This window comes from Burkholderia sp. AU33545 (assembly GCF_020419685.1).
GTDB lineage: Bacteria > Pseudomonadota > Gammaproteobacteria > Burkholderiales > Burkholderiaceae > Burkholderia > Burkholderia diffusa.
In genome coordinates this window covers 458,428-513,005 of the sequence record NZ_JAIZRQ010000002.1, presented here as the reverse complement: position 1 = coordinate 513,005, position 54,578 = coordinate 458,428, and the positions used below count along the sequence as shown (strand labels likewise).

Sequence of the window (54,578 nt, the reverse complement as noted above, 5' to 3'; positions counted from 1 at the left end):
CGTGAACCAGCCGAAGTCCGGGAACAGCCGGTTGCGGACGAACCAGACGTAGCCGACCAGGATGACCGTCACGCCGAGGGTCGGCAGCGCGGCCGACGGATCGCGGCCGAGATCGGCGATGGTCTTCGGCACTTGCAGCAGCGACAGAATGATGAACGCGTGATACGCGCCGACGCGATGGGTCGCGAAGCCCCAGATGAACAGCAGCGACAGCGGCACCGTCAACGCGAGGAACAGCACCGCGGCGCCCATGTTGAGTCCGTCCACCAGGATGAGATAGGCGAGTGCGACGCTGATCAACAACTGCGCGATGCCGAGCGCGATCAGGACCTGGGTATGCACCTTGTTTTTCCTGCACAGTTCGGGGTCGGGGCGCGACGCGATCAGGCGCGCGAGCACGCGATCCTTGAGGCCCTGTCCGGCCAGCTCGGCAAGCACGTCGGCTTTCCTCGCGCCCGCGGACAACAGCGCCGCGATTCTTGTTTTGGCTTCCTTCTTGTTCATGGCGATGCGAATTATTGTTCGATGGTGGTCAAATGGCCCGGCCACGCGAATATTGCATCTTGCGCGACGGTACGCAACGATTTTGCCGCGTGCGGACACATTCCTACAGTCGTCGATGGCGGGCGGCGATGGCCATCGATCGACGCACGGGCTAGCCATCGAGACAACCGGCTGACGTGATGCGTGCCGGCGGCTCGCGCCGCCGCGTCGCACCCACCAGCATCCCCGCGACGACGAGCGCGATGCCGAGCACGCGCGTGCCGCCCAGCGACTCGCCGAACAGCGCGACCGCGAACAGCACGGCCGAGACCGGCGCGACCGCCGTGAACAGCGCGGCTTCGGTGCCGCTCGTGCGAGCCGAACCCGCGTACCAGCACAGATAGCCGAGCACGGTCGGCACCAGCGCGTAGTACGCGATCGCCGACACCGCGCCGATGTTCCAGCCGGTCGCCAGCGCGTGCCATTCGAACGCGGCCGGCACCAGCGCGAGCACGAAGCCGAGGCCCGACATCGCCGTCGACAGCGCGAGCGGCGGCAACGGCGCTGACAGCCGCCGGTTGAGCAGGATGAACACGGCCTCGCAAGCGACGGCGGCCAGCACCAGCGCGTCGCCGGCGAGCGTCCGGAGCGACGGCATGGCCTGGCCGGGCGCGAACGTGACGAACAGCACGCCGGCGGTGGCCAGCGCGGCCGCGCCCCAGTCGCGCGGCGTCTGCCGCTCGCGCAGCACGACCGCCGCGATCAGCGTCGACATTGCCGGCAGTGTGCCGAGCATCACGCCTGCATCGATGGGCGACGACAACTTCGTGCCGATGATCAGCAGCACCGTATAGCCGACACCGCCCGCCGCAGCCTGCACGACCAGCAGCACGGCGTCGCGTGTGGAGACCCGCGGCCATCGCATTCGCTGCGCTCGCATCAGCGCGAACAGCAGCGGGGTTGCGATCAGGAAGCGCAGTGCGGTGGCCGCGAACGGCGGCAGGCCGCCGGCCGCGAGGCGGCTCGCGATGACGGTGCTGCCTACGCCTGCCATTGCGGCGGCGAGATAGAGATAGCCGATCAGTCGTGTCTTCATGTGCCGCATCGTCGCGTGCGGCGGCACGGGCGTCTTGAACGAAATTGCAGCGCGTCGGCGAGCGGGGCGGGTGAGCGGGACGGCGATGCGTCCGGTGTCTCCCGTTGACCGGCAGCGCCGCCATCCAACGTGCCGGACGGCGACGGTCGACATCGTCGCGCACCGGTGGCCGCGCAGCGACGGCGAGGCCTGTTCAGCCTGCCTGCGTGAATCGTCCCGGCGTGATCCCGAACTGGCGTGCGAACGCGCGCGTCAGATGGCTCTGGTCGGCAAAACCGGCTTCGGCCGCGGCATCCGCGATCGGCCGGCCGTTCGCGAGCAGTGCGCGCGCCAGCCGCGTGCGGGACTGCATCAGATACGCGTGCGGCGTGATGCCGAGTTCGCGCGCGAATCCGCGTAGCAGCTGGAAGCGGCTCACGCCGCTCAGGCCGGCGAGTTCCGCCAGCGAAACGGGTGCGGCGGGCGCCGCATCGAGCCGCTCGCGGGCGACCCGGATCGCCGGTGCGACGCCGACGGGTGGCAGCGCGCGATTCGAGTGCCGCGCAAGCAGCCCGGCGACCAGCATGACGAGCGCCTCGTCGCGGGCGAGCGGCAGCGTGTCGTTTCCTGCGACGATCCGTGCATGCAACCGTCCGAACGCGGCCGCGAGCCGCGTGTCACGCACGGCGGGATGTGCGAGCTCGACGCCCCCGAGGCCTTCTTCCGCCGCGATGCCCGCGACCAGGGCGGGCGCGAGGTACAGCATCCGCCAACGCCGGCCCGTGCCCGTTTCGATCGGCATGCCGTCGTGCATCTCGCCCGGATTGACCATGATGGCGTCGCCGGTCAGCGCGTCGACCTGCCCGCGGCCGCTCCAGGACCGGTGCGCGCCGCTGACGATCACGCCGACCCCGAAGTCGTCGTGCGCGTGCCGCGGAAACGTGCGGTCGGACTCGAGGCTGATCGCCTCGATGCCTTCATCGGTGCGTCGGTAATGGGTGACACGGTGCATGGGCGCTCCTCGCGCCGGCAGCGGCGCGGATCACGTGCACTTTAGCGCGTTCCGGCGCCGCGCGCCCTTCATCCTTTTGGCCGATACCGCGCGGCGTGCGCAGACCGCACCATGGGCACATAAGCAGCGTACACGGCCCGCCGGGCCTGAAGCTGCGCGGGAGGCGGCAGGTGGAACGACAGGACACGGTATTCATTCAGGTGGGCGCGCTCGCGGACGGCTTCGCGCCGGACGCGAACATCCTCGCGCCCGTGGACGAGCTCGCCGGGCGGTCGCTGGCACTCGACGACGCATCGGGCGCATGGCGCGTCTATACGTTCGAAGCGGGCGCGCTGCAATGGCGCGACGCGGCAACCGACACGGGCGGCCGGGCGCCTTGCCGTGTCACGCGGCTGCGCGACGACCTGTACTTCGTCGACTACATCGACCCGGCAGCACGCGCGACGTCGGTCAGTCTCGTGATCGACGTCGGCGACGGCGTGTGGACGTCGGTGATCGGCACGCTGCCGACCGAAGCCGAAACGCATGTCGACGCGTTCACGCGCGTCGCGCGCGGGCTGCCGCTGACGGGCGTCGATGCGACGTTCCGGCACGGCACGCTCGGCGGCCATGCACAGCCGTGCCCGCTGCACGGGCCCACGCGCGAACTGATCGGCAAGCGGACGATGTATCGCTACAGCCCGACCGAATGCTACGAGCACATCTACCTGAACGAGAACTTCTACGCATGGCAGTGTCTGCAGGGCGTCGAAGGCGGGCTGGCCGACGTGGACCGCTGCCATTACTTCAGGCTCGCCGAGCAGCTGTATCTGTTCGTATGGCGCGAGAAGGTGGTGCCGACGCTCGGCGTCGTGCTGATCGACCTCGCACAACGCAAGACGGACGGCAAGATCTTTGGATACCAGGGCGGCGATTTCGGCATGCTGTCGAACTTCCCGATCGGCGCGCATGCGCAGGTGCTGAACGAAACCGTGCATCCGCTCTCCGACGAGGCGCAGCGATGAACGCCGTGCCGGGCAGCGGCCGCCTGCGTGCGGATTTCAGTGGCCGCGTCGTGCTCGTCACGGGCGCGGCGCAGGGGATCGGCGCGGCAATCGCGCGCCGTTTCGCGCAATCCGATGCATTCGTCGCGCTGGCCGATCTCAACGGCGATGCCGCAGCCGTGCAGGCGGACGCGCTTGCCAGCGCGGGCGGCGCTGCGCGTGCGTATCGCGTCGACGCCGCGAGCCGAGACGAACTCGTCGCGCTCGTCGCGGCGGTCGAGCGCGACGGTGGCCGGCTCGACGTCGTCGTTCATAACGCCGCGTACTTCCCGCTCACTCCGTTCGAGCAGATCGATGCGTCGCTGCTCGAGCGCACGCTGTCGGTCAACCTGTCGGCGCTGTTCTGGCTCGCACAGGCCGCGCTGCCGGCATTCGAGCGTGCGGGGGCGGGGCGGCTGCTCGTCACGTCGTCGGTGACCGGGCCGCGCGTCGTCTATCCGGGGCTCGCGCACTACGCGGCGTCGAAGGCAGGCGTAAACGGCTTCATTCGCGCTGCGGCGCTTGAACTCGCGCGCCGCAACGTGACGGTCAACGGCGTCGAGCCGGGGATGATCCGCACGCCGGCGGCCGGCAATCTCGGCGATGCGTCGGTCGCCGCGCAGATCGCGCGCGACATTCCGCTTGCGCGAATGGGCGAGCCGGAGGACATCGCGAACGCGATGCTGTTTCTCGCGTCGGCCGATGCGGGGTACATCACCGGGCAGACGATCGTCGTCGACGGCGGCGCGACGTTGCCGGAGAGCGGAGCCGTGCTGGGTGACGGGTAAGGGCCGCGCGCGCGATCGTGCGACGAGGGCCGTCGAATGGGCCGGCAGGGGCGCAGTCGGTGCGACCCGCGCACCGTCGCGCCGGTCGCGCCCGTCGCTACTAAAGCCAGCCGTTATGAATGAACTCGACGATCGAGTACCGGCGAGGTTCGAGTTCATGCTGCCGGACGGCCTCGACGATCCGCGACACGCCATCCGCGTAAGGCGACGCGCCGTACACGCGGGATTCGAATTGCAGGCTGCATGCGCCGTCCTCGATGCGGATCCGGTGGAACGCATGGCGGCCGAGCTGATCGTCGGGAATCTGCAAGGCGTCGCGCTGCTCGGCGGGGTCCCGCACGGAGTGGATGTCCTGCGCCGGAACGCCGAGCGACTGAGCGACGCCGACTGCGGTGCCGGGCACCGACGTCTTGCTGGCCTGGTGCGACTCCGTCACGCTGATGTGGCAGTCGCGAAAGAGATGGCCGCTGGTTTCCAGCATGCTCATGAACTTGAGCATCAGGATGTTCGTATTCGGACAAAGCACGACGGGGAAGTCGTGCGATGCGGTTTCGAGGTCGGAGCCGGTGGACAGCTCGACGAGCGGCGACCCCGTGGCGCGGCAGAATTCGATCGCGGCAGGCAGCTCGCGGCCGGATCCGGCGTGAACGACGATCGAACGGACGTTGCCACGGGCGGGGTCCGACCAGGCCATCACGCGACAGGTTGCCGGGGCGAGCCGGTGCGAGCCGAGCAGTTCGGCTGCCAGCTTGCCGGTGCCAACGACGAGTACTTGCATGGGATAGACGGGTTGAGGTTCGGGGTTCGATACGGAAACGGCGCGGGCCGTTCGACGACCCGGCGCGATCACGGTGCACCGCGCGGCGCGCCGTGATCGCGCATTATGCCCGGCGGCCTGCCGCTGTGTGTGGTGCGCATCTGCACGGCCGCGGCGTATCAACAGATCGACCTCGTCGATGATGACGCATCCGTCGCAGCACACACGGAAGCGTGAACGGCGCTACGCTGTCGACACACCGGCCGGGCATGCCCCTGTCGCGGCCGGCATCGCACCGAACCGCGTATCATCCAACCCCCTTCGACCCTGGAGAGCACATCGATGGAACACGACCTGAAAGGCAAGGCAGTCGCGATCACCGGCGGATTCGGCCACCTCGGCGTCGCAACAGCCGCCTGGCTCGGCCAGCGCGGCGCTCGCGTCGCGCTGATCGGCCGTGGCAGCGCGCCGGACGCGCAGGCGTTGCCCGGCGTGCCGGCCGATGCGCTGCGCCTCGGCGGCATCGATCTCGTCGATCCGCAGGCAGCTGCACGCGCGCTTGACACCGTGAATCGCGAATTCGGCCGGGTGGACGCGCTGCTGAACATTGCAGGCGCGTTCGTGTGGCAGACGATCGCCGATGGCGACGCAGCCACGTGGGACCGCATGTACGAACTGAACGTGAAGACGGCGCTGAATGCGTCGAAGGCCGCGCTGCCGTACCTGGTGGCGAGCCCGGCGGGCCGCATCGTCAACATCGGCGCGGGTGCGGCGTTCAAGGCAGGCGCGGGAATGGGCGCGTATGCGGCCGCGAAGGCGGGCGTCGCGCGACTCACCGAGGCGCTGGCGGCGGAACTGCTCGATCGCGGCGTGACCGTGAATGCGCTGTTGCCCAGCATCATCGACACGCCGCCGAACCGTGCGGACATGCCCGATGCGGATTTCACGCGCTGGGTCCGGCCCGAGCAGATCGCCGCGACGATCGGGTTCCTGCTGTCGACTGACGCGCAGGCGATCACCGGCGCATCGATTCCCGTGAGTGGTCGCGTGGCGTAGCGGCTGACGGGCGATCGCACTCGAGTACGACGTCAGGGCATGCGAAATCGCGCACGCGGAATGTGCGCGATCGCCGCGATGTCGATCAGCAGGTTGCACGGCTGCATACGGCCGGCGGCCTGCATGCCGCGGTCCATCACCGTATACTGGGCGTTCGACATCATGTGACTGAAGCCGTGACCAAGCCTGCCTCCGCGGATACGCTCGCCGACGATCCGCGTCCGACCCCGCCCGAACAACCCGAACTGGAAGACTGCTGCAACAGCGGCTGCTCGCCGTGCGTTTTCGACCTGTACGACGAAGCGCTGGCGCGCTATCGCGTCGAGCTGGCCGAATGGGAAGCGCGGCACGCGCAACTCAAGCATCACAAACGAGCTTGATACCCGCAAGCGGTCGCGCATGCCCCGATTCGCCGCGGGCGATGTGTGGTCCGACCCGTGTCGTCACGCGCCGGCGCGCATGCGTCGATGCATCGGTCCCAGCGCGGCAGACAACGCGACGCACACGAGCAACACGACCGTCAGCGCCCACATCGCCGTCCTGAACCCCTGCACGTAGTCGAGCGCACCCGGCTGCGCGCCGAGCCGCGCGAAGAACAGCCCGCCAAGTGTCGCCGCCCCGACGGCCGCGCCGATCTGCAGCATCGTGCTGACCATGCCCGATGCGACCCCGGCGCGCGCCGCGTCGACTTCCGCGAGCACGATCCGCACGACCGACGGCAGCACGAGGCCTTGCCCGATGCCGATCGCCGCGATGCCCGCGTAAAAGCCCGGGCCGGGCGCGTGTTCGCCGGCCAGTGCGGCGGCGGTCGCGACGCCGGCCGCGAGCATCGCGAAGCCGAGCATGAGCACGCGATGGCCGCCGAACCGGTCGACGAGGCGCGGCATCAACAGCGGGCTCGCGAGGAAGCCGATGCCGAGCGGCAGGATCGCCAGCCCCGACGCGAGCGGCGACCAGTCCAGGCAGCCCTGCAGATAGATCCCGTAGCTCAGGAAGAACGCGCTCAGCATGTAGAACAGGAACGCGAGCATGAGCCCGAGCACGACGACCGGATTGCGCAGCAGGCGCACGTCGAGCAGCGGATCGCGGCCGCCCGCGATCCGGCGCGCTTCGACCGCCAGCAGCGCGCCGAGCATCGGCAGCGCCCCGGCGATGCACGCGACCATCCACAGCGGCCAGCCCGCCTCGCGTCCGTGCGTGAGCGGGTAGACGAGCATCAGCAGGAACAGCGACAGCAGCACCGTGCCGGGCACGTCGATACGCTGGCCGCGTGGCGGCCGGCTTTCCGGGATGAAGCGCCAGCTGCCAAGTAGCGCGAAGACGCCGATCGGCACGTTGACGAGGAAGATCGCGCGCCAGCCGAGCCCGAACGGATGGAGGCTGATCAATGCGCCGCCGCCCAGTTGGCCGATCACGGCCGCGAGACCGAACACGAAACCGTAGAAACCCATCACGCGCACCTGCTCCTGCGGGCTGAACACGCCGCGGATCGTCGCGAGCACTTGCGGCGCGAGGACCGCGGCGAACAGGCCCTGGAGCACGCGGCCGCCGACCAGCACCGCGCCGCTGCCGGCGAGCCCGCACAGCGTCGATGCGACGACGAAGCCGGCCATCCCGATCATGAACATCCGCTTGCGGCCGTACAGGTCGCCCAGACGCCCGCCGGTGATCTGCACGACCGCGTTCGCGCATGCGTAGGCCGACACGACGAGCTGCAGCTCGGACGGTCGTGCGCCGATGCCGTCGCGGATGGCCGGCAGCGCGAGATTCACGATGAAGTAGTCGAGCGGCGGCAGAATGGCGCCGACCAGCAGGACCACGAGCGCCCAGCCGTGATGGCTGCGCGGCGGTGCCGCGGCGGCCGTGCCGGCCGGCGCGCAAGGGGCGAGGGTGTTGTCGGTCATGAACGGAAGTCCGGAAGAATGAGGGCTGCAACGCATGTCGAAGCCCGTTGAACCGGGCGCGTGCGAGCCGTTGAACCCATATTCTGCGGATTGCCGATGAATCGGAAAAGCGGGAATTGGTGGTAGCATCCATCGGGTTATTCGATGGATGGAGAGGGCGATGCGCGGTTTCGACCTGGATCAGTTGCGCACTTTTGCGGCGGTGGCGGATGCGGGCAGCCTTACGGCGGCCGCGCCGGTGCTGCATCTGTCACAGTCGACGGTGAGCGAGCAGGTGCGCAAGCTCGAATCGCGCGCCGGCGTGCCGCTGTTCGTGCGCAGCAAGCGCGGCGTGGAGCCGACACCGGCCGGCGCACGTTTGCTGCAGCATGCGCGCCGCATCGTCGCGCTGAACGAGGCCGCGTTCGACGAAGTGCGCGGCCAGGCGATCAAGGGCGAGTTGCGCGTCGCGATCACCGATTACTACCGGACGCACGAAGTCGCGGGCCTGCTCGCGCGGTTGCGGGAGTGCTACCCGCAACTGAGCCTGCACGTGAGCGCGATGAAGAGCGCGGAGATCGAAGCCGCGCATGCGCGCGGACAGATCGATCTCGGCGTCGTGATGAACCTGTCGAGCGGCCCGTTCCGGCCCGCGTCGGCCGATACGCGCTGGGTGCTACGGCGCGAGCCGCTGTCGTGGGTTGCATCGCCCGCGCTCGCCGAGCAGTTGCCCGAGCCGTTACCGCTCGTGTTGCTGCCGGACGACTGCATGATGCATCAGATCGCCGTGCGCTCGCTCGACGAGCAGCACGCGCCGTATGTGCTCGTGCACAGCGCGTCGGGCGTCGCGGGGCTGCAGTCGATGCTGGCGGCGGGGCTCGGCGTCGGCTGCCTGTGCGCATCGGCGATCGGCGAGGGTCTCGTGCGGCTCGGCGCGAAATACCGGCTGCCGGCGCTGCCCGACGCCGTGTTCTCGTTGACGCCGCCGATGCCGGGCGAACGCGAGACGGTCACGCAGGCACGCGAGGTGCTGTCGCGGCAGTTGCTGATGTGACGCAGGCATGCGCGTCGGCGCAGACGCACGTATTCGACGGGGGCGGCACCAATGAAAATATCGAGAGATTTCGGGATCGTCGTTCGACGCGCGGCGCTGGTCGAGAAAGCGGTCGACCTGTCCGCGGTCATGCGCGAATTCAATTTCGCCGAGTATTTCGACGAGTCGGACCGGCTGGTGTCGCTCGGCCCGTTCTTCGGCGGCGACGCGGCCGATGCGTGCATGAGGTCGCTCGAGCGGCTCGGGCTGGTCTACTTCGACGATTTCTTCATCGTCGAGGAAACGTACCCCGGTTGGTGCGAGGTGGAAGCTTTCTGAACGTTGCGTAGCAGGGAGCGATACGCATGAACGACGAACTGAAAAGCGAAATGGCGGCGCGGCTGCAGCACGCGCTGGAGCGGGTGGTCGACGAGCGCTCGCTGATCCATTTCCTGCGCGTGCTCGGCCATGACTGGCACAAGGAGCGCCAGCTCGACGCAGACGTGTCGCCGTCGCCATTCGGGGCCGCCGCGCTCGGCTGGGAAAACCGCTCGATCGGCGAGTACCTGGAGGCGATGGTCGACTGGGCCGAGGCGTCCGAGGATGGGCCGCGCTGCTACGACCTGCCCGACAATCCGTGGCGGCGCATGGCCGACATCCTGTTCGCCGGCAAGATCCACGAATAGCGCATCGCGGCGACTGGCGGGCGCAGCGGGCTGGAGCGGCCTAGTCGGCCGTCCCTTCGGCATACGTGCGCAGCCCGGTAGCCAGTGCATCGAACACGGCCCGGCAACGCGGGCTCGCCCGCAGATCCTCGTGCATGACCACCCACGTTTCCAGTTTCATCGCGGGCCCGTCCGGCAGCACGCGCACGAGCCGCGCATCGCGCTGCGCGAGCCGGTTCTGGCAGAAGCCGATCCCGTAGCCGGCGCGAATCATCGCGAGCTGCGCGAGATTGCTGTCGGTGCGCAGCGCGAACGCATCGCGCTTCCACAGCGGCATCCCGCGTCCTGCCGAGCGGATGAATGGCGTCACCGTATCGAAGCCGATCAGCGCGTGATGCGCGAGTTCGTCCGTCGACGACGGCGTCCCGTTGCGCGCCAGGTAGTCGTCGCGGGCATACAGCGCGACGTCGATCTCGCCAATGCGCCGTGCGACGAGCGCGTCCTGCGCGGGCGGCGCCATCCGCACCGCGATGTCGGCCTCGCGGTTCAGTACGTCCTGGATGCGGTCGGTCGGCACCAGTTCGATGACGAGCCCCGGATGATCGCGCCGCAACTGCGCAAGCATGGGCGGCAGGACTTCGACCGCGATCACGTCGCTGGCCGAGATCCGCACGGTGCCGCGCACGCCCGCGCCGTGGCTCGCGGCCGCGCGCTCGAACGCGGCTGCCGCGCTGCGCAGCGCCTCGGCGTGACCGCGCAGCGCGAGCGCTGCCTCGGTCGGCAGCAGCCCCGACGGCGAGCGCGTGAAGAGCGTTTGGCCGAACGTGGCCTCGAGCGCCGCGACGTGACGGCCGGCCGTTGGCTGCGTGATGCCGAGCGCGCGCGCCGCGCCCGACAGCGAGCCTTCCGTCAGCACGGCGAGGAAGGTGCGGTAGCGTTCCCAGTTCAGATCGATGGCCATACATAAATGTATAGCTAATCCATCATGTTCGGCAATTCCTTGCTAGGCGGCCTCGCGCCAGAATGCGTGCAGACAACGGTTCATTCACGGAGAACGACCATGACGGCAAACGCAGGCGGAACGCAACGACAGGCACTCGTGCTCGGCGCGAGCGGAGGCATCGGCGGCGAGGTCGCGCGTCAGTTGCGCGATGCCGGCTGGCAGGTGCGCGCGCTCAAGCGCGCGCTCGACGCCGAGACGGTGGAGCGCGACGGGATCGCCTGGATGCGCGGCGACGCGCTCGATCGCGAGGCGGTGGTCCGCGCGGCGCGCGGCTGCAGCGTGATCGTGCATGCGGTGAACCCGCCCGGTTACCGGAACTGGTCGACGCAGGTGCTGCCGATGCTCGACAACACGATCGCGGCGGCGACGGTGGCGCAGGCGACCGTCGTGCTGCCGGGGACGATCTACAACTACGGCCCCGACGCGTTTCCCGTGTTGCGCGAAGAGGCGCCGCAGCATCCGGTGACGCGCAAGGGCGCGATCCGCGTCGAGATGGAGCGGCGCTTGCAGGCGGCGACCGCGCAGGGCGTCCGGACGATCATCGTGCGGGCCGGCGATTTCTTCGGGGGGCATGCGGGCAACAACTGGTTCGGGCAGGGGCTCGTCAAGGCAGGGCGGCCCGTCGCGGCCATCAGCGTGCCGGGCCGGCCGGGCGTCGGCCATCAATGGGCGTACGTGCCGGACGTCGCGCGCACGATGGTCGAGCTGCTCGAGCGACGCGACACGCTGGAGCCGTTCGCGCGCTTCCATCTCGGCGGGCACTGGGACGCGGACGGCACGCAGATGACGCAGGCCGTGCGCCGCGTCGCGCAGCGGCACGGGATGCGGCCGACGGTGCGGCGATTTCCGTGGTGGCTTGTGTGGGCGGCGGCACCGTTCGTCACGACGATGCGCGAGATGCTCGAGATGCGCTATCTGTGGCGCGAGCCGCTCCGGATGGACAACGCGCGGGTGACGGCGGTGCTGGGCCGCGAGCCGATGACGCCGCTCGATACCGCGGTGGAGGCGGCGCTGGCCGGGCTGGGCTGCTTGCGATGACGGCGAGCGGGGCACGCGGATGGCGGGCCCGCATGCGGTTCATGTCCGTGATCGCATGCGCGCCTGCCACCTGCCGTCACGCGACGACCGGCAATACCTCGACCGCATACCGGTGCCGGAGGCTGCGCCCGAGCACCGGGTCGTGCAGTTCCATCTCGAATGTGTCACCGTCGCCCATCGCCGCGATCGCGCCGTGCACGGCGACCGTGCCGCCGAACATCGCGCAGCGCGCGGGCATCGTGCGCCGGTCGTCGAAGCGCTGCCACAGCGCATCGGGCGCGAGCAGCCCGCTGACGGCGCCGTGCTGATACGCGACGCGTTCTCCGCCAGGTCCGATCAACCATGAACGCATCTCGATCGCGTCCCAGTGATCGGCAACGTCCGCATGGCGCCACGCATCGCGGCCGAGCGGTTTCGCGCATACCTGCTTCGACACCGCGACGCCGTAGGCCTCGACTTCCCGATCCGTATGATCGGAACCGACCGTCACCAGCGTGCCGACCGGGCTGTCGATCAGCACGCACTCGATCTCGCCGCCCGAGCGCGCGCCGAGCACGCCGATCGACGCCGCCTGCGTGAGCAGCGCGGACGACACGCGATAGAAGCACGGCGTGGTCGACGGCGGCGCGACGCCGAGCGCCGCGAGTTCGTCGACGTGCGCGCGGATCGCGGCCGGATCGCGGCCGGCCCAGCCGGCAATCACGACACGTTCGATCTCGACGTCGACATGAGCGGGCGCACCTTGCGGGGACATCACGTTGAACGACAGGGCTTGCATGCGGGTATCCGTTTGAAGTGCGAATGAATGAAACGATCGGCAGGGACGCTCAATCCGCGAGCGGCCGGTGCGCGGTCTCGCGCGCGGCCAGCAGCGCGATCGACGTGACGACGAGCGACGCGGTGACGTACAGCGACACGGCCGTCGTCGTTCCCGTCTCGCGGAACAGCGTCGCGATCACGAGCGGCGCGAAGCCGCCGCCGACGATGCCAGCGAGCGTGTAGGCCAGCGACGAGCCCGCGTAACGCACGCGCGTCGGGAACTGTTCGGTGACGAACGCGCCTTGCGGGCCGTACATCGCCGCATGGATCACGAGGCCGATCGCAACCGCCGCGACGATCGCACCCGGCCGCGCCGAATCGAGCATCGTGAAGAACACGAACGCCCACACGATCCCGGCGATCGCGCCGGCGAGGTACACGGGGCGGCGTCCGAAGCGGTCCGACAGCGCACCGAAGAACGGCACCGCGAGCGCGTTGCACGCCGTGCCGATCATCACGGCCGTCAGTGCGACGGGGCGCGACAGGTGCAGCACGGTCGTCACGTAGGTCAGCGTGAACACGACGATCAGCGCGTACAGCACGTCCGAACCGATCCGCGACCCGCCCGCGATCAGCAGGCGCTTCCAGTGATACTTCAGCACGTCGGCGACGGGCACCTCGGCGGTCGCGTGCGATTCGGCGAGCTGCTCGAACTGCGGCGTTTCGTCGACGCCGCGCCGCAGCCAGAAACCGAACACGACGAGCAGCGCGCTGGCCGCGAACGGCACGCGCCAGCCCCACGACAGGAAGTCGCCCGACGTGGTCGACAGTGTCACGAGCGCGATGCAGCCGGTACCGAGCAGCGTGCCGAACGACGGGCCGATCTGCGTCCACGATGCGGACAGCCCGCGCCGCTTCTGGTCGCCGTGCTCGACCGACAGCAGCACCGCGCCGGCCCATTCGCCGCCGAGCGCGACGCCCTGCACGAAGCGCAGCGCGACGAGCAGGATCGGGCTCAGGATGCCGGCCTGCGCATAGGTCGGCAGCGCGCCCATCAGCGCGGTCGTGACGCCCATCAGCACGAGCGTGAGCATCAGCACCGCACGGCGGCCGATGCGGTCGCCGAGATTGCCGAACACGAAGCCGCCGAGCGGGCGCGATACGTAGCCGACCGCGTAGGTCGAGAACGCGAGGATCGTGCCGGCCAGCGGATCGACCGACGGAAAGAACAGATGATTGAAGACGAGCGCGGCGAGCGTGTTGTAGATCGTGAAGTCGTACCACTCGAGCGACGTGCCGATCATGCTCGCGGTCGCGAGTCGGCTGTTGCGGACGCGGCGGGGTGCGTGGGCGGCGGGCTGGGCGAGAGTGCTCATGGTGTCGGGCATGTCGTGAAGGATGACGGGATGACGCGCGTGCCGATGACGGATGACGCGGCCGGTGGCGAAGTCGGGATTCAGGCCGGCAGGGCGGCGGCGGCCGCTTTCGTTTCGGCATCGCGACCGGCCGCCGGCGGCGGCGCGGCGGCGCGCCAAAGCAGGTCGAAGGTGCGCACTTCGTCGTGACCGGCGATGGCGGTGGCGATGGCGGTGGCGACGCGGCGGGTGGCCGCCGCATCGCTGCCCTCGATCAGCACGAGCGCGTCGGCGGCCGGACGCGCGTCCGCATCGGCGCCGATCGGCGCGGACAGGTCCGGCACGGTGCGGAACAGCCGTGCCGCATGGATGCCGGGTTCGCTCAGCACCGCGTCGAAGCGCTCGCGCAGGTGCGGCACGTCGATGCGCTCAGGCTGCAGCACGAACAGCGCGAGATGCATGCCTTCGCCGTCGCCGGCCTCGATCGTCAGGTCGCCGACTCGCCGCTGCGTGCCCGTCATCCGTTCGAAGTTCGCGAGCGACCAGGCGGTCTGCCGCGTGAATGCGCGCCGATACGCGTCGCTGCGGAACACGTCGAGCGTGTCCGTCACGTAGAGCGCGAGGTACTTGCGCGGGCCGCCGTCCGTCGCGCGAAACCGTCGCGCATGCGTGAAGCCGGGAATCGCGACACGCTCCTGCATGTGCTCGCGGTCGTACCACGCGTTGAAATCGGCTTCGTGCGCGGGGTCGATGTCCGTCCAGACGCAGAGCTGGCCGTGTGGAAGGGAAAGGCGGGTCATGGCGGGTTCCTCGTGACGGGTGTGTCAGGAACCGCAGTGTCCCGAAGACGGGCCGTGCCCGTCCAACAAGAAAACAAATTCGCGGTGAACAGGTTTTCTTATGAGCGGCGCGGACGGCGTTTCGCCGGGGTGGCGGGCGGTGCGGATTCCGGCATGCGTTTTGCCGCTGCGGTCCGGGTTTTTCTTGTCGGGCGGACGGGAGCTTCGTCGACAGCCTCGGCCTTTGCCGATGCGCCCGTCTTCGCATGACTCGATGCGGCCGGCATCGCGCGTGCAACTTCGCTCGCCAGTTCCGCGATGCGCGCGGCGACCGGCAGGCCCTGCGTGCGATACGACGCGACGAGCGGCAGCGCGGGGAATTCGGGTTCGACGTCGAGCAGTTCGAGCGCGCCTTCCTGCAGTTCGCGCCCGATGATCGCGGGCGGCAGCGCGGCCACGCCGAAGCCGTCGGCGACGAGCCGGATCATCGCGGCGACCGACGTGATGCAGTTGATGCTGGCCGGCCGTTCGACGGCCGCGAACAGCCGCTCGATCGTTGCGTGAGGCCCCGAATGTCGCGAGAAGCTGATGATCGGATACGCGGCGAGCCGCGCGATGTCGAGCCGTTCGCCGCCGAGCCCGAGGCGCGGGCTGGCCGCCCAGCGCACCGGGAATTCGCACAGCGGCAGGTTCGTGAAGTCGGGGCCCGGCACCGGGTCGGTCTGCAGGATCAGGTCGACGCCGTCGGTGCTCAACAGGCGAATCAGGTGCAGCGTCGTATCGCTCGTGATTTCGACGTCGAGGCGCGGATAGCGCTCGCGCAATTGCGCCATCAGCGCCGGAAACCAGCTGTGAACGATCGATTCGATCACGCCGATCCGGATCAGGCCCGCGTCGCTCGCCGCGTCGATGTCGCGCCGCATCTCGCTGTCGAGCCGCACGATTCGCTCCGCGTAAGCGAGCATGCGCCGCCCCGCGGGCGTGAGCGTGGCCGAGCGCGTGTTGCGGTCGAACAGACGCACGTCGAACGCCTCTTCGAGCGACGCGATGCGGCTCGATACGGCCGCCTGCGTCGTGTGCAGTTTCTCGGCCGTGAGCCGGAAGTTCTCCAGCTTCGCGAGCCAGACGAAGGTTTCAAGAAACCGGATGTTCATCGAATTCCGAGCGGTGAGGCAGTGCCGCGCGGGGGCGGCGGGATCGGTCGATGTTAGCGGATTTCCGGGGCGTGAACGCGCGCCGTGCGTGCCGGGGCGGGGGGGCGGGCGTTCGAGTGCCGGAAGACGCGCGCCCGACCTTGTGCGGCCGCCCGCAACGCGGTGTCACGTGGGCTTCGTGTCTTCAGGCATCACAGCTTGTCGAACGCGAGCGTCGGCACATCGACGACCATCGCACCGCCGTCGGCCACGAGCGTCGCGCCGGTCACGAACGACGCGTCGGGCGAGGCCAGGAACGCGCACACGGCCGCGATCTCGTCCGGATCGGCCGCGCGCCGCAGCGGCACGTCGGCACTGACGCGCGCATAGGCGCCGTCGAGCGTGTCGCCGTGAGCGGACATCAGCGGCGCCATTTCCGCATCCGCCATCGGCGTGCGGACCCAGCCCGGGCACACCGCATTCGCGCGCACGCCGTGCGGCCCGTAGTCGCGTGCGAGCGAACGCGCGAGCCCGAGCAGTGCATGCTTGCCGACCGTATAGCCGCATACGCCGGGCCCGGCCGCGAGCGCCGCGATCGACGCGACCAGCACGATGCTGCCGCGCCGCGCGATCAGGTCGGGCAGGCATGCGCGTGCGCTGACGAACGCGGTGTCGAGGTTCGCATGCATCGCGTCGCGCCATTGCGCGTCGTCGGTTTCGTCCGCGCGGCCGAGACCGTGGCCGCCCGCGCATGCGACGAGCGCATCGACGGGGCCGAACCGTGCAGCGATCTCAGGCAGGAAACGCGCCCAGTCGGCCGTGCTCGCGGCGTCGCCGGCGAGCGCGAGGCCGCCTGTCTCGGCGGCGAGCGCGTCGAGCGGCGCCCGACGCCGCCCGATCAGCGCGACGCGATCGCCGCGGGCGGCGAAGCGGCGCGCGCACGCGGCGCCGATGCCGGTGCCTGCGCCGGTGATCGCGATCGTACGGGGTTGCGGGTGCGTCATGTCGTTCTCCGGAAGGTGTCGTTTCCGGTCACTTTAGGTGCCGCCGACGCACGCCGGTATCCGCCGAAAGGATGAACGCGTACCGGCCGGACGGTCGAGGGCGGTATCGCGCACCGGGCCGACCGGCCAGATCGCGGTCATTTTGCAAAAGCTGACGATGTCCGGCGCCGAATCGCTCTATCCTCCGTATTTTTGCGATGCGTCGCAAAAGCCCGGCAAAATGGCGCGGGCGCGCCCGCCCATCAGTGCGGGGCGCGACGGCCGCCCGATTCCGTCGTGCAAGCGGAGCGGCAGGCGGCAAGATCGGCGTGCGCATGCGACCGATACGGATACATCAGCTCTGCCGATGGCGCAGGGCGCGGTGGCTGATCGCCCGGTCGCGCATCGCGCGGCCGGACCATCGACAGGAACAGGGAGGGGCCGGCAATGAGGCTGGACGACGAAAGAGAAAGCGTGAACGTCGAGGATCGACGCGGCGGTGGCGGGTTCGGCGGCGGGCGCGCGACGATCGGCATCGGCACGATCGTGGTCGCGCTGGCTGCATCGTATTTTTTCGGGATCGACCCGCGCGTCGTGCTCGAAGGCGCGTCGGCGCTGCAGGGCCGGCAGCAGCAGGCCCAGCCCGCGCCTACGCAGCACCAGGGCGCACCGGCGAACGATCCCGGCGCGGTGTTCACGCGCAAGGTGCTCGGCAATATCGAGCGCACGTGGACGGGCGTCTTCAACACCCAGTTGCATGCGCAGTACCAACCGCCGAAGCTCGTGATGTTCACGAACTCGACGCCGACCGCGTGCGGCACCGGCCAGACCGCGATGGGGCCGTTCTACTGTCCGGGCGACCACAACGTGTACATCGATCTCGGCTTCTACGACGAACTGCGCAAGCGCTTCGGCGCGGGTGGCGATTTCGCGCAGGCCTACGTGGTCGCGCACGAAGTCGGCCATCATGTGCAGAACCTGCTCGGCATTTCCGACAAGGTCGATGCCGCGCGCCGCCGTTCGAGCGAAGCGCGCTCGAACGCGCTGTCGGTGCGGATGGAACTGCAGGCCGACTGCTTCGCCGGCGTGTGGGCGAACAACGCGCAGCGCGCGAACCAGCGGCTGATGGAGCCAGGTGATTTCGAGCAGGGGCTGAAGGCGGCCGCCGCGATCGGCGACGATCGGCTGCAGCAGCAAGGCCAGGGCTACGTCGTGCCGGAGAGCTTCACGCACGGCACCAGCGAGCAGCGTGTGTACTGGCTGCGGCGCGGGATGGAATCGGGCGAAGTGAGCGCCTGCGACACGTTCGCCGCGAACGCGCACTGATATTCACTGACAGGGCGGGGCGCGCATGGTGCCGCGCCTTCGTTTCGAGGCCGCCCGCGCGGCCGCTCCGGAAACTTCGCCGATCGTTCCGATCGCGCTCGATCGGCGTGCGCGATGTTCCGCGCCGTCTTCGACGTCCATGCTCGGTCCTGCGGCTCACGGCGCATGCCTTCCCGACGCAGATTCCGTCGTCGGGACACGGCCGGTGCGTGCGATGTCTCGCGCCACCGTCGACGGCCATCGTCGACCGCAGGGTTCGCGGCGCATGATGTCCTGACGTCGATTCGGTTGTCGCAACACGGCCGGCGCCTCCGCCATCCAGCACCAGCAGACGAATTGCCGATTTGTGCTCACCGGCCCATTTTCGGCGCCGGTAGGCTGGCCCGAACTTCGACGCGTGCGGCCGCCGGCCGCTCCCATCATGCCGACCTCATCCGTTCCCGCCGATCACGAAGCCGCCGACTGGCAGCGCGCGCTGCGCGCGTGCGTCGATGCGTTCGACGCGTTTGCGAGCCCGTCCGCGATCGTGTTCTACCGGCTCGACCTGAGCGGAGAGCCGGCCGATTTCGAGCTGTTCGGCATGCCCGAGTCGATGCATCGCACCTACATCGCGCGCTACCGGATGCTCGATCCGCTGCACCCGTCGCGCTGCGCGGCAGGCGCTCACGCGGTCGTGACGCTCGCTTCCCAATTGCCTGAGGAAAGACGCGATGCGTCCGCATACTGGACCCGTTTCCTGCGGCGCCACGATGTTGCCGACGTCGTCGAGATCTGGCTGCGCGACGACGCGGGCCGGACGATCGGCGCGTTTTCGCTGCTGCGCTTCGGGAAGGGCGAAGCGGGCGGTGGCGTCGGCAACGGCACGGCGGGCCGGTTCGCGCCGGGCGAGATCAATGCGCTGGCACGGCTGCAGCCTGTTGCCGAAGCCGCGCTGAGCCCGCTGCTGCGCGCACGGCGCGGGATTCACCGGATCGATTGCGAGGCGCGGCTGACCTACCGCGAGGAGCAGATCGCCCGCCTCGTACGCGACGGCCGCTCGAACAAGGAGATCGCGCGCGATCTCGCGCTCGGCCAGCCGACCGTCAAGACGCATCTGATGCGGATGTACCGCAAGCTCGGCGTGTCGAACCGCACCGAGCTGGTCGGCACGTTGTTCCTGTAGTTTTTCCGCATCCGCACCAGCATGCATCCCGCGCCATTCATCTGACGATAGCGCGGCGCTCGCACGCCGCCATTCCCCGTTCCCGGCTCACCCGCGTTTCGATCCCCCGCGCGCTTGCCAATTTGCGCTCACGGGGCGCGATCCCTCGTCGATACAGTGGTTCGACACCCGCATGCCGGAGCGCACGCGGCCCAGCCACGACAATCATCGAGACGCCCATGAGCACCACACACTTCGTCGCGGTCAGCGACACCGTGCGCACCTTCGTCGCACGCGATTTCGGCCTTTTCATCGACGGCGCCATGCAACCCGCGCACGCGGCCGCGCGACTCGACGTGTACGACCCGGCGACGGGCGAGCGGCTCGCGACGGTCGCGGATGCCGACGCGCACGACGTCGACCGCGCGGTCGCCAGCGCGAAGCATGCGTTCGACACCCGCGTGTGGAGCGGGCTGCGCCCGGCCGACCGCGAGCGCATCCTGCTGAAGCTCGCCGACCTGATCGAAGCCGATGCCGAAACGCTCGCGCAGCTCGAAACGCTGAACCAGGGCAAGTCGATCCACGTGTCGCGCGCGATCGAGGTCGGCGCGAGCGTCGAATACGTGCGCTACATGGCCGGCTGGGCGACCAAGATCACCGGCCAGACGCTCGACGTGTCGATCCCGTTCCCGCCCGGCGCGCGCTACACGGCCTATACGCGCAAGGAGCCGGTCGGCGTGGTCGCCGCGATCGTGCCGTGGAATTTCCCGCTGATGATCGCCGTGTGGAAGCTGATCCCGGCACTCGCGGCCGGCTGCACGATCGTGCTGAAGCCGTCGCCGGAAACGCCGCTCACCGCGCTGCGCCTCGCCGAACTCGCCCTCGACGCCGGCGTGCCGCCCGGCGTGTTCAACGTCGTCACCGGCGGGCGCACGTGCGGCGCCGCACTCTCGAGCCACCCGTCGATCGCGAAGATCTCGTTTACGGGTTCGACCGCCACCGGCAAGCTGGTTGGCGCGGCGGCCGTGCAGAACATGACGCGCTTCTCGCTCGAACTCGGCGGCAAGAATCCGATCGTGATGCTCGACGACGTCGACGTCGCGCAGGCGCTCGACGGCGTCGCCGCCGGTGCGTTCTTCAACCAGGGGCAGGTGTGCGCGGCCGCGTCGCGCATCTACGTGCACCGCAGCAAGTTCGCGCAACTCGCGGACGGCCTCGCGGGCGTCGCGCAGTCGATGAAGCTCGGCGCGGGCCTCGACACCACCGCGCAGATCAACCCGCTCGTCTCCGCGCACCATCGCGACAAGGTCGTCCAGCACATCGAGGGCGCGCGCCGCGCGGGCCTCACGTTCCTCGCGGGCGGCACGCCGGCCGACGACCTGCCCGGCTACTACGTGAAGCCGGCCGTGATCGCCGATCCGCATCCCGACAGCGCGATCGTGCGCGACGAGGTGTTCGGCCCGGTGATCGTCGTCGTGCCGTTCGACGATGCGGCCGACGCCGTGCGCCTCGCGAACGCGTCGCCGTACGGCCTCGCCGCGAGCATCTGGAGCAACGATCTGAAGCGCGTGATGAATCTCGTGCCGCAGATCGAGGCCGGCACCGTGTGGGTGAACTGTCACATTCCGCTCGACCCGTCGATGCCGTTCGGCGGCTACAAGCAGTCGGGCATCGGCCGCGAGTTCGGCCAGTACGCGATCGAAGGCTTCACCGAAACCAAATCCGTGTGCATCGCGCACTGACGCGCGGCATCCGTTCCGAACACCCCGAAAACCTCGAACCCCGATCCTCGAACGCGAGCGATCGCGGTTCAAACGATCCGAAAGTGGAGACTGCAATGAGCTACAACGAAGCGAAGTTCTGGCACCCGATGCTGCACCCGAACGAAATGAAACAGCGCAAGCCGATCCGCATCGTGCGCGGCGACGGCTGCTACGTGTTCGACGAAACCGGCAAGCAGTTGGTCGATGGCGTCGCGGGTCTGTGGAACGTGAACGTCGGGCACAACCGCCAGGAAGTGAAGGATGCGATCGTGCGCCAGCTCGATGAACTCGAATACTTCCAGCTGTTCGACGGCATCTCGCATCCGCGCGCGGAAGAGCTGTCGAAGAAGCTGATCGACATGCTGGAGCCGGAAGGAATGCGCCGCGTGCTGTACAGCTCGGGCGGCTCCGACTCGATCGAGACCGCGCTGAAGATCGCGCGCCAGTACTGGAAGGTGCGCGGCCAGGCCGATCGCACGAAGTTCATCTCGCTGAAGCAGGGCTATCACGGCACGCACTTCGGCGGCGCGTCGGTGAACGGCAACACGGTGTTCCGCCGCAACTACGAACCGAACCTGCCCGGCTGCTTCCACGTCGAGACACCGTGGCTGTACCGCAATCCGTTCACGCAGGATCCGGAGGAACTCGGCCGGATCTGCGCGGAAATGCTGGAGCGCGAGATCCAGTTCCAGAGCCCCGACACGGTCGCCGCGTTCATCGCCGAGCCGGTGCAGGGCGCGGGCGGCGTGATCGTGCCGCCGGCCAACTACTGGCCGCTCGTGCGCGAGGTGTGCGATCGCTACGGCGTGCTGCTGATCGCCGACGAAGTCGTGACGGGCTTCGGCCGCAGCGGCAGCATGTTCGGCAGTCGCGGCTGGGGCGTGCGCCCGGACATCATGTGTCTCGCGAAAGGGATCTCGTCCGGTTACGTGCCGCTCGGCGCGACGGCCGTGAACGCGCGGATCGAGGATGCGTTCGCCGCGAACGCGGACTTTGGCGGCGCGATCATGCACGGCTACACCTACGCCGGCCACCCGGTTGCCTGCGCGGCCGCGATCGCGAGCCTCGACATCGTCGTGAAGGAAGACCTGCCGGCGAACGCGGCGAAGCAGGGCGCGTATCTGCTTGAAGCGCTGCAATCGTTCCCCGAACGCTTCGCGGCGGTCGGCGAGGTGCGCGGCAAGGGGCTGATGCTCGCGCTCGACCTCGTCGCGAACAAGCAGACCCGCGAGCCGATCGACCCGCTGTCGGGCTACGCGAACGCCGTCGCGGAAGTGGCGCGCGAGCATGGCGTGCTGGTGCGCCCGGTCGGCACGAAGATCATCCTGTCGCCGCCGCTCGTGATCCAGCGCGAGCAGCTCGACCGGATCGTCGACGCGCTCGCGGCGGGCTTCGAGGCCGTGCCATTCGCGTGAGGCCGTAAAGCGGGAATCGCGTGACGCCGAACCGGCGGTGGAGGGCGGGATAACCCGTTCTCCACCGCCGGTTTGCCGATTTGCGCTATGACCGGATTATTTTGCCTGCGTATTTTTTCGACATCGGATCCGGATTGGATCGACTGGGGCTCCGGTGGCGACGTGCTGATGCGCCGCCCCGGGCCGACCGCGAAGCACGGAACGGAGCGGGCGCCGCAGCGCCGGCTCCGCCCAAAAAGGGAAGGAGACGAACATGTCGGGATGGTCTGGAGTGACCGGCGCCGCGGGCGATACGCCCGCCGGCAAGTCGGCTGAAGCAGGCGGCGGCACGGTGCTGAAGGCGGGCGCGGTCGGTTTTCCGACCGCGCTGGCGAGCGCCGTCGGCCTCATCATGGCGAGCCCGGTGATTCTCACCGCGACATCGGGCTTCGGAATGGGCGGCTGGGCGTTCGCGGTCGCGATGATCATCGCGTTCGTGATGATGCAGGCGCAGGCGACCACCTTCTCCGAAGCCGCCGCGATGCTGCCCACGGCCGGCTCGGTTTACGATTACCTGTCGTGCGGGCTCGGCCGCTTCTGGGCGATCACCGGCACGATTTCCGCGTATTTCCTCGTGCACGTGTTCGCCGGCACGGCGGAGACGATCCTGAGCGGCATCATGGCGCTCGTCAACTTCGAATCGCTGAACGCCGCGTTCGAGAAGCACAACAGTTCCTGGCTCGTCGGCGTCGGCCTCGTCGTCACCTTCGCGATCACCAACATCATCGGCATCAAGGTGTTCAGCAAGCTCGAGATCGTGCTGACGGCCGGCATGTGGCTGTCGCTGATGATCTTCGGCATCCTCGGCCTCGCGGCCGCGCCGGCCGTGCATCTCGACGGCTGGTTCGGCGGCTCGGAAGTCGGCACGTCGGTGCCGGCGGTGCTGTCGCTGGTCGGGATGGCGATGTTCATGTTCGTCGGCTGCGAGTTCGTTACGCCGCTCGCGCCGGAAATGAAGTCGCCGGGCCGCACGATCCCGCGCGCGATGGCGCTCGGCCTCGTCGGCGTCGCGATCTGCATGTTCCTGTACGGCGCGGCAATCCGCCGCCAGGTCGCGAACGTGCCGGTGAGCCCGGACGGCCTCACGCACCTGCTCGACACGCCGGGCGCGATCCCCGCGTTCGCGCTGCAGGTGCTGGGGCCCTTCGGCCGCGTGTGGTTCGGCATCGCGTTCCTGTGCGCGGGCGCCGCGACGATCAACACGCTGATGGCCGGGCTGCCGCGCATCCTGTACGGGATGGCGATCGACGGCGCGCTGCCGCGCTGCTTCGCGTATCTGCATCCGCGCTTCAAGACGCCGGTGGTCGGCATCGTCGCGTCGGCGATCGTGCCGATCTTCCATGCGTGGCTGATCAACGGCAACCTCGACAGTATCCTGCACCTCGTGCTCGCCGCGACCTGCGCGTGGGGCACCGCGTATCTGCTCGTCACCGCGTCGGTCGTGATGCTGCGCATCCGCCGCCCGGATCTGCCGCGTCCGTATCGTTCGCCGCTATTCCCGCTGCCGCAGATCGTGTCGAGCGTCGGTATCGTGCTCGCGATCTGGTACATCACGCCACCCGGCATGAACGCGCGCGACATCTACGTGCCGTTCGGCGCAATGCTCGGGCTCACCGCGCTGTACGCGCTGTTCTGGACGGTGGTCGTGCAGCGCCGGCATCCGTTCAAACCGGTGCCGGTCGAGGAAGTGCTGCGCAACGAGCACGTCGCGTCGTGAGGCTCGCATTCACCCGGTGGCGCGCGGCGCCCGACACGCCGCCGTCCGGCTACCGGCCCGGCGCGATCGCCGCGCGCGTGCTGGCGGACCTCGGTGCGGTGCGCGATGCGCACCGCGGCGCTGCCGAACCGCTGGCCCGGCTGCCGAACGGCGTGCGCGTGAGCATCGAGGAACGCGTCGACCGTCAGTTCCTGATGCATACGGTCAGCGTGCAGGTGTCGATCAATGCCGACGGCCCGGCCGCGCAGGGCCATGCGCGCGTCCTGCAGACGGGCTGGCTGCGGCGCACCGGCATCGCGGCCGCGGCCGCGCCGGGATGCGACCCCGGATTCGTGAGGGCGGTGGCCGCGCTCGTCGCCGATTCGTCACTTGTCGATGCGCTACGCCCGCTGCACCTGACCGAATGCGGAATCGCCGCGCGCGACGGGCGCTGGACGCTCGCCGTCGTGCCGTTCGGCGGCAGCGAGATCGTGAACCGGATGCCGTCGTTTCGGCGCTATGTCCGCCTGACCGGCGAGCAGGCCACCGCGCTGTCGGTGGCCTGCCTTGCATTCGAAACTGCACTACGCGGAATTTTGCGGGGGTAAGCTATGCCGCTGCGCGCCGTGCGGGCGCAACGCGGATTCAGGGTTTCACCGGAGATGCCGATGCTGTTCCAGTCACGCTCACACGAAGACGTGCATGACCACGGGCTCGCGATCGCGGGTTGGCATCAGGTCTACCGCCAGATGACGCCGGGCCGGTTCAGAGGCACCGTCACGCAGGTGCTGTACGACGAGTTCCATTTCTTCCGCGAGACGACCAACCGGCGTGTCGCGCAAACCGGCGTTGCGCCGGCCGGGCGCACGTCGCTCGCGGTGCCGCTGTCGATGCCGCTCGCCGGCACGTTCCAGGGCCAGCCGGTCGACGGCTATGCGCTGCTCGCGCTGCGCGCCGGCGAGGATTTCGAATTCCACACGCCGGAAGGGATGGGGCTCGTCGGGATCAGCGCCGCGTCGGACATGATCGACGAGCTGTGCGAAGCCGAGTTCGGCGCGGCCGGCGCGCGCAAGCTGCGACACGTCACGCGGCTGTCGGACGCGCAAGGCGTCGCGCTCGGCGCGCGGCTGTCGTCGCTGATCGACGACGCGCAGCGCAACCCCGGCTGCCTCGAATACGCGGCCACCCGCAAGATGTTCCGCGACGCGATGCTCGGCATGTTCCTCGATGCGCTCGACCAGGGCATCGGCGCCGAGCGCCGCGACATCACGCACGCGACCTACAGCGATATCGTCAGCCGTTGCGAGAAACACCTTCGCGACCGGCCCGAGGAACCCGTCACCGTGCTCGAACTGTGCCGCGCGCTGCGCTGCAGCCGCCGCACGCTGCAGACGAGCTTCCAGCGCGTCGCCGACGTCACGCCCGTTGGCTATCTGCGCACGATCCGGCTGAATGCAGTGCGGCGCCTGCTGCGCACGACCTCGGCGCAGCAACTCGGCGTCGGCGAGGCCGCCGCGAGCTGGGGCTTCACGCATCTTGGCTATTTCGCACGCGAGTATCGCGACCTGTTCGGCGAGTTGCCGTCGCAGACCCTGCGTCCCGAATGACGCTTGCGCATCGCGCCGGTTCTGCCGGGCGCGGTCGCGTGTCGGCCTTGCGCTTCATCATTTGCTGATTTGGGATAGGGGTCCCGAATTTTCGCTGGATAGAGTCCTGTCACCCATATCGACAACACCATCGATCTGCACTGCGAATCGATGACATCAGAGGGGCGGGACATGAAGATCGGACGAAGACTGGCGGCGGCCGCGGCCGCGCTGGGCTGCATGAACGCACACGCGCAAACATCGGGCAGCGTGACGCTGTACGGCACCGTGGACACAGGCATCATCTATTCGACGAACCAGCAGTTCACGCGCGCCGACGGCAGCACCGGCAGCGGCCACGCATGGCAGATGGGCGGCGGCAACCTCGTGCCGTCCCGCTTCGGATTTCAGGGCGCCGAGCCGCTCGGCGGCGGGCTCGACGCGGTGTTTTCGCTCGAGCAGCAATTCCTGTCCGCGAACGGGCAGGCGCTGCAGGGCGGCACCGCGTTCAGCCGGCAAGCGTGGGTCGGGCTGCGCCAGGATTCGATCGGCACGCTCGGCCTCGGCCGCCAGTACGATTCGTACACGGACATGCTCGGCGTATACGTATCGAGCAACAACTGGGCGACGCCGTACGGCTCGCATCTCGGCGACGTCGACAACCTGAACGCCGCGTTCAACTTCAACAACGCGGTGAAGTTCACCAGCGCCGACTTCAACGGCCTGACGTTCGGCGGCACGTTCAGCTTCGGCGGGCAGGCCGGCGACTTTTCCGCGAAGCGCGGCTATGCGGTCGCCGCGACCTACACGCGTGCGCCGGTCGCGTTCTCGATCGGCTATCTCGACCTGCACCAGCCGCTCGACGCCGCGCTCGGCGGCGCGAGCGGCTATATCGGCGACTTCGCGTGCAGCAATCCGGGCGCGATGTACTGCCTGCTCCAGGACGCCGGCTCGATGCGTGCGTTCGGCGCGGGCGGCTCGGTGACGCTCGGCGCGGCGACGGTCGCACTGACCTATACGCACACGCGCCTCGGCGACAGCCGCTATTTCTCGACCGACGCGCAGCCGCGCAAGCAGGCGTTCACGTTCGACATCGGCGAGCTGAACGTCACGTACATGTTCACGCCCGCGCTGCAGGGCGGCGTCGCATACATCTTCAATGCCGCGCACACGGACGGGCGCGGCACGACGCGCTTCCATCAGGTCAACGTCGGTACGAACTACAGCCTGTCGAAGCGCACCGCGCTGTATGCGGTCGCGATCGGCCAGATCTCGAGCGGCACGGGGCTCGGCACCGACGCGAACGGCAATGCGGTGAACTACGCGCAGATTCCGGTGCTTGCGAACAGCAATTCGAGCCGGCAGCTGGCGGTGATGGCCGGGATTCGCGTGAACTTCTGACGGCGCGCACGTGGCGAGGCGGTCGGGGCGGCCGGCTGCGATGGCCGGCCGGTTCCGCCGCGTGCCACAAATTCTTAACGATCGACGTGAACAATGGCGTTCGCTTCAGGACGCCCGAAGCGTCGCCCGTGTTGCACACGTGTGCAACGCGAGGCCGACCCGCCACCACGCCGATCGAGAGAGACCACATGACCCTGCTGAGCCGCCTGCGCGCGCTGTCCGCCGCCGTTGCGCTGTCCCTTGCCGCCTCGCACGCCTTCGCGGCGGATCTCGTCATCGCGGGCCGCGACGACATCTATGGCAAGGGGCTCGCCGACGCCGTCGCCGGCTTCACCAAGCTGCATCCGGGCACCGACATCGAGCTGCTCAAGCTGCCGAACGCGAACCTGTACCAGAAGCTGAAGCTGTCGATGCGCGAAGGAACCGGCACGTACGACCTCGTGATGATGGACGACACGTGGGCGCCCGAATTCATCGGCAACGGCTGGCTGAAGCCGCTGCCGGCATCGCTCGCGGACGCCGATCTCGTGCCGTCGGCGGTCGCGCTGGGCCGCAACTCGGCGGGCGCGCTGTACGCGCTGCCGATCGTCGGCAACGTCGAGATGTTCGCGTACCGGAAGGACCTGCTCGCGAAATACAAGCTGCAGCCGCCGCGCAACTGGGACGACGTGCTGAAGATCGCGCAGACCGTCGGTGGCGCGGACAAGAGCGTGTCGGGCGTCGTGTTCCGCGGCACCAAGGGAAACCCCGTCGTGACGGGCTTTCTGCCGATCCTGTGGGCCTATGGCGGCGACGTGTTCGACCGTGCCGGCAACGTGACGATCGATTCGCGAGAGTCGCAGGCCGCGCTGAAGACGTTCCTCGCGCTGAAGGCCTCCGCGCCGAAGGACGTCGACGTGTATGGCGCCGCCGAAGTGCGCGATGCGTTGCAGCGCGGCACGGCCGCGCAGTCGATCGAGGTGTGGCCGGCGTGGATTCCGGCGCTCGACGATCCGAAGCAGTCGCGCGTGGTCGGGCAGATCGCGTTGCAGCCGCCGCCCGGGCAGACGGCCGGCCCGGCGCCGATGCTCGGCATCTGGCAGATGGGTATTCCGAAGGACGCGCCGCACGCGAAGCTCGCGCAGGACTTCCTGGCCTACCTGAGTTCGCGCGACACGCAAACGCGCCTCGCCGGGATCGGCATTCCGCCGACGCGCCGCAGCGTGTTCGCCGATCCGGCGCTGGTGCGCCAGTACCGCTGGTATCCCGATCAGCTGAAGGCGCTCGAGGCCGGCCGTGCGCGGCCGCGCGTGAAGGACTGGCAGCAGGTCGAGAGCATTCTCGGCGACCAGCTGCAGCTCGCGCTGACCGGGCAGGCCGCGCCCGACGCAGCACTGCGCCAGGCGCAGCAGAAGATCGCGCAGGCGATGGCCGCGGCGGGCAAGTGACGGCTTGCCGCCACGCTTCATCCGGAAACCGCGCATGAAAGCCCTCGGCCGCAGCCTGCCGTTCGTCGCGCTGCTCGGACCCGCGCTCCTGGTGCTGGCCGCGCTCGCGCTGTACCCGGTCGCGCAGGTGCTGATCGACTCGTTCTGCCAGGTCGACTACACGGCGGGCCGCCGCGCATTCGCTGGGCTCGCGAACTATCGCGCGGTGCTCGGCGACGACGCGTTCGCGGCCGGCTTCGGCAACACGCTGCGCTTCACGATCGCGGCATCGCTCGTCGAAGTCGCGCTCGGCTTCGGTCTCGCGCTGCTGTTCGTGCGCGCGTTTCCGGGGCGGCGCATTGCGCTGCCGCTCGCGATCCTGCCGATGATGCTGCCCACGCTCGTGTGCTCGGCGATCTGGCGCAACTGGCTCAATTTCGACGGCTTCCTCAACGCGCTGCTCGCCGCGTTCGGCATGGAAGGCGTGCGCTGGCTGTCCGATCCGCATCTCGCGCTGTGGTCACTCGCGCTCGTCGACGTGTGGCAGTGGACGCCGATGGCGTTCCTGATCGTGCTGGCCGGGCTGCAATCGATCCCGCAGGAGCTGTACGAAGCCGCGCGCACCGACGGCGCGAGCGAGTGGCAGTGCCTGCGCGACATCACGCTGCCGCTCGCGGCGCCGCAGATCGGCCTCGCGCTGCTGCTGCGCTCGATCGACACGTTCAAGCTGTTCGACAAGGTCTATGCGCTCACGGGGGGCGGCCCCGGCAACGCGACGCAGACGCTGTCGACCTACATCTACGACACGGGATTCCGCTTCTTCAACGTCGGGCCGGCGAGTGCCGCGTCGGTGCTGATGCTCGCGGCGTCCGCGCTGCTTGTTTCGGGGTACGTATGGCAGACGGTTCGCAATCGGCGCGCATGACGGCGCGACCCGCGGGCATCGCGCACGCGCGAACGCGTGCCGCATTCGGTCGCGCGGTGCCGTGGATGCTGCGCGCCGCCGCGCTCGCGCTGCTGCTGCTGCCGTGCCTGTGGATGGCCGGCGCGGCGTTCATGCCGACGCTCGAGCGCCTCGATCATCCTCTGCGGATCTTGCCTGCCGCGCCGACGCTCGAGCATTTTGCGTCGGTCTGGTCGAACGGCATCGGCGCGCCGCTCGCCAATTCGCTGCTGGTCGGGTTCGGCACGACGCTGCTCGCGCTGACGCTCGCGCTTCCTGCCGCGTATGCGCTCGTGCGGCTGCGGTTTCCGGCCCGGCTCGACTTGCTGTTCCTGATGCTCGTGCTGGCATTGAAGCTGATGCCGCCGATCACGATCGCGGTGCCGCTGTTCGCACTCGCGAAGCGGCTGCATCTGCTCGATTCGACACTCGGGCTGATGCTCGCTTACCAGATCTACGCGCTGCCGATGGCGATCTGGATGCTGCTCGCGTTCGTGCGCGACGTGCCGGTCGAATACGAGGAGGCCGCGTGCATCGACGGTGCGGGGCTCGCGCGGCGGCTCGTGCAGATCGTGCTACCGCTGTGCGCGCCGGGGTTGATCGCGACCGCGATCTTCGTGTTCATCGCCGCCTGGAACGAGTTCCTGATCGCGCTGCTGTTCGTGTCGACGCCGAGCCGCTTCACGCTGCCGCTCGCAATCGCCGGCTACGTAACGGAGAACGGCATCGACTGGGGCGACCTGATGAGCGCGGGGTTGCTGGCGTCGCTGCCGACGCTCGCCGTGGCCGGCTACGTGCAACGCTACCTGCTGCGCGGCTTCGCGGGCGGACTGAAGTGACGCGACGCGTTACACGCAGCTGTGCCGGACCACGTGCGTAACCGGCACGACGCGCGTGCGCGATGCGCCGTCGAACGTCTGGATCCGGTCGGCGAGCAGGTCGACTGCCGCGTGCGCGAGACCTTGCGTGTCCTGGCGCAGTGTCGTGAGCCGATACGCGTCGTATTCGGCGGCGGGGATGTCGTCGAAGCCGATCACGCGCAGGTCGTCGGGCACGCGCAAGCCGAATGCGCCGCGGGCGGCGTCGATCACGCCGAGCGCGAGCAGGTCGGACGAGCAGAACACGCCGTCCGGGCGGTCGCCGGATGCGAACAGTTGCCGCGCGGCGTCGATGCCGCATGCATGTGTATCGGAGCGCGTATCGATCATGTGGACGAGTACCGCATCGAACGCGTCGCCGCGTTGCAGCGCCAGCGCGAACGCATCCGCACGTGCGCGTGCGCTGTAGCTCGCAGTGCGCGGCCCGACGAACGCGAGCCGGCGCGCGCCGGCCCGCACGAGCCGTTGCGCGGCATGGGCGGCGCCCGCCGCGTTGTCGCTGATGACGACATCCGCACCCGGCAGGTTCGCTTCGCGATTGATCATCACGACGGGAATCCGGTGATCGAGATACTGCCGCGCGACCGACAGCGGCGGCGACGCGGACGTCATCACGAGGCCCGCGATCCGGTAGCTGAGCAGCCGTTCGAGCGATTGCCGGACCTGGTGCGGATCATCCGCGTTGGTGACGAGCGGCGTGAACGCGCGCTGACCGAGCGCGGCCATCAGGTCCGACAGAAGCCGCGCGCGGAACGGATTCTCGAACCCGGCCGTCACGACGCCGATCATGCTGCTGCGCTGCGTGATCATGTCGCGCGCGATCAGGTTGACCTGGTAGCCGAGCGCACGCGCGGCCACCATCACGCGTTCGCGCGTTTCGGGTGCGATGCTCGCCGTCGGCGAGAACGCACGCGACACCGCCGAGCGCGACACGCCGGCCCGCACGGCGACATCCGATGCAGTCACCCACGTTTTTCTTTCCTTGTCAGTCATCGATTCATGATCCCTTCGCGATACGAAGCTTCCACGCCGCTGGCCGACTGGATGTCGGCGCTCGACGACGCGCGGCCGCTGCATACGCTGACCCTACCGGGCAGCCATGACACCTGTGCGTATACGGTCGACGATCCGCTCGTGCGCACGCAGCGCGCACCGCTCGCCGCGCAGCTCGCGCACGGCGTGCGGCTGCTCGACATCCGCTGCCGGCACCGGTGCGATGCGTTCGACATCCATCACGGCGGGATCGCGCTCGGCATGTCGTTCGACGACGTGCTCGCGGACTGTACGCGCTTTCTCGACGCGCATCCGCGCGAATGCATCGTGATGTCGGTGAAGGACGAATGGCCTGCGCAGGCGTGCACGCGCAGTTTCGATGCGACGTTCGACGCGCATCGTGCGCGGCACCCGCGGTTGCGCTGGCATGCGGGCGGCGCGCTGCCGGCGCTCGGCGACGTGCGCGGCGCGGTGGTGTTGTTGCGGCGGTTCCGCAGCAGCCGGCCGCTGGGCATCGACCTGACCGCGTGGCCCGACAACGCGACCTTCACGATCGATCATCCCGATGCGGCGTTCGTGATCCAGGACGAATACCGCGTGCCCGTTGCCGGGTCGATCAACTACAAGTGGCGCGTGATCGATGCGCTGCTGACCGGCATGCCATCGCCGGAAAGTGGCCGCTGGGCGATCAATTTCTGCAGCGGTACGGGGATGGGCGCGAATCCGTCGGTGGTCGCGCGCGGCGACGGCAGGGTGCAGGGGATTCAGGCGCGGCTCGCGGCGCGGTTGCGCGAGCAACGGGGTTCGTGTGGCGCGATGCTGCTCGATTTCTGCGACGACGATGACTGGGCGTTGGTGCGGGCGCTGGTTGAATGCAACGATCACGTGCCCGGGCCGGGTGATGGGCGCAGGCTGGCGGGGTGCTAGTGAAGACTGGCAGGGCGGGCGTTTGGTGGAAGGTTGGGCAACCGAAATCTTGCGCGTCGGTGCCGACGCATGGCCTGCGGCCCGCTGCATGCCTGCGCCTGCTTTTGCGCGGCGTGTGGCGGGACGCCCGCTTCCCGTGAAGATCGGCACGTAGCCGAATGTGTGACGAGCGGTCCATGTTGCGAACCGAGGCCGATGGATAAGGTTGAACCGTTCGTGGCGGGCGCGGTTCGATCGAGTCCGTCGCGGATATCCGGATGTTTCTCAACTCGGCGGGAGGCAACGGGCACTGTGTGCCCGGCATCGCGCCGGCCCATGAACGTCGTCGTGGAAGGCAGAGCCTGCTTCGCCGCGAACTGTCCACGACGCAGGACTGCAAGGAGAGAGGTCATGGCAACGCTCGTCAACATCATGAAGGGCACCCCGAACGCGGTGCAGATCTGGGGCTTTCACGGCCCGTGCAACGTCAGGGACGTCGCAGCGGCATTGAATACCATCGCGTCCGGATTGAGCGGTGACGGTCACACGATTCACATCATGTCGGGAACGCACGGCTATTGCGCGGGGCAGGTCGGTGCAGTCGCCACGCGCGATCAGCGATTCGCCGCGGAAGACCGGGCGCTGGCTTCGCCGAAGACGAAGGACAACAAGCCGGTCGCGGTTGCGGTACACGACTTCAATACGGCGAAGCTGCCCGCGCCGGATTACGTGACGGCAGCGATGGCGAAGCTGAACGGCGACATGCGCGCGATCGTGCAGGGCGACCCGGGCACCGCGACGTTCCTGCTCGCGTATTGCTGCAGCGCCGGGACACCGTAACGCGCTGTTGTGCGCTGACGGGCGGACGCGGCGGTCCGCCCCGTTTCGCAACGACGTGGCGTCGTGCGGATACGCGTGCGGCCGTGCCGTTCAGCGCGTCGCGATCGCCACCGCCGCACCGGCCATTGCCGTCGCGCTCGTGCGGTTCGCGATCCGCTTCGCGCGTGCCGACGTGAGGAACGCACGCGCACGCGAAGCGAGCAGCGACCAGAAGCAGTCGGCCAGGATCAGGACCGCGAGCATCGTGCCGACGAGTTCCGTCCACGCGAGGACACCGACATGCGTCAGGTCGACGATCGTCGGCAACAGCGCGAGATAGAAGAGCATGATCTTCGGGTTACCGAGCGTGACCAGCGTGCCCGCGACGAACATGCGCCACGGCGACTGGCCGCGCGGCAGGTCGCCGGCCTTCGTGTCGGTCGGCGCGGTCCACATCTTCCATGCGAGAAACAGCAGGTACGCGACACCGAGCAGCTTCAGCACGAGCAGGCCCGTCGCGAACGTGCGCGCAAACGCGGACAGCCCGGCAACCGCCAGCGTGAGCCACAGCGCCTCGCCGATCCACATCGCGGCGAGGAACGGCAGCACGTCTCGCACACCGTTCGTCAGCACGCGCGCGACGAGCGCGGCGACGCTCGGGCCGGGCGTGCCGGCGGTGACGAGCAGGGCGATGGCGAACACGGCGAGCGCGGACAGCGTCATGACGGACCTCGTGGGCAGGGCGTTCGAAACGTATGAACTTTCGATTATAGTGACGGCCGTTCCCGCCTGCCTACCTCGTCGTGATGACAGTATCGATCCGGATTCGTCCCGCCACGCGGGAAGACGCGGCCGCGATGGCCGCCGTGGAAGTGGCCGCCGCCCAGCGCTTTCGCGACATCGGCATGCCCGACATCGCCGAAGGCGAGCCGACCGATGCGGCCGACGTGCGGATGCGCATCGACGACGGTCGCGCGTATGTCGCGACGGACGAAGCGGGGACGTGCGTGGGCTTTGCGTTCTACCGGCTGCTCGATGCGCGGCGGCTTTATCTGGAGGAGCTGGATGTCGCGCCGTCGCACGCGGGGCAGCGGATCGGCGCGCGCCTGATCGAACGGATCATGACGCGCGCCGCGCAGGACGGCATCGCACAGGTCGTGCTGTCGACGTTCCGCGACGCGCCATGGAACGCGCCGTACTACGCGCGCCTGGGCTTCGACGTCATCGACGACGCATCGCTCGACGACACGCTGCGCGCGATTCGCGCGCATCACGTGGCACGCGGGCTCGACGAGACGCAGCGCGTGTTCATGCGCGCTCACGTGCGCGCATGAACGCGTCGCCGACCGTCAGGCCGCGTCGCTGAGCGCCGGGTAGTCCGTGTAGCCCGTTTCGCCTTCGGCGTAGAACGTCTCCGGCACCGGCTTGTTCAGCGGTGCGCCGAGTTCGAGGCGGCGCGGCAGGTCCGGGTTCGCGATGAACAGCTTGCCCCACGCGATCGCGTCGGCGTGACCGCTCGCGAGCGTCTCCTGCGCCGATTCGAGCGTGAATTGCTCGTTTGCGATCAGCGGGCCGCCGAACGCCTCCTTCAGACGCGGGCTCAGTTGGTCGCCCGAATACGATTCACGCGTGAAGATGAACGCGATCTTGCGGCGGCCGAGTTCGCGCGCGACGTAACCGAACGTCGCGGCCGGGTCGGAATCGCCCATCGTATGCGCGTCGCCGCGCGGCGCGAGATGCACGCCGACACGGCCCGCACCCCACACGTCGATCGCCGCGTCGACCACTTCGAGCAGCAGGCGCGCGCGGTTCTCGATCGGGCCGCCGTACGCATCGGTGCGGTGGTTGGTGCTGTCCTGCAGGAACTGGTCGAGCAGGTAGCCGTTCGCGCCGTGGATCTCGACGCCGTCGAAGCCGGCCTTCTTCGCGTTTTCGGCGCCCTTGCGGTACGCGGCGACGATGCCCGGAATTTCATCCAGTTCGAGCGCGCGCGGCGTCACGAACGGTCGCGGCGGCCGCACGAGGCTCACGTGACCGCCGGCGGCGATCGCGCTCGGCGCGACCGGCAGGTCGCCGTTCAAGAACACCGGGTCCGAAATCCGGCCGACGTGCCAGAGCTGCAGCACGATGCGGCCGCCGGCCGCGTGCACGGCCTGCGTCACGCGCTTCCAGCCTTCCACCTGCTCGTCGGACCAGATGCCCGGCGTGTCCGCGTAGCCGACGCCCTGCGGCGTGACCGAGGTTGCTTCGCTGATGATGAGGCCGGCCGACGCGCGCTCGGCGTAATAGCGGGCCATCAGGTCGTTGGGCACGCGCGCGCTGCCTGCGCGGGCACGGGTGAGCGGCGCCATCACGACGCGGTTCGGCAGGGTCAGGTCGCCGAGGGTAACGGGATCGAACAGAGTGGGCATGGCAGATAACCTTTTCAGAAAGGCGGGATTACCGCCGCGTCGTGCGCGGCGTGCGGCCCGCATGGCCTGGGTCAGAGTTCACGGCGCAGGGCGTCGAGAAATGCATCGATGACGGCCTCGTTGCGCCGGAAGAACGCCCACTGGCCGATCCGCGTCGACGTCACGAGCCCCGCGCGCTGCAGCGTCGCGAGGTGCGCGGAGACGGTCGACTGCGACAGCCCGCAGCGCGCGTCGATCTGCCCGGCACAGACGCCGTGGTCGTACGGCAGCGTCTGCTCCGGGAAATGCGCGCCCGGCGTTTTCAGCCAGACGAGGATTTCCCGGCGCACGGGGTTCGAAAGCGCTTTCAGGATCGCGTCGATGTCGAGTTCGGTCGGCATGGAAGGGTGATGGTGTTTGGGGCGTTCGTCCGGAAAACCGGTGCAAATAGGGATCGTCGATGGGCGAATCATATATCGGAAAATTACGATACGCATGAAGGCACTGATGCAAGTGGGGTTGTTCGTCGGTCGGAGCATCAGCGAATCACGCGCCCCCGTACTGCGCGAACAGCCAACGGCGCATGGCCTCGAGCGCTTCCGAATGGGCATTGGCCTGCGGAAAGACGACGTAAAACCCGAGCGACATCGGAAACGAAAAATCGAACACGCGGCGCAGCCGGCCTTCCGCGATATCGCGTTCGACGAGCGGCTCGCTGGTCAGCGCGATGCCTTGACCCGCGACGGCGGCGTCGATGGCGAGCAGCGACTGGCTGAACCGCGGCCCTTTCGTGGGATCGGTCTGCCCCTTTCCGCCGAGCTTCTCGATGAACTCCGGCCACAGGTCGTGCGCGTCGTGCAACAGCGCATGCTTCGACAAGTCTGCGGGTGTGCGGATCGGCGGGCCGCTTTCGAGCAGTTTCGGGCTGGCGACGGCGAAGATGTCGAGCGGAAACAGCAATTCCGCGACCAGGCCGGCGGGGAACGCGGGCTTGCCGAGCCGGATCGCGATGTCGACGCCGTCGGCCCGGAACGACGCAAGGCGCTCGTCGGCGATGACGCGAACCTCGATGTCGGGGTGCAGGCGACCGAAGTCCGACAGGCGCGGGATCAGCCACTTCGACGCGAACGACGGCGTCGTGCTGACCGTCAGGACCATGGGACGCTGGCCCAGTGCGTCCGTGGCATCGGCGATTATCTGCAGCGCGCGCTGGACCGACGAAAAGTACTCGAGCCCTTCGCGCGTCAGCGCCAGCCCCCTGGGCAGCCGCCGGAACAGCTGAATCTCCACGACGTCCTCCAGATGCCTGACCTGCTGCGCCACCGCGCCCTGGGTCACGCCGAGTTCGTCGGCGGCCAGCCGGAAATTGAGGTGGCGCGCGGCGGCCTCGAACGCGCGAAGCGCATTGAGCGGCGGGAGGCGACGGGTACGCGACAGAGCCTTCATGCAGTAGAAAATCTACAGTGTGTGTGGAGAAATCATCGTTCGACAAGGCGATTATAGAGTCCTAGAGTGGCGCTTCAGCACGACGATCGCGGCGTTGAGCCGACCTATTCGGGAGAACAGCATGACTGTAGAGAAAGTGGCATTGGTGACGGCGGCGGGCAAGGGCATGGGCGCCGCGATCGCGCGGGATCTTGCGAGCAACGGTTATCGCGTCTCGCTGATGTCGCCGTCCGGCAGCGCGGTCGAGCTTGCCGCGGAACTCGGCGGTTTGGGTATGGCGGGATCCGTCACCGACGACGCCGACATCGAGCGTTTCGTGAACGGGACGCTCGCGAAGTACGGCCGCATCGACGCGGTCGTCAACAACACCGGGCATCCGCCGAAGGGCGACCTGCTCGCCATCGAGGACGACAAGTGGCACGAAGGGCTCGACCTGATCGTGCTCAACGTCGTTCGCGTGCTGCGCCGGGTGACGCCCGTGTTCCTGAAGCAGGGCGGCGGCGCAGTGGTCAACATTTCGAGCTTCGCGGCCGACGCGCCCGAGCAGGCGATGCCGGTGTCGTCCGCGCTGCGCGCGGCGCTGAGTTCCGTCACGCGCCTGTACGCCGATCGGTATGCGAAGGACAACATCCGCATCAATTCGGTGCTGCCCGGCTTCATCGACAGCTGGCCGGCGACGCCCGAGATCGTCGCCCGCATTCCGGCCGGCCGCTTCGGCAGGACGCAGGAGATCGCGCAGACCGTGACGTTCCTGCTGTCGGAAGGCGCCGGCTACATCACCGGGCAGAACATTCGCGTCGACGGCGGGATCGTGCGCGCGCTGTAAGCGGAAGGCGGCGCGCGACGCCAGGCATCAGTTGTGCCGCTCGCCGATCCGGTTTTCTTCCGGACTCCAGACGCTGAGCCCTTCCGTCGGGTCCATCGGCAGATCCCAGGGCCGCGCGGCGATCGCCTGCATCGTCGCGTCGAACCCGGCCTGCCGGCGGGCCGCGATGCCGGCGGGTGTGAAATCGATGTCCTTCCACTGATCGTCGCCGTCGAGCCGGGGCGCCGCGAGCTTGATCACGTGCATCGTGGTCTGGCAGCCCCATGCGGCGAGTGCTTTCACATCGGCCGACGTGCGCTCTGCCTCCGGCAGCCGCATGACCAGTTCCCGGATCACGTGGCGCAGCCGGTGAATCTGCTGCTGCCGCGCGATGTTGCTGTCCGTGCGGCTCGCGTACTGGATGTCCTTCTGCCGCTCCGACACCTGCCAGATGCTTTGCGGCTCCGGCCCGACCGGATTCCACATCTGCACCGAGAAGATGATCGAGCTGCGACGCGGCGCGTCGTCCAGCACGACCTCGACCGGCGTATTCGAGTAGATGCCGCCGTCCCAGTAGGGCGTGCCGTCGACCCGCACGGCCGGGAACGCGGGCGGCAGCGCGCCCGAGCTCATCACATGATCGATGCCGAGCGGCCGGTCGCGCGAATCGAAATAACGCATCGTGCCCGTGCACGCGTTGACCGCGCCGACGGTCAGTCGTGGCCGGCCCGCGTTCAGCAGGTCGAGATCGACGAGCGACGCAAGCGTGTCGCGCAGCGGCTCGACCACGTAGTAAGACGCACGCTCGACGCCGACCCGCGCCAGCGGCCCGAGCCAGGCGGCGGGATTCGGCCGGAAGAATCCCGGGAGGCCCGCGCCGATGACCGCGAGTTCCGAGCCGATCTTGTCCCAGCTCGTCGGGAAGCCCGGCACGTTCACGGCGGGTCGTTCGGTGACGTGTCGCCAGAATTCGGCCATTCGTTGCGCGCGGTGTCCGGGCGCGTTGCCGGCGATCAGCGCCGCGTTGATCGCGCCGATCGACGTGCCGATGACCCAGTCGGGCTGAATGCCCGCCGCCTCCATCGCCTCGAATACGCCGAGCTGGTAGGCACCCAGCGCGCCGCCGCCCTGGAGCACGAGCACGACCTGGCCCGGCAGTTTCGGATGTGCGGGTTGACTTGCCGTCATCGCTTGCCTCGTGTTCGGTGACGGCCGGCGGGGGCCGGCCGGATGGAACCAGTGTAGGCGATCGTCGGGCCGCATCCGTGGCGCCGGATGTTCGCGGGGCGCTGCGGCGCGCCGCGTCATTCCACGGTGATGGTCTCCTTCATGTACGGATGAATCCCGCAGAACACCTTATAGACCCCCGGCTTGTCGAAACGGAACGAGTAGGTCTCGTCCTGGTCGAGCGCTTTCGAGTGGAAGATGCCCGCGTCGTTGACGACGGTATGCGGCTCCGCGTCGAGGTTTTTCCACGTGACCGTCGTGCCGGCCTTGATCGTGGTCGACATCGGCGAAAACATGAAATTGCGGATCGTCACGAGCGGGCCGGCCGGGGTCTGCGCGAACGCGGCGAGCGGCGTGCCGACGGCGGCCGCGCTCAGGATCAGCGCGGCCGCCAGCGTCGAGGGCTTCAGGAAGGTCATGTCGGTCTCCTTGTGTATCGGCATCAGGCCAGCGTCGTGTCGTGCAGCGACGCCGCGACGGGGTGGCCGGCGAAGTCGACGGTCGTCACGCCGAGCATCGCGGGCAGCCGGTCGCGCGGCACCGTGAGCGGCACCGGGCCCGGGCCGTTGCCGGCGGTCGGCTGCGGGAACGCGGTGGAGCGCGCGGTGTGGAACGTCACGTTGCCCTCGACCTTCGACACGATCTGGTGGATGTGCCCGTTCAGCACGGTGACCGAGCCGAAGCGGCGCAGCAGCGCCATCGTCTGCGGCGCGTCGCCGGTGCCCCAGCCCCACGGCTCGTAAATGGTCCACATTGGCATGTGCGAGAACACGACGATCGGCGTGCTCGATGATTGCCCCTTCAGATCCTGCGCGAGCCACGCGAGCTGTTCGTCGCCGAAGCTGCCGAGCCCGTTGGGCTTGAAATGCATCACGTTGACGAGTGCGACGAAGTGCACGCCCGCGTGATCGAAGCTGTAGTAGCCACGGTTGTCGGAAGCCTTGCCGAACCGGCTGAAATATTCGGCGCCCGAGCCGTCGGTCACGTCGTGTTCGCCGGGCACCGTGTGCAACTCGGGCACGCGCAGCGCGGACAGCAGTTGCGACGCGTGGTCGAATTCTTCCGCCTTGGACAGGTGCGTGATGTCGCCGGTATGGATCGCGAGCGCGGGCGCGGCAGGCATCCCGTTCACCAGATCGATCGTCTGCCGCAGCGTGGCCGCGACGTCGGGATTCGCGTCCTTGTTGAAGCCGATGTGCGTGTCGCTGATCTGCACGAACAGCGGCCGGCCCGCATTCGCGGGGAGTGCGGCGCCGCTTTGCGCGAGCGCGAGATCGAACGGTGTCAGGATGCCGCCCGACAGCGTAAACAGCGTGCCGAGGCCGCCGAACGCCATGCATTGCAGGGCCTTGCGGCGCGACGGGCGGGTGGGAGTCGATGAAGACATGTAAGCCTCGCATTCGTATGACGGAACCGGACGGCCGGATCGTCCTGGAATTAGCCGGCGCCTTCGCATTCCATACCGATGCGGCGACGGATTTATTCCCGCATCTTTGCGAGGCCTGACGCGGCCGTTCGATGCTTGCGGATCGCTGACGGAGCGCTGATGGATGGCCCGTCAATGTCCTGTAAGTGACACGTCACGTTTGCGTCATGTTCGCCCGATAGCCTGCGACACCGAATCATCTATCCGGAGCCCCTCATGCCGAATCCCGCGGCAACGGAAACCAGCGGTGCGGGCGGTCGGAGCACGCGCACCATCAGTCTCGCGTCGTTCTTTCCGATCGTTGCCTGCGGCATCGTCCACGTCGGCGCTCACCCGAGCGCGGATCCCGGTCTGGTCAAGGAAAGTTCGGTCCTGCCGATCGTGCTGCTCTTCGTCGCGCAGTCGGCGGCACTTTACTGGGCGCTCCACAAGCTGTTCTGAGCCGCGCAGGCCGACGCCATACCCGGCCGCGCGGCACGCGGCCGGTCCCATCGATTTTCAATTCGACCAAGACGTTACCGATGGATATCCGCTTCTTCAATCCGAATCGCACCGCCAACGCGTCCGCGTGGCGCGTGCTCCCCAACCGCTGGGATGCGGTCGCGTTTCCGCTGATGATCGGCATACTCGCGATGGCGATCGTCGGCTTTCACGAGACGATGGCGCCGATCGCGACCCTGCAGACGCAGAAGATCTCGCTCGATCCGTCGAACCTGCCCGAATACGCGTTGCGCACCACGCTGCGGATGCTCGCCGCGATGATCGCGTCGCTCGCGTTCACGCTGGTCTACGGCACGCTCGCCGCGAAAAGCCGCCGCGCCGGCATGGTGCTGATCCCGATCCTCGACATCCTGCAGTCGGTGCCGGTGCTCGGCTATATCTCGTTTACGGTCACGTTCTTCCTCGCGCTGTTCCCGGGCCGCGTGCTCGGGGCCGAGCTCGCGGCGATCTTCGCGATCTTCACGAGCCAGGCGTGGAACATGACGTTCAGCTTCTACCAGTCGCTGCGCACGGTGCCGCGCGACCTGAGCGAAGTGTCGCGCGGCTTCCACCTGACGTCGTGGCAGCGCTTCTGGAAGCTCGAGGTGCCGTTCTCGATGCCGGGGCTGATCTGGAACATGATGATGTCGATGTCGGGCGGCTGGTTCTTCGTCGTCGCGTCGGAGGCGATCACCGTCGGCAACCAGACCATCACGCTGCCCGGGATCGGCGCATATCTCGCGCAAGCCATCTCGGACAAGAATATCGGCGCGGTCGGCTGGGTAATCGTTGCGATGTCGGTCGTGATCCTGGCCTATGACCAGTTCCTGTTCCGCCCGCTCGTCGCATGGGCCGACAAGTTCCGGATGGAGAACACCGCGTCGGGCGACGCGCCGCAATCCTGGCTGCTCGACATGATGCGCCGCACGCATCTGATTCATCAGTTGCTCGTGCCGGCCGGCTGGCTGCTGTCGCAGGCCGCGCGGATTCCGCTGCGCGTGCCGTCGTTCAGCGGTATCGGCGCGCGTGGCGCAGCGAGCCATCGCCCGTCGCGCATCGGCGACATCGTGTGGGGCGCATTCGTGATCGTGCTGACCGCGTACGTCGCGTGGCGCGTCGTCAGCTTCGTCGCGACCGGCGTGACGATGAGCGAGGTCGGCCACGTGCTGATGCTCGGGCTGATCACGCTGCTGCGCGTGATCGTGCTGATCGCGATCGCTTCGGTGATCTGGGTGCCGCTCGGCGTGCTGATCGGGCTGCGCCCCGCACTGGCCGAGAAGATCCAGCCGCTCGCGCAATTCCTTGCCGCGTTTCCGGCGAACCTGCTGTTTCCGGTGTTCGTGATCGTGATCGTCCACTTCCATCTGAACGCGGACATCTGGCTGTCGCCGCTGATCGTGCTCGGCACGCAGTGGTACATCCTGTTCAACGTGATCGCGGGCGCGATGTCCTATCCGAACGACTACAAGGAAGCGACGAAGAATTTCCGCATCCGCGGCTGGCAGTGGTGGCGCCAGGCGATCCTGCCCGGCATCTTCCCGTATTACGTGACCGGCGCGATCACCGCGTCGGGCGGCGCGTGGAACGCGAGCATCGTGTCCGAGTTCGTGCAGTGGGGCGACACGAAGGTCGTCGCGCACGGCCTCGGCTCGTATATCGCACAGACGACCGCCGCCGGCGACTTCCCGAAGATCATCCTGGGCATCGCGGTGATGTCCCTGTTCGTTACCCTGTTCAACCGCCTGCTGTGGCGTCCGATGTACGCCTATGCGGAATCCCGGCTCCGTCTCGATTGAGAGTAAGCGCGATGCAAAATTCGACCGTAATCAACGCCCCCGCCCAGACGTCACAGCCGCTTCAGCCGCCGCGCCTCGGTGAGGAAATCCTGCGCGTGGATCACGTCTGCCGCGGCTTCAACAAGACGCAGGGCGAACTGCTCGTGCTCGACGACGCGAACCTGTCGCTGCGCGAAGGCGAGATCGTCGGGCTGCTCGGCCGTTCGGGCTCGGGCAAGTCCACGCTGCTGCGGATCATCGCGGGGCTGATCGAGCCGACCGGCGGTGAAGTGACCTATCTCGGCAAGCCGCTGCGCGGCCCGGCCGAAGGCGTCGCGATGGTGTTCCAGACCTTCGCGCTGTTTCCGTGGCTCACCGTGCTGCAGAACGTGGAAGCCGGGCTGGAAGCGCTCGGCGTCGGCGCACGCGAGCGGCGCGAACGCGCGCTCGCCGCGATCGACCTGATCGGTCTCGACGGCTTCGAGAACGCCTACCCGCGTGAACTGTCGGGCGGCATGCGTCAGCGCGTGGGCTTCGCGCGCGCGCTCGTGGTCGACCCGACGATCCTGCTGATGGACGAGCCGTTCTCGGCACTCGACGTGCTGACGGCCGAAACGCTGCGTACCGACCTGCTCGATCTGTGGACGCAAGGCCGGATGCCGATCAAGTCGGTGCTGATCGTCACGCACAACATCGAGGAAGCGGTGTTCATGTGCGACCGGATCCTCGTGCTGTCGTCGAACCCGGGTCGCGTGATCGCCGAGATCAAGGTGCCGTTCAAGCATCCGCGCAACCGGCTGGAGCCCGATTTCCGCAAGCTCGTCGACGACATCTACGCGAAGATGACCGCGCGCCAGACCGGCGAGGCGACGAAGAAGGGGCTCGAGCTCGGCAGCTGGATGCCGCGCGTGTCGACCAACCTGATGGCCGGCCTGATCGAGACGCTCGCGATGGCGCCGTATCACGGTCGCGCCGACATGCCCGAAATCGCACGCACGCTGCATCTGGAAGTGGACGAACTGTTTCCGATCGCCGAAGTGCTGCAGTACCTCGGTTTTGCGGACGTGCGCGAAGGCGACGTGTTCCTGACGCCGCCCGCGCGCGTGTTCGCGGAATTCGGCACGCAGGAGCGCAAGCTGATGTTCGCCGATCACCTGCTGAAGCACGTGCCGCTCGCCGCGCGGATCAGGAAGGTGCTGAACGAGCGCCCCGGCCATCGCGCGCCGCGCGTGCGTTTCGAGCAGGAGCTGGAGGATTTCCTGTCGGATGACGCGGCGGAGGAAACGCTCGACGCGGTGATCGACTGGGGCCGTTACGGCGAAGTCTTCTCGTACAACGACAAGACCGAGGTGTTCAGTCTCGAGGATGTGGAGAGCTGAAAGTCGAGTGCGCACCGCATCTCGTCACGCCGCGCCCCGACGAGACGCGGTCATGAGCCGTCCGTCTCTTCCCACTGGGCGAGAAGCTCCGGCGGAATGGCCTTGACGACATCGACATAGCGCTTTCCGACGAACTGTTCCGCGCGCCTGAGCAGCACCGGGATGGGACTGCTTGGTTCGTTCGTTTCGAACCAATGACGTGCCGTGTAGATCAGCGTCAGGGCTGCCTGCCGGTCCGTCGGTGCAAGATTGGGACGCGCAGCAATGGCAGCCGAGGTCGGGGCGGCTGGCTGTTCGCTATCCTGACATGCCGGTGAGGGCGCTGCTTCTGCGAGTACCGGCAGCGCATTCGCGTCGCCGTCCTCGTGTTCGTCCGCCGGCAAGATGTCCGGCCGCGCTTCGACCTGAGGATCGGTAGTTCGAAAGAGACGGAGCAGGCGAATCAACGGGGAAAAATCCGGCAGATACGTCTCGAGGTGCGTCGTGCACCACGAATCGATAGCCGATAAGCTCGAGATCGTATCGTCGAAGGCCTGCATTGTCGAAGGTTGCTGTTCCCGCAGGGTTCGCAACTGCAGGGCGACCGAATCAGGCGCGAGCGCGTCGACCGGGCGCGGATGCGCGAACGCGCGCTCGACGTCACGAACCTGCAACCGGGTGGCAGTCGATCGCGTCAATACGATTTCCCGCACATCCGCCAGCAACCCTTCCGGATCGGTCAGCGCCTGCAGTGCGTTCATTCGCATCTCAAGCGCTGCGTGGCGATCGTTGTCGGCGTCGGCCTGGGGATGGACATGATCCGGAAACGCATGCAACCAGGCCGCCAGTAGCCGCGTTCCTTCCGAAAGGCCTGCCACACCACCCAGGCGTGTGCGGCAGCGCGTATGCAGCACGGCAACGCGCATGTCCTTCGTGCGCGTCATCAACCTACGGCAGTCTCGCTCGATCTCGCTCCAGTTGAGCGGGTCCGGCGAACCGACGAATGTGCCGTATTGCACATCCTGTCTGGGTGCGATACCGGCAAACAGCACCACGAAATCGTGATCGTATTCGAGATCCGGCCCGCACGGATCCGTACCGTTCAACGGCCCCAGCCAGTCGTCGTGCGGTGCATCTGCGATGGGTGTAAGGCTAGGTTTGCTTGGGGCGGGAGACGATTTCTTGCTCATGGTCGATGTTTGGAGACAGTGTCGCGACGATTGAAAAGGCGTGCATGGCGTTCGGGCTCGAAGCGCATGCCGGTGATCGGCCGGTCGGTCGCCGGACTGCCCAGCCACCCGGACCAGCCCATCCGCTGCCGGCCGCCCATCACAGCTGGCGGCGCGCTCTCAGGCTTGATGCGAAGCTCCAGTTCCCATTCGAGCTCGTGCCCGACGAATGCCCGAACCCACTCGACGAGACGCGGCAGGTCTTCGCCTTGCGGCGTGAAGCGCAGGTATGCATCCAGATCGACAGGGCCGATCACGACGCGGAACCGGTGCTGACGGTCCGGAGCGACACGCCCGAGAACTGCGCCCTGGCCCATCGTCGCGGCGGCGCCCGGATACCCGATGCGCCCGCAGTCTGCAGGAGCGATTTCGATCCAGTGAAAGACGTTTTCCTCTAGGGCGACCGGGACGCCGAAGTAGTGTTCGAGCGTGGTGCGCAGCCCGTCCGGATTGCGCGATTCTCGAACGAGGTGGGCCGAGGCGGCCAGGCGTGCGTGCGATGGAAGCGGGCGTTGGTTGATTTCGCCGACCGCCTGCCCGGCCAGGCTTGCGATATAGAACGAGAACCGCTCGTCATGTTTTCGGTCGAGGCCGGCGGCTGCCTGTGCGGAAGCCCACGCCCGATAGAACAGGGTGAAGAACCGGTGATGGAAGATGTCGAAGAAGTCGACCGTGGTCGTGTCGTGGCGACTGCTTTCCCGGTCCTTCGCGATCTCGGTAACGTGGATTGGCAATGGACCGTGGGGTCCCAGCATGCCGAGGCCGAACAGCCGTATCTTGAGTCGCCCGGCCGCTTCGTGCGCGCTCGCGATTTCACACGGTGGGAAGGCCAGGCTCGGCTGTTGGCCCAGTCTGAACGGTTCTGCCTGTGGCCGGCGCGCGGTACCGACTGGATCGATCGCCGGGTTTGCGCCGATCCGCCGCAATAACGACAGGAACCCGAAGCGCCAGGGTTCGGCTTGCAGGGATTCGAGCAATTCGGGCGACAGTGCGTTGTCGCGTAACAAGGCGGGAAGTGTGGCGCGCGTCATCACAGGGCTCCGCGTGTGCCCGTGCGCGCTGGCCAGCGCGCGATCCTGCCGCGTTGCATCGAGTGCAGCTCCGTTTGCGTGAAGCTGTTGATCGACACGTGCCGCGCGAGCCAATGCTCGAGGATCACACCGAAGAGATAGGGGCTCACGCCCGAGAAACCTGTTTCGTCGACCGTCAGCGCGCATTCGATGCCGCGTCCGAAAGTCATCGGGCCGGTTCCCGGCAGCTTGCGTGTCACGGGGCGCGTTTTCGCGCCGACGAGGCTCTCGACCTGGCGGCCCTGTCCGGCGTCACCGTCCACGAGATACAGGCGCAGCAGATCGCGCAGGCCTTGTCCGCCCTCCCGGTGACCCAGCGCTTCGAGCGGCAGATAGTTGAAGTTCAGATGGCGAATCAGGCGCCATGCCATATCCCGTTCGGCATAAGGCGGCAACGGTGCGCTCGGCGGGCGAATGAGGCCGATGCTGTCGACCGGCGCGGACTGGGCCGTCTCCAGGTCGTGCACGCCGTTGCGCGGTACGAGCGTGGCGAGATCGCGGTTCGTCACCAGTGCCTCGACCGACAGGAAGCGGATGTCTTCGCCGTACGGCGCCTCGGTCTGGTCGACGAGCGAGAGAAATACCTCCGTACCGACGTAAGGCGTGCGCGTACCGTAGCGGCGTGCCGAATCGGACAGCAGGCGTCGCTCGCGCCGCACCGAAAAATAACGGCCGTGGTTGCCTTCGTCGTTGTTCAGCGTCTGATAGAGCGGCCGGAACTCGAGTTCGGAGGACGTTGCAGCGACCTGACCGTACACGGTGCGGACCGAGAACACTTCGTAGTCGAGCGGCGTGAGTCTCGCCGGCACCAGATGGAATTCGGTGTCGCGCGGCGAGATCTCGACCCGATCGGTATGCTTGGAGAACAGATTGATGACGGGGGTGCAGAAGAGCGCGAAGCGCGACGTATCGACGAGATTGGCGAGTGACCCTGGCGCCCGGTCGAGCAGTACGACGATCTCGACTTCCCGGCCATCGATGCGCGAGAAACCTTCGGCAAGGCCGTTCAACGCAAAGAACCAGAATCGCGCGGGGCAGGCAAAGTATTCATGCAGCAGGTTGTGCCCGTGGAACTCGGCCCAGTTGAGCGGCAACAGGCTTTGATCGGTGCGCAGTCCTTCGTGTTCGATCGCATTGTCGGTGACGGCCGCGAGTGGCCGGCCGGGTGTACCGAATTCGCCGGGCGCGCCGATCACGGAGGCAATGCCGCCCGCGTGCAGCAATTCGAACAGATGCGATGCTACCTGCTCGTCGCCCGCCAGATACACCGGAAGCCGGTCGAGTCCTTTCAGGTCGGCGATCCGCATGTTTCCCGTGGTCGCGAGCCTGATCCGCAGCGCCCCGCGCACTTGCTTATCGGGCAGGCTATATCGCTCCAGCGCCGGGATGTCCGGTGGAATGCCCGTCAGCCGCGCTTCGGTAATCGTGAGGGGCCACAGCATGACGTCCTGTCCGCTCGTGAACTGACATGCCGTGCGTTCTCCATCGGCAACCTGAGCGGTGAACGAGGTCCCGCGCGCCAGGCGATAGCCGTTGACCAGATTGCCCTCGGACTGTCCGGGGTACAGGCGTGCGATCGAGATCGACGGGGTCGGCGCGACGTAGTTCGGGTAGATGACCTCGAGCAGCCGCTCCGTGAAACGCGGAAACTCGGCATCGAGCTTGATCTGCATACGTGCAGCCATGAAGCTGAACGATTCGATCAGGCGCTCGACATAAGGGTCCGCCACATCGCCGGCCTGCATGCCGAGCCGGCGCGCGATCTTCGGATGCGCATGCGCGAACTCGGTGGCGAGCTCGCGCATGTAAATGAGTTCCTGGTTGTAGTAGTCGAGCAGTCGCGGGTCCATCGGAGAGGCCTCGTTGTGGTCGTTGTATGCGCCGTGCTCAGCCGGCGCGCATGCCCGTGATGCGGATTTCGCTCGTTTCGAGATCCAGCGAGCTTTGCACCATGAATTCGAGCGGATAAGGATCCATGTGAATCAGGCCACGCACTTCGAAGGCGAGCACGTTGTGATGTTCGCCTGCGGAGTCCGCATCGGCGTTGGTGCGGGGCGATACCACCAGCGAATCCGGAATCAGGCGCGGCTCGAAATCGCGGATGGCGCGGCTGATCATGGATTCGACGTCGTTCCACTGGCGCGATGCGATAAAGGTGCCGGCGAGCGGCGGTACGCCGAAATTCACGGTCGACGCAGCCGCTTGCGGATGGCGAGCGCGATCGATCCGGTCTTCGATGCTCGTCGTGTTGAGCAGATAGGCGAGATCGCGCTGCACGATGTCGCGCATCTGCTTGCGCGTCACGGTGTATTCCTCGGGGGCTTCGGTCTGTCGATGCGGTGCATCGTCGCGCAGGCGGTCGAGCAGGGTCGGCATCAGATGCGAGCTGGCTCGCCGCGGCGTACGTGCGGTTGGGGCGTTGGCTCCCGGTTGGCGTTTCCGGCGCTCAGTCATGGGCCTGATCCGCTTCGATTGCGAAAGGTGTGGCGCGCGAGCCGAATTCGGCGTGTGTCAGTTCGAACAGGCTGAAGTCACCCAGGTCGGTCGTCCAGGTTTTCTGCCCGAGCGCGACGACACCCGTGCGGCCGATGTCGTGCCAGATGGTTTCGCGCCCAAGGCGCACGGCGTCGCGGCAGGACTCCGAACCAGGATACCGGGCCGGCATGAAGCCGTGGATGACGCTGCCGTCGACGAGCGTGAGTGCGCAAGGCGCCCAGACCAGATCGACCGGTTGCGTCGGTTGCGACACGCGCCATGCCTTCAGGTCGGCGAACGGCACCCAGCGATAGTGTCCGGCCGTGATGACTTCGCAGACCGGGCCGAAACGGGAATCGCTGTCTGCGATCCATGCGGCTCGGCCTTGCGGCGCGACGAGCGGAGCGTCCGACACAGCCCGGAATGCCGCATCACGGATGGTGTCGGCCTGCTCGACCCGTCCGTCGGTAGCGTGGCGGATCGCGTCTAGCAGTGCATCGATCCAGGGCGGCGCCGCAAGGACGACACCCGGGCGTTCCCGGCCCGCGAGCACCTTCGCCCGCCACCGTTCGGCACGGATCAGGTCGCGATACATCTGCGCGGTTCGGGCCTGTCCCGGATCGAGCGTTGCCCATACCTGCAGTTGCTGGATCGCACGCGACCATTCGCCGACGATGCACAGCAGCTGGAACAGCGCCCAGCGATGAGGCGCGGTCGTCGGTTGCGAGCGGATGCGTGTCTCGATGCGTGTGATCTGGTCGATGAGGGGGACGTCGTCCGCGCGATGCGTGGAGCGGGGATCGGTGGTGGTGAATCCGGTCATGGTTGGTCTTTGCGCAAGGGCGCGGTCAATGGACTGTCCACGGACAGCGCATGGTGCTCGCGCCGGGAAAGCGGCGGAGGCGGTGAGGGCGCACGGCGCGCGGACGCGGCACGAAATTCGGGCGGCGCGAAGAGCTGCAGGATCTCCGGAACGGATTCGCCGCCGGTCACCAGTTCCACGTGTCCGTCCAGACGACCAAAGGCATCGTCGATCGTGCGATGACCGGACAGGAGCGTCTCGATCGAATCCGAATGCCCGGTTTTTTCGTAGGCATGGGCGTCGTGCGGGTGATCCGGGGCGACCTGGCGCGGAAGCGTGTCGTCGACCGATGGGGCCCATGCCGATGCGAGCGGCGTGCCGGGGTCGGTCAGTGCGCGCCAGTACTGCGCATGAAGCGCGTCGATCAGCGCGTCGGTGTTGCCGGCGTCGATGCCGACCGTGTCCGCTGCGGTACGCGCGCAGGCTGCAGCACCGTCCCGGGTGCCGATACCGAGGTGGCCGAGCATGTCGTCGTCTGCGTGCGTGGGACCTAAGACGCCGTCCAGCGGCAACGTGTCGACAACGAGCCGCGAGAGCGCGTCCTTCGGCGAGGGCGCGATGAGCGACGTGTTCGGCTGACGACGCCAGGGCAGGCGAAGGAATCGCATGAGTGTGTTCGATAGTGAAATATCTGAAAATCAAGTGCGAGTATCGATGAATCTTTCATCTCAAAAAAGCACCTTGTCAGGCGGGCATCTGAAGATCGGCGGCGGCGTGATTGTTAAAAAGTGCAACGGTTAAATAAAAACATTTTTTATAATCAATGAGGTGGCGTTGTTTTTTTACATTTCGGTTGGCTGATATTCGGAATTTATCTCGAAATAACAATGGCTTGTGAGTGATGCGATCGGCGGGGTTGCGCGAAGGTTGGGCGCTCGGTTGAAGTGATTCGTCGTGAACTTGGTGTGGCTGATATAAGACATTTCCTAATTCGTGATTTTGTGTTTGTTGGGTTGGTTAATTAATTGACTTAATTGTTGTTCCGTGTTGATAATGCGGCTCCTGATTCGAGTGGTCGTCATTTTCGAACCGGAGAGAGAAGTGTGTTTCGAACGTTCGATGTTTCGTCTGTCATGGAGTCCATGAAGGACTCCTGATTGGTGTGACGGATTCGTTTGAAATGCGCTAACAAACAGAACAAGACCACCATGAACATTTCACGCCAGATTTTGTTCGGCAAGCTCGGGGTCGAGCTTTACCGAGGAATCGAGTCGGCAACGAGTTTCTGCAAATTGCGCGGGAATCCGTTCGTCGAGCTCGTCCACTGGCTGCACCAACTGCTTCAGCAGCCGGATGGCGACCTGCAGCGGGTCGTGCGCCATGCGGAGATTGATCGCGATGCGCTCGAGCGCGATCTTGCGCGGGCGCTATCGGCGTTGCCGGCTGGCGCGAGTTCGATCAGCGATTTCTCCTGGCATATCGAAACGGCCATCGAACGAGGCTGGGTGCTGGCGACCCTCGGTCATGGCGATCGTCGCGTGCGCGGTGCATGGCTTGTCGCGGCGCTTGTGTCGACGCCCGAACTGCGACGCGTGCTTCTCGCGATTTCCCCGGAATTTGGCAAGATTCCAGTGGAAGATCTTGGCGACGTGCTTCCCGCTTGGATCGATGGGTCGCCGGAGGCAGCCGAAGGGCCGTACGATCATAGTGAACTGTCGCCGGCCCTGCCGGGCGAGACTTCGGGTGCCGTGTCGGGCGCGTCGAAGCGTAATTCACTCGAACAGTATTGCCTGGATCTCACCGCGCGAGCCCGCGCCGGCGAAATCGATCCCGTCATCGGCCGCGAGCTCGAGATCCGCACCATGATCGACGTGTTGCTGCGCCGGCGGCAGAACAATCCGCTGGTCACCGGTGAGGCCGGCGTCGGCAAGACGGCTGTGGTGGAAGGGCTGGCGCGTGCGATCGCATCGGGCAACGTGCCGCCGAATCTCGCGGACGTACGCTTGCTGAGCCTCGATGTCGGCGCACTTCTAGCGGGGGCGAGCATGAAGGGGGAGTTCGAGGCTCGCCTGAAGGGGGTGCTTGAGGCTGCGGCAAGATCGGCGGCGCCGATCATTCTTTTCGTCGATGAAATCCACACGCTGGTCGGCGCGGGCGGGCAGGCCGGAACGGGCGATGCCGCGAACCTCCTGAAGCCGGCCCTTGCGCGCGGCACGATTCGCACGATCGGCGCGACGACCTGGGCCGAATACAAGCGGCATATCGAGAAGGATCCGGCGCTGACGCGGCGCTTTCAGGTATTGCAGGTCTCGGAGCCGTCCGAGGCTGCCGCGACCGACATGGTTCGCGGGCTCGTGCCGACGTTCTCGTCGCATCACGGCGTCATCGTTCGCGACGAAGCAATTCGTGCCGCAGTGGCGCTGTCGCATCGCTATATTCCGTCCCGTCAGTTGCCCGACAAGGCGATCAGCCTGCTCGACACTGCATGTGCACGCGTTGCGCTGTCGCAGCACGCGACGCCCCGCGAACTGGACGAAGTGCGGCAGCGCTTGGCAGCCGCGCACGCCGAAGAGGCTTTGCTGGTGCAGGAGGCCCGAATCGGTCTCGATGCGGACAAGGCATTGAGCCGCGTGCGCGCGCGCATCGCCGTTCTGGCGATGGAAGAAGCGGCGATCGCGGATCGCTGGCGCGAACAGGTGGCAGCCGCACAGGCGTTGCTCGCCGGACGTGAAGCCGCGATCGCGGACGCAGAAGATCCACCGGTATCGGTCGACCAGCTGCGGGAACTCGAGCGGACGCTGGCCGCCATGCAGGGCGATGTACCGCTGGTCTTTCCCGAGGTCGGCGAGTCCGTCGTGGCCGAAATCGTTTCGGACTGGACCGGTATTCCGGTCGGACGCATGGTCACTGACGAGATTGTCGCGGTACGCCGCTTGCCGGAAACGCTGGGCGCGCGCGTGATCGGGCAACGCGATGCGCTGCACCTGATCGGCGAACGCGTGCAGACCGCACGCTCGGGGCTGACCGATCCGAAGAAGCCGCTGGGTGTGTTCCTGCTTGCCGGCCCGTCAGGCGTAGGCAAGACCGAGACCGCGCTGGCGCTCGCCGAGGCGCTGTACGGCGGCGAACAGAACCTGATCACGATCAACATGAGCGAGTATCAGGAATCGCATACGGTGTCGGGCCTGAAAGGCGCGCCGCCCGGCTATGTCGGCTACGGTGAAGGTGGCGTGTTGACCGAAGCGGTGCGTCGTCGCCCCTACGCGGTCGTGCTGCTCGACGAGATCGAGAAGGCGCACCGCGACGTGCACGAAATGTTCTTCCAGGTGTTCGACAAGGGATACATGGAGGACGGCGACGGCCGTCATATCGATTTCCGCAATACCACCATCCTGCTGACGAGTAACGTCGGCGCCGACCTGAGCGCAAGCCTGTGCGCGGATCCGGCGCTGTCGCCGGATCTCGATGGCCTGCGGGCCGCGCTTGCCCCGGAATTGCTGAGGGTATTTCCGGCGGCGTTCATGGGGCGTGTGACGGTCGTGCCGTACCGGCCGCTTGCCGACCACGCGCTCGCCAGTATCGTTTGCCTGCATCTGGATCGCGTCGTGAAACGCATGGCGGACAGCCACGACATCGCGCTTGCCTACGACGACGCGGTCGTGAGCTACATCGTCGGTCGCTGCCAGGTTCAGGAGACTGGCGCGCGCGTGCTCATCGGCTTTATCGAGCAGCACGTGCTGCCGCGCCTTTCCGCGCTCTGGCTCGATGCGTTCGCATCGCGGGCGCCGCTCGCGGGCATCGCGATCGGCGTGACCGATTCCTCCGCGCCGCCGGCCCTGGCGCTGTCGATAGAGGCAACCACTTCTCATCTTGTCGAGCCGTGCCGTTGAGCTCGACATCCGTCAACCACTGTCAGGAGACTGTTCATGTCCGCTAGCAGTTCGCAGAAGTTCATCGCGCGCAACCGTGCGCCGCGCGTGCAGATCGAGTACGACGTCGAAGTGTATGGCTCGGAGAAAAAAATCGAGCTTCCGTTCGTAATGGGCGTGCTCGCCGACCTGTCCGGCAAGCATCCGGTCGAACCGCTGCCCGCGGTGTCGGACCGTCAGTTCCTGGAAATCGATATCGATAACTTCGATGAGCGGATGAAGGCGATCCGGCCGCGTGTTGCATTCGCCGTGCCGAATACGCTGACGGGCGAAGGCCAGATGATGGTCGACATGACCTTCGAAAGCATGGAGGACTTCTCGCCGGCCGCGATCGCCGACAAAGTGGAGCCGCTGCGCCGGCTGCTTCAGGCGCGTACGCAACTGGCGAACCTGCAGACATACATGGACGGCAAGTCGGGGGCGGAGGCGCTCGTCACCCAGTTGCTGCAGGACCCGGCACTACTGAAGTCGCTGGCTGCGGCGCCGCGGCCCGAGCGGCACGAAGAAGGCGCGGCCGATTTGGGCGACGCGAGCTGACCGACCAACTGATCGAGGATGACCATCATGGCAAAACAGCAAGCACAGGCCGTCGAGGCCCAGGCGACCACCCAGTCTGACTTTACGCAACTGCTGGAGCGGGAATTCCGTCCGAAGACGGACCAGGCCCGCGCGGCGGTCGAACATGCGGTGCAGACGCTCGCGGAGCAGGCGCTCGCGCAATCGATCACGATCAGTGACGACGCCTACAAGAGCATCGCGGCCATCATCGCGCAGATCGATCACAAGCTTTCCGAGCAGATCAACCTGATCCTGCATCACGGTGACTACCAGGCGCTCGAATCCGCGTGGCGCGGCCTGAACCACCTCGTGTCGAACACCGAGACGGACGAGCATCTGAAGATCCGCGTGATGGATGTCTCGAAGACCGAGCTGCATCGCTCGATGCGTCGCTACAAGGGGCAGGCGTGGGACCAGAGCCCGCTCTTCAAGCAGATCTACGAGCAGGAATACGGCCAGCTCGGCGGCGAGC

56 protein-coding genes (2 of these 56 only partly in view) are annotated in these 54,578 nt (G+C 67.5%); 30 read left to right on the top strand and 26 right to left on the bottom strand.

The features are described from left to right. From LGM71_RS08180 to LGM71_RS08170, 3 genes are all read right to left on the bottom strand, one after another. Positions 1–504: the 5' portion of a permease gene (locus LGM71_RS08180; protein ID WP_226114582.1), read on the bottom strand. The gene continues 45 nt to the left of window position 1, outside the view; 504 of the gene's 549 nt are visible here — the first part of the coding sequence; the start codon lies at positions 502–504; its stop codon lies off the left edge, out of view. A 151-nt stretch (positions 505–655) separates the two neighbouring features. Beyond that, positions 656–1,579, bottom strand: a complete 924-nt coding sequence (locus LGM71_RS08175; protein ID WP_059600308.1) for a DMT family transporter — start codon at positions 1,577–1,579, stop codon at positions 656–658. A gap of 193 nt (positions 1,580–1,772) precedes the next feature. After that, positions 1,773–2,570: an AraC family transcriptional regulator gene (locus tag LGM71_RS08170; protein WP_226114581.1), complete on the bottom strand. Its 798-nt coding sequence runs from the start codon at positions 2,568–2,570 to the stop codon at positions 1,773–1,775. Positions 2,571–2,740: 170 nt separating this feature from the next. On the opposite strand from LGM71_RS08170, the gene LGM71_RS08165 reads away from it, so the two are divergent. Both LGM71_RS08165 and LGM71_RS08160 read left to right on the top strand, forming a co-directional pair. Continuing rightward, positions 2,741–3,574: a molybdenum cofactor biosynthesis F family protein gene (locus tag LGM71_RS08165; RefSeq protein ID WP_226114580.1), complete on the top strand. Its 834-nt coding sequence runs from the start codon at positions 2,741–2,743 to the stop codon at positions 3,572–3,574. After that, the gene (locus tag LGM71_RS08160) at positions 3,571–4,380 is read left to right on the top strand and encodes an SDR family oxidoreductase (protein ID WP_174906398.1); all 810 of its coding nucleotides are present in this window, start codon (positions 3,571–3,573) and stop codon (positions 4,378–4,380) included. The genes LGM71_RS08165 and LGM71_RS08160 overlap by 4 nt, the downstream gene beginning before the upstream one ends. A 100-nt stretch (positions 4,381–4,480) precedes the next feature. On the opposite strand, the gene LGM71_RS08155 is transcribed toward LGM71_RS08160, so the two are convergent. Then, the gene (locus tag LGM71_RS08155) at positions 4,481–5,158 is read right to left on the bottom strand and encodes a dihydrodipicolinate reductase C-terminal domain-containing protein (RefSeq protein ID WP_226114767.1); all 678 of its coding nucleotides are present in this window, start codon (positions 5,156–5,158) and stop codon (positions 4,481–4,483) included. Positions 5,159–5,479: 321 nt separating this feature from the next. Here LGM71_RS08155 and LGM71_RS08150 point away from each other — a divergent pair, with 321 nt between their 5' ends. After that, positions 5,480–6,193 carry an SDR family NAD(P)-dependent oxidoreductase gene (locus tag LGM71_RS08150; protein WP_059686051.1) on the top strand — a complete coding sequence of 238 codons (714 nt, stop codon included), beginning with the start codon at positions 5,480–5,482 and terminating at the stop codon, positions 6,191–6,193. A gap of 32 nt (positions 6,194–6,225) precedes the next feature. On the opposite strand, the gene LGM71_RS33265 is transcribed toward LGM71_RS08150, so the two are convergent. Next, positions 6,226–6,357 carry a hypothetical protein gene (locus LGM71_RS33265; protein WP_260437182.1) on the bottom strand — a complete coding sequence of 44 codons (132 nt, stop codon included), beginning with the start codon at positions 6,355–6,357 and terminating at the stop codon, positions 6,226–6,228. A gap of 12 nt (positions 6,358–6,369) precedes the next feature. Here LGM71_RS33265 and LGM71_RS08145 point away from each other — a divergent pair, with 12 nt between their 5' ends. Then, complete coding sequence (locus LGM71_RS08145; RefSeq protein ID WP_059600306.1) at positions 6,370–6,573, top strand: oxidoreductase-like domain-containing protein; 204 nt, start codon at positions 6,370–6,372, stop codon at positions 6,571–6,573. A 63-nt stretch (positions 6,574–6,636) separates the two neighbouring features. On the opposite strand, the gene LGM71_RS08140 is transcribed toward LGM71_RS08145, so the two are convergent. Beyond that, positions 6,637–8,097: an MFS transporter gene (locus tag LGM71_RS08140; protein WP_226114579.1), complete on the bottom strand. Its 1,461-nt coding sequence runs from the start codon at positions 8,095–8,097 to the stop codon at positions 6,637–6,639. A 160-nt stretch (positions 8,098–8,257) separates the two neighbouring features. Between LGM71_RS08140 and LGM71_RS08135 the strand changes: the two genes are divergently transcribed. The 3 genes from LGM71_RS08135 to LGM71_RS08125 are packed head-to-tail and all read left to right on the top strand — an operon-like array spanning position 8,258 to position 9,795. Next, on the top strand, positions 8,258–9,130 hold the full coding sequence (locus LGM71_RS08135) for a LysR family transcriptional regulator (RefSeq protein WP_124628213.1): 873 nt from the start codon (positions 8,258–8,260) through the stop codon (positions 9,128–9,130). Positions 9,131–9,181: 51 nt separating this feature from the next. Next, positions 9,182–9,448: a hypothetical protein gene (locus tag LGM71_RS08130; protein WP_151049052.1), complete on the top strand. Its 267-nt coding sequence runs from the start codon at positions 9,182–9,184 to the stop codon at positions 9,446–9,448. A gap of 26 nt (positions 9,449–9,474) precedes the next feature. After that, positions 9,475–9,795, top strand: a complete 321-nt coding sequence (locus tag LGM71_RS08125; protein WP_226114578.1) for a hypothetical protein — start codon at positions 9,475–9,477, stop codon at positions 9,793–9,795. A gap of 40 nt (positions 9,796–9,835) precedes the next feature. On the opposite strand, the gene LGM71_RS08120 is transcribed toward LGM71_RS08125, so the two are convergent. Beyond that, complete coding sequence (locus LGM71_RS08120) at positions 9,836–10,735, bottom strand: LysR family transcriptional regulator (RefSeq protein ID WP_226114577.1); 900 nt, start codon at positions 10,733–10,735, stop codon at positions 9,836–9,838. A gap of 99 nt (positions 10,736–10,834) precedes the next feature. Between LGM71_RS08120 and LGM71_RS08115 the strand changes: the two genes are divergently transcribed. Further along, on the top strand, positions 10,835–11,815 hold the full coding sequence (locus LGM71_RS08115) for an NAD-dependent epimerase/dehydratase family protein (protein WP_226114576.1): 981 nt from the start codon (positions 10,835–10,837) through the stop codon (positions 11,813–11,815). A gap of 76 nt (positions 11,816–11,891) precedes the next feature. On the opposite strand, the gene LGM71_RS08110 is transcribed toward LGM71_RS08115, so the two are convergent. The 5 genes from LGM71_RS08110 to LGM71_RS08090 form a co-directional block, all read right to left on the bottom strand. After that, positions 11,892–12,593: a DUF2848 domain-containing protein gene (locus tag LGM71_RS08110; protein ID WP_226114575.1), complete on the bottom strand. Its 702-nt coding sequence runs from the start codon at positions 12,591–12,593 to the stop codon at positions 11,892–11,894. A gap of 49 nt (positions 12,594–12,642) precedes the next feature. Beyond that, positions 12,643–13,962, bottom strand: a complete 1,320-nt coding sequence (locus LGM71_RS08105) for an MFS transporter (RefSeq protein ID WP_059599233.1) — start codon at positions 13,960–13,962, stop codon at positions 12,643–12,645. A gap of 68 nt (positions 13,963–14,030) precedes the next feature. Further along, positions 14,031–14,729 carry a DUF4286 family protein gene (locus LGM71_RS08100; protein WP_226114574.1) on the bottom strand — a complete coding sequence of 233 codons (699 nt, stop codon included), beginning with the start codon at positions 14,727–14,729 and terminating at the stop codon, positions 14,031–14,033. A gap of 98 nt (positions 14,730–14,827) precedes the next feature. After that, the gene (locus LGM71_RS08095; protein WP_226114573.1) at positions 14,828–15,862 is read right to left on the bottom strand and encodes a LysR family transcriptional regulator; all 1,035 of its coding nucleotides are present in this window, start codon (positions 15,860–15,862) and stop codon (positions 14,828–14,830) included. Between the two features lie 191 nt (positions 15,863–16,053). Next, positions 16,054–16,845, bottom strand: coding sequence for an SDR family NAD(P)-dependent oxidoreductase (locus tag LGM71_RS08090; RefSeq protein WP_174906390.1), 792 nt, complete (start codon positions 16,843–16,845; stop codon positions 16,054–16,056). A gap of 426 nt (positions 16,846–17,271) precedes the next feature. Here LGM71_RS08090 and LGM71_RS08085 point away from each other — a divergent pair, with 426 nt between their 5' ends. From LGM71_RS08085 to LGM71_RS08035, 11 genes are all read left to right on the top strand, one after another. After that, positions 17,272–18,150 (top strand): neutral zinc metallopeptidase, encoded by an 879-nt coding sequence (locus LGM71_RS08085; RefSeq protein ID WP_059599167.1) that lies wholly within the window; start codon positions 17,272–17,274, stop codon positions 18,148–18,150. Between the two features lie 421 nt (positions 18,151–18,571). Beyond that, positions 18,572–19,312: a helix-turn-helix transcriptional regulator gene (locus LGM71_RS08080; protein ID WP_226114572.1), complete on the top strand. Its 741-nt coding sequence runs from the start codon at positions 18,572–18,574 to the stop codon at positions 19,310–19,312. Positions 19,313–19,530: 218 nt separating this feature from the next. Continuing rightward, positions 19,531–21,033: an aldehyde dehydrogenase family protein gene (locus LGM71_RS08075; RefSeq protein ID WP_226114571.1), complete on the top strand. Its 1,503-nt coding sequence runs from the start codon at positions 19,531–19,533 to the stop codon at positions 21,031–21,033. Between the two features lie 95 nt (positions 21,034–21,128). Continuing rightward, positions 21,129–22,469 carry an aspartate aminotransferase family protein gene (locus LGM71_RS08070; RefSeq protein ID WP_059599170.1) on the top strand — a complete coding sequence of 447 codons (1,341 nt, stop codon included), beginning with the start codon at positions 21,129–21,131 and terminating at the stop codon, positions 22,467–22,469. 253 nt (positions 22,470–22,722) lie between these two features. Then, positions 22,723–24,225: an APC family permease gene (locus LGM71_RS08065; protein ID WP_059599171.1), complete on the top strand. Its 1,503-nt coding sequence runs from the start codon at positions 22,723–22,725 to the stop codon at positions 24,223–24,225. After that, on the top strand, positions 24,222–24,812 hold the full coding sequence (locus tag LGM71_RS08060; RefSeq protein ID WP_226114570.1) for a DUF3156 family protein: 591 nt from the start codon (positions 24,222–24,224) through the stop codon (positions 24,810–24,812). Before LGM71_RS08065 ends, LGM71_RS08060 begins: the two co-directional genes overlap by 4 nt. Before the next feature lie 60 nt (positions 24,813–24,872). After that, entirely contained in the window at positions 24,873–25,811 is a 939-nt protein-coding gene (locus LGM71_RS08055; protein WP_059599234.1) for a helix-turn-helix domain-containing protein, read from the top strand. Positions 25,812–25,982: 171 nt separating this feature from the next. Beyond that, the gene (locus LGM71_RS08050; protein WP_226114569.1) at positions 25,983–27,191 is read left to right on the top strand and encodes a porin; all 1,209 of its coding nucleotides are present in this window, start codon (positions 25,983–25,985) and stop codon (positions 27,189–27,191) included. A 188-nt stretch (positions 27,192–27,379) separates the two neighbouring features. Continuing rightward, complete coding sequence (locus LGM71_RS08045; RefSeq protein WP_124905705.1) at positions 27,380–28,618, top strand: ABC transporter substrate-binding protein; 1,239 nt, start codon at positions 27,380–27,382, stop codon at positions 28,616–28,618. A 34-nt stretch (positions 28,619–28,652) separates the two neighbouring features. Continuing rightward, on the top strand, positions 28,653–29,522 hold the full coding sequence (locus tag LGM71_RS08040) for a carbohydrate ABC transporter permease (protein ID WP_226114568.1): 870 nt from the start codon (positions 28,653–28,655) through the stop codon (positions 29,520–29,522). Further along, a complete protein-coding gene (locus LGM71_RS08035; protein ID WP_226114567.1) occupies positions 29,519–30,379 on the top strand; it encodes a carbohydrate ABC transporter permease in 861 nt (286 codons plus the stop codon). Before LGM71_RS08040 ends, LGM71_RS08035 begins: the two co-directional genes overlap by 4 nt. A 9-nt stretch (positions 30,380–30,388) precedes the next feature. Here the strand turns inward: LGM71_RS08035 and LGM71_RS08030 are convergent, their stop codons facing one another. Further along, on the bottom strand, positions 30,389–31,411 hold the full coding sequence (locus LGM71_RS08030) for a LacI family DNA-binding transcriptional regulator (RefSeq protein WP_226114566.1): 1,023 nt from the start codon (positions 31,409–31,411) through the stop codon (positions 30,389–30,391). Positions 31,412–31,417: 6 nt separating this feature from the next. Between LGM71_RS08030 and LGM71_RS08025 the strand changes: the two genes are divergently transcribed. Both LGM71_RS08025 and LGM71_RS08020 read left to right on the top strand, forming a co-directional pair. Then, positions 31,418–32,338 (top strand): phosphatidylinositol-specific phospholipase C, encoded by a 921-nt coding sequence (locus LGM71_RS08025; protein ID WP_226114565.1) that lies wholly within the window; start codon positions 31,418–31,420, stop codon positions 32,336–32,338. 390 nt (positions 32,339–32,728) lie between these two features. Next, positions 32,729–33,157, top strand: coding sequence for a hypothetical protein (locus tag LGM71_RS08020; RefSeq protein ID WP_124628250.1), 429 nt, complete (start codon positions 32,729–32,731; stop codon positions 33,155–33,157). A gap of 90 nt (positions 33,158–33,247) precedes the next feature. Here LGM71_RS08020 and LGM71_RS08015 read toward each other — a convergent pair whose 3' ends face one another. After that, a complete protein-coding gene (locus LGM71_RS08015) occupies positions 33,248–33,859 on the bottom strand; it encodes a LysE family translocator (protein WP_059686100.1) in 612 nt (203 codons plus the stop codon). An 83-nt stretch (positions 33,860–33,942) separates the two neighbouring features. Here LGM71_RS08015 and LGM71_RS08010 point away from each other — a divergent pair, with 83 nt between their 5' ends. Next, entirely contained in the window at positions 33,943–34,470 is a 528-nt protein-coding gene (locus tag LGM71_RS08010; RefSeq protein ID WP_124905709.1) for a GNAT family N-acetyltransferase, read from the top strand. 15 nt (positions 34,471–34,485) lie between these two features. Here LGM71_RS08010 and LGM71_RS08005 read toward each other — a convergent pair whose 3' ends face one another. From LGM71_RS08005 to gcvA, 3 genes are all read right to left on the bottom strand, one after another. Beyond that, positions 34,486–35,547: an alkene reductase gene (locus LGM71_RS08005; protein WP_174906379.1), complete on the bottom strand. Its 1,062-nt coding sequence runs from the start codon at positions 35,545–35,547 to the stop codon at positions 34,486–34,488. Between the two features lie 71 nt (positions 35,548–35,618). Further along, complete coding sequence (locus LGM71_RS08000; protein ID WP_059449595.1) at positions 35,619–35,927, bottom strand: ArsR/SmtB family transcription factor; 309 nt, start codon at positions 35,925–35,927, stop codon at positions 35,619–35,621. A 145-nt stretch (positions 35,928–36,072) separates the two neighbouring features. Next, positions 36,073–36,972: a transcriptional regulator GcvA gene (gene gcvA, locus LGM71_RS07995; RefSeq protein WP_226114564.1), complete on the bottom strand. Its 900-nt coding sequence runs from the start codon at positions 36,970–36,972 to the stop codon at positions 36,073–36,075. A gap of 121 nt (positions 36,973–37,093) precedes the next feature. Here gcvA and LGM71_RS07990 point away from each other — a divergent pair, with 121 nt between their 5' ends. After that, positions 37,094–37,798 (top strand): SDR family oxidoreductase, encoded by a 705-nt coding sequence (locus tag LGM71_RS07990; RefSeq protein WP_124905713.1) that lies wholly within the window; start codon positions 37,094–37,096, stop codon positions 37,796–37,798. Positions 37,799–37,825: 27 nt separating this feature from the next. Here LGM71_RS07990 and LGM71_RS07985 read toward each other — a convergent pair whose 3' ends face one another. From LGM71_RS07985 to LGM71_RS07975, 3 genes are all read right to left on the bottom strand, one after another. Beyond that, positions 37,826–38,965 carry a patatin-like phospholipase family protein gene (locus LGM71_RS07985; RefSeq protein ID WP_124905715.1) on the bottom strand — a complete coding sequence of 380 codons (1,140 nt, stop codon included), beginning with the start codon at positions 38,963–38,965 and terminating at the stop codon, positions 37,826–37,828. Between the two features lie 116 nt (positions 38,966–39,081). Next, positions 39,082–39,423: a cupredoxin family copper-binding protein gene (locus tag LGM71_RS07980; RefSeq protein ID WP_174906376.1), complete on the bottom strand. Its 342-nt coding sequence runs from the start codon at positions 39,421–39,423 to the stop codon at positions 39,082–39,084. A gap of 23 nt (positions 39,424–39,446) precedes the next feature. Beyond that, on the bottom strand, positions 39,447–40,391 hold the full coding sequence (locus LGM71_RS07975) for a metallophosphoesterase family protein (protein ID WP_059686111.1): 945 nt from the start codon (positions 40,389–40,391) through the stop codon (positions 39,447–39,449). Between the two features lie 255 nt (positions 40,392–40,646). Here LGM71_RS07975 and LGM71_RS07970 point away from each other — a divergent pair, with 255 nt between their 5' ends. From LGM71_RS07970 to LGM71_RS07960, 3 genes are all read left to right on the top strand, one after another. Beyond that, positions 40,647–40,871: a phosphate transporter gene (locus LGM71_RS07970; protein ID WP_226114563.1), complete on the top strand. Its 225-nt coding sequence runs from the start codon at positions 40,647–40,649 to the stop codon at positions 40,869–40,871. An 80-nt stretch (positions 40,872–40,951) separates the two neighbouring features. Further along, complete coding sequence (locus tag LGM71_RS07965) at positions 40,952–42,706, top strand: ABC transporter permease (protein WP_226114562.1); 1,755 nt, start codon at positions 40,952–40,954, stop codon at positions 42,704–42,706. 11 nt (positions 42,707–42,717) lie between these two features. Next, positions 42,718–44,064 carry an AAA-associated domain-containing protein gene (locus LGM71_RS07960; protein ID WP_226114561.1) on the top strand — a complete coding sequence of 449 codons (1,347 nt, stop codon included), beginning with the start codon at positions 42,718–42,720 and terminating at the stop codon, positions 44,062–44,064. Positions 44,065–44,114: 50 nt separating this feature from the next. Here the strand turns inward: LGM71_RS07960 and LGM71_RS07955 are convergent, their stop codons facing one another. From LGM71_RS07955 to LGM71_RS07930, 6 genes are read right to left on the bottom strand one after another with little or no spacing between them, the layout of a single operon-like run. Continuing rightward, a complete protein-coding gene (locus tag LGM71_RS07955) occupies positions 44,115–45,233 on the bottom strand; it encodes an ImpA family type VI secretion system protein (protein ID WP_226114560.1) in 1,119 nt (372 codons plus the stop codon). Further along, positions 45,230–46,303, bottom strand: coding sequence for a type VI secretion system baseplate subunit TssG (tssG, locus tag LGM71_RS07950; protein ID WP_226114559.1), 1,074 nt, complete (start codon positions 46,301–46,303; stop codon positions 45,230–45,232). Before tssG ends, LGM71_RS07955 begins: the two co-directional genes overlap by 4 nt. Further along, complete coding sequence (tssF, locus tag LGM71_RS07945; protein WP_226114558.1) at positions 46,303–48,192, bottom strand: type VI secretion system baseplate subunit TssF; 1,890 nt, start codon at positions 48,190–48,192, stop codon at positions 46,303–46,305. Before tssF ends, tssG begins: the two co-directional genes overlap by 1 nt. 37 nt (positions 48,193–48,229) lie before the next feature. Then, positions 48,230–48,796 (bottom strand): type VI secretion system baseplate subunit TssE, encoded by a 567-nt coding sequence (gene tssE / locus LGM71_RS07940; protein WP_226114557.1) that lies wholly within the window; start codon positions 48,794–48,796, stop codon positions 48,230–48,232. Further along, positions 48,789–49,640: a type VI secretion system accessory protein TagJ gene (locus LGM71_RS07935; RefSeq protein ID WP_226114556.1), complete on the bottom strand. Its 852-nt coding sequence runs from the start codon at positions 49,638–49,640 to the stop codon at positions 48,789–48,791. Before LGM71_RS07935 ends, tssE begins: the two co-directional genes overlap by 8 nt. Next, positions 49,637–50,287 carry a TagK domain-containing protein gene (locus tag LGM71_RS07930; protein ID WP_226114555.1) on the bottom strand — a complete coding sequence of 217 codons (651 nt, stop codon included), beginning with the start codon at positions 50,285–50,287 and terminating at the stop codon, positions 49,637–49,639. The genes LGM71_RS07935 and LGM71_RS07930 overlap by 4 nt, the downstream gene beginning before the upstream one ends. Between LGM71_RS07930 and LGM71_RS33145 the strand changes: the two genes are divergently transcribed. From LGM71_RS33145 to tssC, 4 genes are all read left to right on the top strand, one after another. Next, positions 50,286–50,420: a hypothetical protein gene (locus tag LGM71_RS33145; protein WP_264160402.1), complete on the top strand. Its 135-nt coding sequence runs from the start codon at positions 50,286–50,288 to the stop codon at positions 50,418–50,420. The genes LGM71_RS07930 and LGM71_RS33145 overlap by 2 nt on opposite strands. Before the next feature lie 407 nt (positions 50,421–50,827). Continuing rightward, the gene (gene tssH, locus LGM71_RS07925) at positions 50,828–53,509 is read left to right on the top strand and encodes a type VI secretion system ATPase TssH (protein WP_226114554.1); all 2,682 of its coding nucleotides are present in this window, start codon (positions 50,828–50,830) and stop codon (positions 53,507–53,509) included. A 36-nt stretch (positions 53,510–53,545) separates the two neighbouring features. After that, positions 53,546–54,085, top strand: coding sequence for a type VI secretion system contractile sheath small subunit (tssB, locus tag LGM71_RS07920; RefSeq protein ID WP_226114553.1), 540 nt, complete (start codon positions 53,546–53,548; stop codon positions 54,083–54,085). 27 nt (positions 54,086–54,112) lie between these two features. Beyond that, on the top strand, positions 54,113–54,578 hold the 5' end (the start) of the coding sequence (tssC, locus tag LGM71_RS07915; RefSeq protein ID WP_226114552.1) for a type VI secretion system contractile sheath large subunit. It continues 1,028 nt past the right edge of the window; only the first 466 of its 1,494 coding nucleotides appear in the window; its start codon is at positions 54,113–54,115; its stop codon lies beyond the right edge, outside the window.

What these genes read in the sequence shown, in the direction of transcription:
- LGM71_RS08080 (WP_226114572.1), top strand. Translation starts at nt 18,572, where the DNA reads ATGCCGACCTCATCCGTTCCCGCCGATCACGAAGCCGCCGACTGGCAG.
- LGM71_RS08070 (WP_059599170.1), top strand. Translation starts at nt 21,129, where the DNA reads ATGAGCTACAACGAAGCGAAGTTCTGGCACCCGATGCTGCACCCGAAC.
- LGM71_RS07935 (WP_226114556.1), bottom strand. Translation starts at nt 49,640, where the DNA reads ATGACCGGATTCACCACCACCGATCCCCGCTCCACGCATCGCGCGGAC.
- LGM71_RS08095 (WP_226114573.1), bottom strand. Translation starts at nt 15,862, where the DNA reads ATGAACATCCGGTTTCTTGAAACCTTCGTCTGGCTCGCGAAGCTGGAG.
- LGM71_RS08020 (WP_124628250.1), top strand. Translation starts at nt 32,729, where the DNA reads ATGGCAACGCTCGTCAACATCATGAAGGGCACCCCGAACGCGGTGCAG.
- LGM71_RS07970 (WP_226114563.1), top strand. Translation starts at nt 40,647, where the DNA reads ATGCCGAATCCCGCGGCAACGGAAACCAGCGGTGCGGGCGGTCGGAGC.
- LGM71_RS33265 (WP_260437182.1), bottom strand. Translation starts at nt 6,357, where the DNA reads ATGATGTCGAACGCCCAGTATACGGTGATGGACCGCGGCATGCAGGCC.
- LGM71_RS08100 (WP_226114574.1), bottom strand. Translation starts at nt 14,729, where the DNA reads ATGACCCGCCTTTCCCTTCCACACGGCCAGCTCTGCGTCTGGACGGAC.
- LGM71_RS08010 (WP_124905709.1), top strand. Translation starts at nt 33,943, where the DNA reads ATGACAGTATCGATCCGGATTCGTCCCGCCACGCGGGAAGACGCGGCC.
- LGM71_RS08045 (WP_124905705.1), top strand. Translation starts at nt 27,380, where the DNA reads ATGACCCTGCTGAGCCGCCTGCGCGCGCTGTCCGCCGCCGTTGCGCTG.
- LGM71_RS08170 (WP_226114581.1), bottom strand. Translation starts at nt 2,570, where the DNA reads ATGCACCGTGTCACCCATTACCGACGCACCGATGAAGGCATCGAGGCG.
- LGM71_RS33145 (WP_264160402.1), top strand. Translation starts at nt 50,286, where the DNA reads ATGAGTGTGTTCGATAGTGAAATATCTGAAAATCAAGTGCGAGTATCG.
- LGM71_RS08055 (WP_059599234.1), top strand. Translation starts at nt 24,873, where the DNA reads ATGCTGTTCCAGTCACGCTCACACGAAGACGTGCATGACCACGGGCTC.
- LGM71_RS08120 (WP_226114577.1), bottom strand. Translation starts at nt 10,735, where the DNA reads ATGGCCATCGATCTGAACTGGGAACGCTACCGCACCTTCCTCGCCGTG.
- tssH (WP_226114554.1), top strand. Translation starts at nt 50,828, where the DNA reads ATGAACATTTCACGCCAGATTTTGTTCGGCAAGCTCGGGGTCGAGCTT.
- LGM71_RS07980 (WP_174906376.1), bottom strand. Translation starts at nt 39,423, where the DNA reads ATGACCTTCCTGAAGCCCTCGACGCTGGCGGCCGCGCTGATCCTGAGC.
- LGM71_RS08085 (WP_059599167.1), top strand. Translation starts at nt 17,272, where the DNA reads ATGAGGCTGGACGACGAAAGAGAAAGCGTGAACGTCGAGGATCGACGC.
- LGM71_RS08040 (WP_226114568.1), top strand. Translation starts at nt 28,653, where the DNA reads ATGAAAGCCCTCGGCCGCAGCCTGCCGTTCGTCGCGCTGCTCGGACCC.
- LGM71_RS08160 (WP_174906398.1), top strand. Translation starts at nt 3,571, where the DNA reads ATGAACGCCGTGCCGGGCAGCGGCCGCCTGCGTGCGGATTTCAGTGGC.
- LGM71_RS08015 (WP_059686100.1), bottom strand. Translation starts at nt 33,859, where the DNA reads ATGACGCTGTCCGCGCTCGCCGTGTTCGCCATCGCCCTGCTCGTCACC.
- LGM71_RS08130 (WP_151049052.1), top strand. Translation starts at nt 9,182, where the DNA reads ATGAAAATATCGAGAGATTTCGGGATCGTCGTTCGACGCGCGGCGCTG.
- LGM71_RS08150 (WP_059686051.1), top strand. Translation starts at nt 5,480, where the DNA reads ATGGAACACGACCTGAAAGGCAAGGCAGTCGCGATCACCGGCGGATTC.
- LGM71_RS08140 (WP_226114579.1), bottom strand. Translation starts at nt 8,097, where the DNA reads ATGACCGACAACACCCTCGCCCCTTGCGCGCCGGCCGGCACGGCCGCC.
- tssE (WP_226114557.1), bottom strand. Translation starts at nt 48,796, where the DNA reads ATGACTGAGCGCCGGAAACGCCAACCGGGAGCCAACGCCCCAACCGCA.
- tssG (WP_226114559.1), bottom strand. Translation starts at nt 46,303, where the DNA reads ATGACGCGCGCCACACTTCCCGCCTTGTTACGCGACAACGCACTGTCG.
- LGM71_RS08110 (WP_226114575.1), bottom strand. Translation starts at nt 12,593, where the DNA reads ATGCAAGCCCTGTCGTTCAACGTGATGTCCCCGCAAGGTGCGCCCGCT.
- LGM71_RS07990 (WP_124905713.1), top strand. Translation starts at nt 37,094, where the DNA reads ATGACTGTAGAGAAAGTGGCATTGGTGACGGCGGCGGGCAAGGGCATG.
- LGM71_RS08035 (WP_226114567.1), top strand. Translation starts at nt 29,519, where the DNA reads ATGACGGCGCGACCCGCGGGCATCGCGCACGCGCGAACGCGTGCCGCA.
- LGM71_RS08135 (WP_124628213.1), top strand. Translation starts at nt 8,258, where the DNA reads ATGCGCGGTTTCGACCTGGATCAGTTGCGCACTTTTGCGGCGGTGGCG.
- tssB (WP_226114553.1), top strand. Translation starts at nt 53,546, where the DNA reads ATGTCCGCTAGCAGTTCGCAGAAGTTCATCGCGCGCAACCGTGCGCCG.
- LGM71_RS08000 (WP_059449595.1), bottom strand. Translation starts at nt 35,927, where the DNA reads ATGCCGACCGAACTCGACATCGACGCGATCCTGAAAGCGCTTTCGAAC.
- LGM71_RS07965 (WP_226114562.1), top strand. Translation starts at nt 40,952, where the DNA reads ATGGATATCCGCTTCTTCAATCCGAATCGCACCGCCAACGCGTCCGCG.
- LGM71_RS07960 (WP_226114561.1), top strand. Translation starts at nt 42,718, where the DNA reads ATGCAAAATTCGACCGTAATCAACGCCCCCGCCCAGACGTCACAGCCG.
- LGM71_RS07930 (WP_226114555.1), bottom strand. Translation starts at nt 50,287, where the DNA reads ATGCGATTCCTTCGCCTGCCCTGGCGTCGTCAGCCGAACACGTCGCTC.
- LGM71_RS08030 (WP_226114566.1), bottom strand. Translation starts at nt 31,411, where the DNA reads ATGACTGACAAGGAAAGAAAAACGTGGGTGACTGCATCGGATGTCGCC.
- LGM71_RS08050 (WP_226114569.1), top strand. Translation starts at nt 25,983, where the DNA reads ATGAAGATCGGACGAAGACTGGCGGCGGCCGCGGCCGCGCTGGGCTGC.
- LGM71_RS08125 (WP_226114578.1), top strand. Translation starts at nt 9,475, where the DNA reads ATGAACGACGAACTGAAAAGCGAAATGGCGGCGCGGCTGCAGCACGCG.
- LGM71_RS08115 (WP_226114576.1), top strand. Translation starts at nt 10,835, where the DNA reads ATGACGGCAAACGCAGGCGGAACGCAACGACAGGCACTCGTGCTCGGC.
- LGM71_RS08065 (WP_059599171.1), top strand. Translation starts at nt 22,723, where the DNA reads ATGTCGGGATGGTCTGGAGTGACCGGCGCCGCGGGCGATACGCCCGCC.
- LGM71_RS07955 (WP_226114560.1), bottom strand. Translation starts at nt 45,233, where the DNA reads ATGAGCAAGAAATCGTCTCCCGCCCCAAGCAAACCTAGCCTTACACCC.
- LGM71_RS08155 (WP_226114767.1), bottom strand. Translation starts at nt 5,158, where the DNA reads ATGCAAGTACTCGTCGTTGGCACCGGCAAGCTGGCAGCCGAACTGCTC.
- tssF (WP_226114558.1), bottom strand. Translation starts at nt 48,192, where the DNA reads ATGGACCCGCGACTGCTCGACTACTACAACCAGGAACTCATTTACATG.
- LGM71_RS08090 (WP_174906390.1), bottom strand. Translation starts at nt 16,845, where the DNA reads ATGACGCACCCGCAACCCCGTACGATCGCGATCACCGGCGCAGGCACC.
- LGM71_RS08075 (WP_226114571.1), top strand. Translation starts at nt 19,531, where the DNA reads ATGAGCACCACACACTTCGTCGCGGTCAGCGACACCGTGCGCACCTTC.
- LGM71_RS07985 (WP_124905715.1), bottom strand. Translation starts at nt 38,965, where the DNA reads ATGACGGCAAGTCAACCCGCACATCCGAAACTGCCGGGCCAGGTCGTG.
- gcvA (WP_226114564.1), bottom strand. Translation starts at nt 36,972, where the DNA reads ATGAAGGCTCTGTCGCGTACCCGTCGCCTCCCGCCGCTCAATGCGCTT.
- LGM71_RS08025 (WP_226114565.1), top strand. Translation starts at nt 31,418, where the DNA reads ATGATCCCTTCGCGATACGAAGCTTCCACGCCGCTGGCCGACTGGATG.
- LGM71_RS08105 (WP_059599233.1), bottom strand. Translation starts at nt 13,962, where the DNA reads ATGCCCGACACCATGAGCACTCTCGCCCAGCCCGCCGCCCACGCACCC.
- LGM71_RS08005 (WP_174906379.1), bottom strand. Translation starts at nt 35,547, where the DNA reads ATGCCCACTCTGTTCGATCCCGTTACCCTCGGCGACCTGACCCTGCCG.
- LGM71_RS08175 (WP_059600308.1), bottom strand. Translation starts at nt 1,579, where the DNA reads ATGAAGACACGACTGATCGGCTATCTCTATCTCGCCGCCGCAATGGCA.
- LGM71_RS07975 (WP_059686111.1), bottom strand. Translation starts at nt 40,391, where the DNA reads ATGTCTTCATCGACTCCCACCCGCCCGTCGCGCCGCAAGGCCCTGCAA.